Source organism: Saccharibacillus sacchari DSM 19268 (assembly GCF_000585395.1).
GTDB lineage: Bacteria > Bacillota > Bacilli > Paenibacillales > Paenibacillaceae > Saccharibacillus > Saccharibacillus sacchari.
On record NZ_KK073875.1, the window covers coordinates 3,838,023 to 3,895,693 of the forward strand.

The following is a 57,671-nucleotide window of genomic DNA, read 5'->3' on the forward strand; positions in this document are numbered from 1 at the left end:
TACTTTTGGCAAACGTGTTAGTGTAACCGCTTACGACTGTACAACCAATACGGCGATCCAACGCAGCGGTGAATCCGGCGACAAGACCCCCACCTGAAATGCCCATAATCCCGACCTTATCGGAATCGAATTCATGGCGCGCCTGCACATAATCCAATGCACGCATCGTCTCATAGATCCGGTAGCCTGCCATCGTTTGCCCGACCATAAGCAGCGCCGAAGATAAGCGGAAACACGAATTTTTGCCCGGATCTTCGGCTGCCAAAGCCAAGTCCTCTTTCAAGCGGCGATCGCCGAAGCCCAACAGCTCGGGCGCGGCGACGACAAATCCTTGCCGCACGAGCGACAACGCAAAATCTTTATGCAGGCCGGGCTCGCTTTCCCTTGCCGATCCGTCCGGATGCAGCCCTACGATCTCGCGGCTTCCGTAACCGTGACCGTGGATCGCGAGTACGACAGGACGCGAAATGGAAGCCGCGGAATGCCCAGAGTCGTCACTCGTATTGAAATTTGGCACAGCACTATCGGGAAGTAGCAGATATAGCGGCATGCGCAGACCTTCATACGTCGTAATTTCGATGCGTTCCCGCACGTAACCGTCGCATCGCGTGTGCTCCATCAGCACCGGGTTCAATGCGGCGGGAACAGACGGGAACTCGCCCAGACGTTCGCGGAATCGCTGACGAAGCTCCGTTTGCCATTGATCAAAAGGGATATCCGCTTCCCATTCCGAACGCCGGGGCGCCGATTCGCTTAGCGTATGGATAAACTGTTCTAACGTGTTCGGTTTATTTGGGTTCATCTCAATATCCCTCCGGATGCCAGCCGCCCAGAATCTCGATCACCCGATAGCCGGCTGCCTCGTCGGCACTTAACTGACGAGACCAAACTGCACGTGCATTAGGATTCGCTCCGGGTCCGCTGCTATCGAATTCCTCATAGCGGCTGGTCGATTCCCGATCCGGCTGTCCCCAATTGTGCCAGCCTTCGGGGATAATCGAGGCGTCGATCGTTGTCCGGATCCAAGCGACATGTGCGAAGGAGCGCCAAGGGCGTCCCAGATAGACGTCGCCGACGCCTTCCCCGCCGGTGATTGTACAATCGAGAAATACATAGCCGCACTTTTCGTCTTCGGGCGTGGAGGCTGCGGTTATATAACCGCGAGAGCGCTTGTTATGCAACCGGCAGCGGTCAAACACCGCAGTCGCCGCGCCGAAGATATAATCGACATCGCCTTCAATGTAACAGTCATCGTAGTATTGTTTGCCTTTTCCCGTATACAAGGTGTCCTGGTCGCCCAGCAATCGTACGCGTCGGAATACCGCATACCCGGCGTCGACGAACGCAGCAACGGCTTGGCCCGTACCAGGTCCGGAAGCGTTGCGGATCGTCACGTTTTCGGCGGTGAAATGTTCGGACAAGACGTTGAGCGTACCGCTGCGGAACGTGCCGAGCGGCTGTCCTGCATCATCCAGCGTATGCGCGTTGTCCGACCAGCTAATGATCGTGGAAGCGGCATCGTCACCCAGCAGCAGGATCGGCGGTGCATCGGCGCGAACCGTTACCTTTTCCTCGTATACCCCGGGTTTGATCCGCATCGTGACTGATTCGGTAGAACCGATCGGAATATAGTCGAGCGCCGACTGAAGCGTGGTGAAATCGGCATCGGACTGCTTAGAAACGGTAATGAGCATCAAGAGACGGTCTCCTTTCCCGGATTGGCGGGTATGTTCTATAATGAAGTCAAAGTTCAAATAGGTCGGTGCGAGAAAAGGAAGTGACGTATGTCCAGTATCAGCAGCCCCAATCCCAAGCATGTTCTGGAAGACGGCCGATTCAGTATTCAACATATGAAGCGCAAAGGCATAACGGCCATGCCGCGTTCCCACAGTCACGAGCAGATCGAATTGTATTTCCTGTGCGAAGGCGAGCGCGTCTACTTCGTCGATGATCGCGTCGTCACCGTGCATAAAGGCGAGCTGATCCTGATCCGCCCGAATCAGCTTCACGCGACGGCAAGCTCCGAGATCGCGGAGTTCGAGCGGATTTTGGTCAATTACGATCCACTGCTTCTTCCGGCTGCTCTGCAAAGCGAAAACAAATGGTTCCATAACAAGGGCTACCGGATGTTTCGGCTGACGTTGCGGGAGCAAGACGAGGTCAAGCAGCTGCTTAACCGAATACTGGACGAATGTCTGGCAAGCCGCGACTATTACGAGAGCTGCGCGGTGGCTTTGTTTACGGAATTGATGATTCTGCTTCAACGTTCCGAAGGCGTGCAGCTTCAGCAAAACGGATCGGCCAAGCCGCCGCTGCATGATCTGGTCAACAACGTTGCGGCGCATATCCGCGAACATCATCGGGAAACGCTGACGTTGGAAGAAACGGCCGCTCACTTTTTTATCAGTCCTTCGTATTTGAGCCGAGTGTTCCACCGTTTAACCGGGTTCCACTTCCGCGAATATATTTTGCATATCCGAATGCGGGAAGCCGAGCAGCGGTTGGCCGACTCGGAAGACCGGGTTCAGGAGATTGCTTCAGCCGTCGGATTCGAGCATTTGTCGCATTTCAACAAGACGTTCAAGAAAGCGACGGGACTGACGCCTCTGCAATACCGGAAGCAGGCGCGATCGCTTCGCCGTTCAGACTGACGTTCCGGCAGCGATGGATGGTTAACTGAGGACGTTCCCGGGTCTGGAGCGCGATATTTTCCAGCTCTATTCCGTCGGCGTGCCGCAGGACGATCCCTTTCTCACTGGTTGCCCGAAGCCCTTCGATACGCAGATTATGGAGGGGCATTTCGGGAAGACCGTTCACCAGAAGCGCCGCAGCCGCTCCTACGCACACGACGTCCCGAATGGCGATATCCCGAAATACCGGGGTCTCTTCCGTTACGGGATACACTTCGTCGTCGCTGCCCTCAGACCCTTCCACGCCCGCATAAAAGAGATGGAACGAGATCGCTTCGTGCACGATGTCCCGCATCACGATCCGCTCGATCTCGATATCCTCCACCACGCCGCCGCGTCCGCGCGTGCTTTTGAACCGCAGGCCGATATCCGTTCCGCTGAACAGACAATCGCTGACGCGCACCCCGCGTACGCCGCCGGACATCTCGCTGCCGATCACGACGCCGCCATGCCCGTGATACACGCTGCAATGCCGGATCGTGATCGACTGGCAGGGCATTCCCGCACGCCGGCCTGCTTCGTCCTTACCGGATTTTAGGCAAATGGCATCGTCGCCGACATCGAATACGCTATGTTCCACCAGCGCACGGGTGCACGATTCGAGATCCAGTCCGTCTCCGTTTTGCGAGTACCAGGGGTTACGGACTTGCACCCCGCGAATGGTGACTTCTTCACAACCCACCGGATGCAAACACCAGGCGGGGGAATTTTGAAACGTAGGCCCTTCAAGCAAAATCCGTTGACACGAGCGCAGGCTCACCATGTTCGGACGCAGAAAGGTGCGGGCAGGCAGATAATCTTCCGCGCTGGCTGTGGGGTGCGAAATTCCTGCGTGTTCGATATGCTCGGATGTCGACCATAATCGCTCGCGCAATTCCCGGCAGTACGCTTCCCCGTCCCGGGCTTCAGCGTTGGGCCACCAAATTTCATTTGCCGTATCCACGACGCCGCCGGATTGAACCAACTGCGTCCATTGCGGCTGCGTTGTCTTGAAACGCTTGACCGGACGCCAGCCTTCGCCGCCGCCGTCGAAAATTCCGCCGCCGGTAATCGCGATATCTGTCAACTCTGAGCCGTCCAGCGGAGCTTGGCATCGCCATTCGGGGCGGCCTTCGAAATGCGAAGGCACCAACGGATACAGCTCAGGATCGGAGTCGAATTGGACAAGAGCGCCGCTTTCTACGCGGAGATTGATCCGACTTCGCAGCGTTAGCGGGCCGGTGCGCCATAATCCGGCAGGAATGATTACCGTTCCGCCGCCGGAAGCGGCACAGTCGTCGATAGCGGCTTGCAAGCCGGACGTGCATAACTCCAATCCGTCTCCAATCGCGCCGTAGTTCAGCACGTTGACGCTTCGATCCGGAATTTGCGGCAGTTCGGGCAGCGGATATCCGGTGTCGTGCGCCTGGGATTAGTGCTTCAACTGATCCGCTGCATCCCATTCATCAAGATGTTGCGCTTTGCGTTCGGCCTCGTTGCGGGTTCGATATTTATTCATCTGCGGAATTCCCTCCTATCCTTCTATTCCAAGCCTTCGTAACTGAACCAATCAAAGTCGGCGTGGTTGGAACTGTCTGCTCCGTTCGAGCTGGCATATAGTCCGATATAAGCACCCGTAAATCCGCCTGCCGTATCCGTGCTCAGCACTCGGCCGTCGGCATTTCGATGCAGCGGCGTCCATGTGTGCTGTTCATTTTCCCGGTAAAAGAAACTGTAGTCCTGCCCGTAAGCTTCGACTTTGAACTGGGTATGCGCGTTGTTCCACGGGATGCTGGCTAACACGGTTTCTTCGCCGTACAAACGTACCGTCAGCGTTAGAGTCCCTGTTTCGCCTGCGAAACCTTTTTCCCCGGAAGCCATTTCGAATCGGAAATGGTTATCCGCGTTTTGGAACAACACCAACCCGGCCGTTTCGTCGACCGTAGCGGGTTCGAACGTCATGTCCGCGGCTGTACGGAACGAAAGGTGCTGCTGTCTGCGTGCGACCAGTGCCGGATTGGCAAGGTCGCTCAGCTTCTCCGGCTTCAAGCGCAGGCGCAAATGTCCCGGGGCACCCTTCAAGCTCCAAAAGTCGCCTTGCGGCGTGCGCAGGAAGTTCCACGCCAACGACAACTCGTCTTCATCGAAATCATCGCGAACAGAAAGCAGCGGCCAAAGCGTTTCCGGCAGATCCGGCGCAGTCGATTCGAATTCCAAGATGCCTTTTCCCGGATTGACGATCGGCCATTCGTTTTCCCACTTTACGGGCGTCAGGAAAGTCTCGCGTCCGAGATTCCGGTAATAACCGCCGCTTGTCCGCGAGGCTAGGCAGAACATCCACCAATCGCCGTGCTGCGTCTCGACCAATTCGCCGTGGCCTACGTTCACGATCGGGAACTCCCGGCCCAGATGGCGGTGAGTCAGGATCGGGTTGGCTTTGTTGCCTTCGTAAGGGCCCGTGATCTGTTTGCTGCGCGCAATCGTGATCGCATGGGTATGTCCCGTGCCGCCTTCGGCAATCAAGACGTAATACCAATCTCCGATTTTATAAATATGCGGGCCTTCTTGGGCATGGCCGACCTTTAGCGCTCCCTGCCAGATGCTGAGCTTGTCGCCGATCAGCTTGCCCGACTTCAAATCAATCTCTTGCAGCCAGATATCCATATGCTTGGCATATTCCTGACCTTCCGGCGGAACGCGGTTCCCCGTGTAATAGACTCGACCATCATCATCGAAAAAGAGCGAAGGATCGATACCCGGCGCATCCTCCAGCCAGACCGGGTCCGACCATTCTCCTGCCGGGTCGGTAGCGGTCACGTAGAAGTTATGACAGTCCTTGTCATTGTCAACGAAGGTCGTTATCATATAGAACACGCCTTCGTGGTAACGAATTGTCGGTGCCCAGATGCCTCGGGACGGCGTGGTCCGATCCAGATTTAACTGGGAAGGGCGATCCAACACATGACCGAGCTGGCGCCAATGAATCAGGTCTTTGCTGTGGAAGATCGGTACGCCGGGGAAAAATTCGAAGCTCGAAGTAACCAGATAATAATCTTCGCCGACGCGGATCGCCGATGGATCGGGATAAAAGCCGGGCAGAATGGGATTACGGAACGTTTTCAACGGGATTCCTCCTTCAAAGTGAAAATACAACCGTTTACATATGTAAGCCTTATCAATTATAGTTCGTATACATTTAATTTTCTTGCTATTGACATGTCTATTTTGATCATTTTTATACTTTCATGCTTTTTAACTTAGGAGTGATGATAATGAAAAAGAGAATGAAGCTGCATACGCCTTTTTTTCTGAGTTTGACGCTGATCGCGGTATGCAGCATTCTGGTGCTCTCCGTTGCGATCTTTTTCTGGTACCGGAGCTTAACGATTCAGAACGTCAATAAGGCCAACGAAAGCGTGTTATTGAATACCGCCAACGTGTATCAAAATTATAAAGACGTCGCCCAAAACTATACGATGGATTTCTATGCGAATCCGAATATCCATGCGCTCATGATGAGCGGCGATACCGACTGGAGCGACCAACTTTACAGCGCTTTGAGCCAGATCAAAGGCGCTCTAATCGTCAATCCTTATCTGGAAAATGCCTATATCTTCGGAACCGAAGAACCTGTGGCGATGTTCGAAAATCTGCCGCTTAGCCTGGATTCCAAAGAAGCATTATTTCGCAAAATTCAGGAGAGCCGAATCGTCGAGTCACCTTTTTTGTGGACCGCACAGCGAAACGACGGGAGCGACGTGCAGTTGATTACCGTTTTCTACAATGACCGGGCTTTTGCCAACAGCGCCTATTACGGCGGCGTTGCGATCACGATCAATCCGGCGGAGCTGCAAAAAAATCTGTTCGTGCAGCAAGGCGAAGATTCTACGCATTACCGAATTCTTGACGAGCACGGAAATCTGTTGATGCATAGCCCCGGAATTTCGGAAATCGACTCCGAAATGGCGCAGCGTATTATCCAAACGGACGCTTCGGCTGAACATTCTTTCGTTTTCAAAGGCCATGATGAAGCGAAGCTTATTACCTATGTGCACTCGGAAAAAGACGGCTTATGGTTCGTTTCCGAAACCTCTTATACCAACAGCGTGCGCGATATTTCCAATGCCCGGAACCTGATGATGCTTTTGTGCCTGGCTCTCACTTTTGTCGCGATCGCGATTGCTTTCTGGATCTCGCGCCGTATGTATCAACCGATCGATCGGATCTTCGGCAGCATCGTTCATCTGTCAGGCAGCACAGATTCCCCGCAGAGCCGGGATTATCGGATCGTCAATCGCGAACTGGAAACAATCGGCGAACGGATGGCTCAACTGCGCAAAGAAAACGACGACAGCGCCGTGCTGCATTGGCTGCTTGCTCCCCGCGATGCCGACGGGAGCGGTACGCCGCAGCGTTTGGCCGAGTTGGAAGGTTCTTATTGCGTATGCGTATTGTCCGCGGAAAAAAGCTGCGACGAGATGTTGACGCTGATTAAGCTAACGTTCGAAGAATGGGCCAATCTCCGAATCTTCCGCCCGCACCGCCATACCGCCGTGCTGATTGTCAGCGAATTAACGCCGGGGTGTTTGGATGATCCCGAAGCTTTTCAAAAGCGCTGGAACCAAGTCGAACATTGCGCAGACGCAGCGGGGATTCGTTATACGCTGGGCGTCAGCGGGTTGACCGGTGTCGCGGAACAGCTGAAAGACCGCTACGACGAAGCTTGCGACTGTCGACGACATGTAAAATTTCGCAAGCAGCAATCTATGATGTTCGCCGAAGATCTGCTTCCGCTTCATGCAGGGCCGATTCCGGAAAATCATATGGAACCGATTCGGACGGCCGTGCGCAAGCGGGACGAAGCATCGATCAATCAGGCAGTCGGGCAGCTTTTGTCCGTGACCTGCGAGTATCGGGCGGAAGCCTCGACGGCTTTTCTCGCCAGCCTGGCTTCGGAGCTGAGTCGTATCGGCGTGAAAAAGGCGGAGCATTGGGATCTCAATCTGCTCGACCTCTATCCGTTGATCGATCGGATCGAGAACCACGACGAACTGCGGGAATGGCTGGAACATCACTGCCGCGTTGCGAGCGAGAGGCTGGATCGAATCGACGGCCTGCAAACGCGCAGCCTCGCCGTAGAAGCGGTACGCTATATCGCCGAGCATTACAACGATCCCGAATTGTCCCTCAACGCGCTGGCGGAAAAGCTGTCGATCAGTTCGGCGTATCTCAGCCGTTTGATCGCGGACGGAACCGGAAGCAATTTCCCCGAATTAGTGAACCTGCACCGCCTGGAACAGGCCCAGCGGCTGTTAATTGGAGAACTTGAACTGGATATTCGCGAGATTGCCAAGCAGGTCGGTTATAACAGCAGCACCTATTTTACGACCCAGTTCAAAAAGCGCTACGGCGTCACTCCTTCCAAATGGAGAATCCACCATGTGCTGGAGCATAAAGAACCGTAATGCTTGCTTAAGGCAGCTTAAGTTCAAAAAAATGATGCTTTTTTCGTTTTGTTAAGCCCGTTTTTTCGCGATTTGTTAAGCTTTATCTCTTTATTTTGATAGCGCTTACATATTTCTCGGGCTTATGCTGATGACGTTACGAATCCAACACGTCAAAACGAAAAAAGGAGTGAAACGTCGATGGTGCAACAAGCTACGCCGCGTGACACGAACGATCGTCTCGCCAAGCGTCAGGCTGTAAGCTTCGGTCGGCTGCGAAAGTCGATCGGAAGAGATGCTCCCTTATACTTGCTGGCGCTGCCGGGAATCGCGGTTCTGATCCTGTTCGCCTACCTGCCGATGAGCGGACTGATCCTCGTATTCAAGAACTACAACTTCAATGACGGCATCTTCGGCAGCCCCTGGGCAGGATTCGCCAACTTCGAGTTCTTTTTCTCCAGTATGGAAGATGCGATTCGAGCAACGCGAAACACGGTCATGCTGAACGTGCTGTACATGTTGACCGGTACCTTTTTCTCCGTCGCGATCGCGATCGTATTGAATGAAATGCGCAGCAAATGGTTCGTCAAAATCACGCAAAGCGTCATGTTCTTCCCCTACTTTATTTCGTGGATCATCATCGGCGCGATTCTGTTCTCCCTGCTGGACTACGATAAAGGCATCTTGAACCAATCGCTTGCCGCATTAGGATTAAGCCAGGTCGATTGGTATTCGAGTCCATGGCTGTTCATGGTCATTCTGGTGCTAGCGAACATCTGGAAAAGTGCCGGCTACGGCGCCATCATCTACTATGCAGTGCTTCAGGGTATCGACACCTCCTACTATGAAGCGGCCCGGATCGACGGCGCTTCGCGGTGGCAGATTATCATGCGGATCACGCTGCCGATGCTGATTCCGTCTATTATCCTGATGAGCCTGCTCAGCATCGGCGGCATGCTCAAAGGCGATCTCAGCATGATCATGGGCGTTACCTTCCTGAATCCTTTGCTGCTGCCGACCACCGATATCATCGACGTGTACGTCTACCGTACCGCGATCCGTTCCGGCGAATTCGGCTTCGCGTCGGCGATTACGTTGTACCAATCCGTATTCGGCTTCATTCTGGTGCTGGTCGCCAACAAAATGGCAGGTTGGTACGACAAAGACAGCAAACTCTTCTAGGAGGTGAAAAGCATGCCCAAGGCTGAAAACAAAGGCTTATTGATCTTTTTCTATGTCTGCATCGCCGTATTTTCCGTGATTTGCTTCGCTCCGTTCGTTCTGGCCGTCTCCGGCTCGTTATCGACCGAGTCCCGGATCGCGGCGGAAGGTTACTCGTTCTGGCCGCGCGGCTTTTCGCTGGAGACGTATCAGTTTTTGTTCGGCTCCAAACTGGAACAGATCGTGCGCGCCTACGCCGTTTCGTTGACCGTGACCGTGCTGGGCACCGTGTCGGCGGTTCTGGTCACGACGGCGTACGCCTATGTGGTTTCCGTCAAAAGTTTCCGCTTCCGCAACGTCTTTGCCTTTTTCGCCTACTTCACCATGTTGTTCAGCGGCGGCACGCTCCCTTGGTATCTGCTCAGCACGAAATACTATCATCTCGACGACAAGCTGATCGGTCTGATCGTTCCTTACCTGCTTAGCGTGTTCCTGATGTTCCTGATGACCAACTATTTCCGCAGCATTCCGCACGAGATCGTGGAATCGGCGCAGATTGACGGTGCCGGACATCTGCGCATTTTTATCCGGATTATGCTCCCGCTCGGGCGGGTCGGCGTGGTCACCATTTCCCTGTTCTACGCGCTGCAATATTGGAACGACTTCTACCTGCCGCTGATGCTGGTCACCGACGAACGGCTGTACACGATCCAATATCTGATGTACACCATGATGGCTAACATCCAGTTCCTCGCTTCCGGCAACGCCGCGCAGGTCGGCGGAGCGATCATCGCCCCGCCGCTCGAGACGGCCAAGATGGCCATGACCTGTCTGACCGTGCTGCCGATCGCGATTTTGTATCCGTTTCTTCAAGGCTTTTTCGTCAAAGGGATCGTGGTCGGCTCGGTCAAAGGTTGATCTAGGGGCATCGCGATTGAATCTTCAACTACATTAGGGAGGTTGGTTGATTTATGTTCAGAAAAAAAGGCTGGCTCGGCTTGCTGATGACTGCGGTTCTGCTGCTTGGCGCGTGTTCGCAAGGCGGAGGTGAAGCGACGACCGGAACGGGCGGCAACGACGCAAATCCGACGGACGCGTCCGGTAACGAAGCAAGCGGCGAGTTGGCTCCGGCCAAGCTCAAGATCGTGCTGTACGGAGACGAGTCCAACCGGATGAAGGAATTGGCGAAGACGGAGTTTTACGACCGCATCAAGCAGGAAATCAACGCCGAAGTCGAGTTCCAGTTCCTGCCGTGGACCGAATACGCGGGCGGCAAGACGGATCTGATGCTCTCCACGGGCGAAGATTTCGCGACCTATACCGACGCCAACTACATGGTCAAATCGGTTGCCAAAGGTCTGTACGCGGATCTCACCCCCTATACGGAAGCTTCCGCCGATCTGAGCAAAACGGTAGACGAAGCTTCGTTCAAAGCCTTCCAATTGGGCGGCAAACAGTATGCGATTCCGGTAGGCAACAAACCCAATTCCGCCGAGTTTTACAGCGTGCTCGTCCGTCAGGACCTGCTGGAAGAAGTCGGCATGAGCGAAGTGACTTCGCTTGCGCAGCTGGAGGAATATTACGATAAAGCCCATGCCGCCCATCCCGAGCTGATCGGTTACGCCGGAGTCGATGCGCGCCGAATGCTGCTATACGACTACACGGACAAAAATCTGTATTGGCAAAACGACTTTGTCGCATTGGACGAATCGGCGCAGGATGATCAGATCCTCAATTGGTTCGAGTCCGAAGAATTCAAGAAATATGCGGATCTGATGCGCGGTTGGTACGAAAAAGGCATCATCCCGAAATACGCCGCCACCAACGTCCCGCAGCTGCAATCCGACTGGAATTCCGGCAAAGCGATGTTCTGGGCCGGTACGGCGGCGCGTCCGTTCGAAGGCGCGGCGACGATCTCCCAAGCCGTGCCGGACGCCAAGCTGGTCAATTACTTCCTCGGCGAAGGTCGTTCGAAGATCAGCCGCGGCACGTATAGCACCGCCTTCTTCGTTTCCTCGGCCGCGAAAGATCCGGAACGTTACGTGATGTTTTTCAACCTGCTGCAAAAAGATCAGGAACTTTACGACCTGTTCGCTTACGGGATCGAAGGAACGGATTATACGCTGGACGAGAACGATCGGATCACCCGTCTGACAACCGATTCGTTGATCCCCGACTGGTTGCTGATGAATAAGAACTTTATCCGTTTCGATAACAGCGTGCCGGACGATTTTATCGCCGAATACAAAGCTTGGGACGACGACGCGATCATTTCGAAAGGCGCGGGCTTCAACTTCGACAACACGCCGGTTAAAAACGAAGAAACCAAGCTGAACGGCGTATTGACCGAATACCTGGCTCCGATCGGCAGCGGCTTCGTCGACTATGAGACGGGCTATCCGAAAGCGCTGGAACGGCTCAAATCGGCAGGCATCGACAAGTATATCGCGGAATATCAGAAGCAATTCTCGGCGTGGTACGCGGAGCAGAATCAATAAAGGACGGAAAGAACGCAAAGACCCTTTTCGAGGGAAAAGGAAATATGAGGGGTATTGAATCATGATCCATAACGATGTCGAGCTTTACAATGTGCAGGGCTTGATCGAAGACGGCAAAGGCGGCTTTCGCTTGAGCCGCCTGCCTGTCGAGGTTCGAGCGAAGGTGAATGAACGGGCGCAATTTGCTTGCTTATCGGGGAGCGGCGTGGAAATCCGGTTTCGATTGCTGGGAGAACAGGCAACTTTGATCCTTGCACGCGATTCTGTGCCGGATGATGTATCGCCTTACGGCATAGCCGAGGTGTATATCGGTTCTTTTCAAGGATCGTATCACGCGTCGCCGCAGGCGGTGACCACGAATAAGACGCGCATCACGATTACCCGCCAAGATCTCGAACGCGTTCAAAGCAATTGGAATACGGAAAAACAGCCTTTTGACTCTGAGTTGGTTCGGGTATTGCTTCCTTATGATTGGGCTAACCGGCTTTACGATATCGAAGGCGACGTTGCCCCTCCGCTGCCTGACCAAGTTCCGTCCGAACGTTACCTTGCCTACGGTTCGTCGATCACGCACGGCGGCAGCGCTTCTCTCCATTCGGCTGCTTATGCAAGCAGGTTGGCCGAAAAGCTTCAGATGGATCTGATCAATCTGGGCATGGCGGGAAGCGCTCAAATGGATCTTGCGTTAGCCGAATATATCGCCCGTCGCCAAGATTGGAATATCGCAACGCTTGAGATGGGCGTCAACTTGACCGACTGGCCGATCGAACGTTTCCGCGAAACGGCGGAAGCTTTCGTGCGAACTATCGCGGAAGCGCATCCCGAGCGTTGGATCTTTTGCACGGACATCATCCGCAATCGCCATGATGATGCCGGAAGCGGCGTCAATGATGCGTTTCGGGAAGCCGTAACGGACATCGTGAGCAATCTGGCGTCTCCGCGAGTGATTTACGTAAACGGACTGAAACTGCTGAGCACGATCACCGGCTTGAGTTCGGACGGGCTGCATCCTTCCGATCGAGGTTTCTCCGAAATCGCCGATTGTTGGCATGAACGAATCGTGCAGACGATTCTATGATCAGGCGTATTAACCAATCGAAAAACGCGCTTTCCGACTTGGGAAGGCGCGTTTTGTTTTCGTTTTTGAACGAAGAGCTGCTTACTGCCTTCGTATTCGCTGGATATCCCATGCCGCAGCCAATATCTTCACGCCTTCCTCGATCGCCGCTTCATTCGCTCCCGCGTATCCAAGCAGCACCTGCGCTTGGTCCGAAGCAGTTGGAGGATCGATATAACAATCGGCTACCGGGTAGACTCTGACTCCCCATTTTTCCGCAGCACCAATCAACTCCTGTTCGGTCATTCCGTTATTCGGTTCCAGCAACAGGTGTAGGCCGGAGGCCGCGCCGATGATCCGCACCTTTTGATTCATGTAAGTTCGAATAGACGCCAGCAACGCCAAGTATCTTTTTTTGTACAAATTCCGCATTCGATTGAGATGTCTGGCCCACTCCCCGCTCTGCATGAACAACGCCAACGTATATTGATCCAATCTCGAAGTCGTTTGTTTATAATGCTGCCCCTTTGCCTGATAAGCGTTCATTAACTTGTCGGGAAGCACCAGATAGCCGATGCGTACCGAAGGCATAAGCGATTTTGAAAATGTGCCGACATAAACCGTATTGCCGTGGTTGTCCAAACTATGCAAAGAAGGAATCGGCCGTCCCTCGTAGCGAAATTCGCTGTCGTAATCGTCCTCGATGATCGTTCCGCCCGCAGACCGCGCCCATTCGATCAATTCCAGTCGCCGGGATACGGACATTACCGTGCCGGTCGGGAATTGATGGGACGGCGTGACGTAGACGGCTTGCACCCCGCCCTGCCTAAGTTCATGTACGCGTATGCCCGATTCGTCCAAGTTTGCGGCAAACGGAGATCGACCGCAATCCTCGAAAATCTTGCGCATTCGCACATATCCCGGCTCTTCCATTCCGTATCTCGCTTCGCGCCCGATCAACCGGCATAACAAGTCCATCAACCACTGCGTGCCTGCGCCGATCACGATTTGTTCAGGCAAGCAGCTTACCCCGCGAGACTGGTACAGATACTCGGCGATTTGTTGTCTCAATTCGATCTCTCCTTGCTGATCGCCGTGTTGGAAAAGACGCGCATGCTCGGGAGATAGGCTTTTCATCAGAAACTGGCGCCATAAGCGATACGGAAAATGCCGCGTATCGACGTCGCCGTATCTAAAGTCGCATAAAGGCTCGTTGGCGGCTTTCGCGGATTCAGCCACGTCTCCGACATCCAAAGCCGAGCCGTCGGAATCCCATCGGTTTTTATCCTGGTTCAAATGGGCGATTTCGAACTTTTCGATATTGGATTTTCCGCTTCTCGGTTCTTCTTCGCTCTCGGGCAGCTCGGATACGAACAAGCCTCGCCGCGGTTCGCTGTGCAGGTAACCTTCCGCAAGCAGCTGCTGATAAGCGGCATCCACCGTATTCCGACTGACATTCAGATGATCGGCCAGCCGGCGCTGAGACGGTAATTTGCTGCCCGAAGAAATTCTGCCTGCGCGGATTTCCGTTCTTATATGCGCGTACAACTGCTCGTAGATCGGTTGTTTTCGCTTCAAATCCCATATTCCGTTCGGATGCTCTGCCAACAGCGGTGTAAGCTCCAACATCTGCAACTGGCCCCTTCCGTTTCATTGAAACTGGTTCTATTGAACAAGCCAGCTTATCTATATACTATACGAAATGAAAACAGAAATGGGAGTGTTGGGTTATGTTCAAGGGGTTATCTGCTTTTCCGCTTACGCCGTTTAAGGAGGAGCATGTAGACGAGCATGCTTTTCTAGCTTTGCTTGGCCGTTTGGTTGAAGCTAACGTGGATTCGATCGGCGTACTTGGTTCTACCGGCAGTTACATGTACCTCAGCCGGGAAGAACGTCGGCGGGTGATCGAATTATCGGTTCGCGAAGCTGGAACTATTCCGATCATGGCGAGTATTAGCGAGCTTCGTCTGCGCGACGTGCTGGCGTTGGCGGAAGATGCGCAACAAGCCGGGGCAAGTGCCGTACTGCTTGCTCCCGTGTCGTACCAACCGCTTGGGGAAGAAGAAGCCTACTCGCTATATGAAGAGGTTTCCCGCCATGCGTCCGTTCCGATCTGCGTCTACGACAATCCCCGCACCACAAGGTTTACGTTCAGCGACGAGCTGCATGGACGAATCGCGGCTTTGCCTCATGTGCAGTCGATCAAGATTCCCGGCGTTGCGGCCGACGGCATCGAGGCCAAAGAGCACATCGACCGTCTGCGTTCGGTCGTGCCTGCGAAGTTCGCGCTCGGCATCAGCGGCGACGATTGCGCGGCAACGGGGCTGACTGCGGGCTGCGACGTCTGGTATTCGGTATTGGGCGGTCTGTTCCCGCGAATTTGCCTTGAGCTGACCCGTCATGCCCAAGCAAGGCGAGCGGACGAAGCTCTTCGCGTCTCCGCGCAGTTGGCTCCGGTCTGGTCGCTCTTCAAACGTTACGGCAGCGTGCGCACCGCTGCGGCAATCGCTATCCGTCAAGGCTGGATGAGCGCGCCGGGCCTGCCTCTTCCGCTTGCTCCCGTTCCGGCTTCCGAGATCGGGCGGATTGTCGACTGCCTGGATGCTTTATCCTAATCTATATGAAGGAAAACAGCGCCTATAGCGCGAATGAAGCATGGAGAGATTGATTGAGGAGGTTTAAGTCAAGTCGTGTGGTTTATGTTTGCAGTTGCCGCTTCCGCTTGCTTCGGTATTCGCGGAATTTTGTATCAATGGACTTCTCAGCGGCCGGTAGACCGGAATCTGCTGTTCGTCGGCGTGTATTTGTCGGGAATTATCGTCTCGCTGCTGTTGAATATCCAGGCCGGACAACCTTGGAATGACGGTATCGAGCTTGGAATCCTGATGGGCCTGTTTTCGTTTGCAGCCAATGCTTCGTTATACCGGGGCTATGAGGTAGGCCGTGCTTCGGTTGTGGCATTTTTCTCGGCGCTGTCGCCGCTCGTTGTCGTCTTGGCCGCTTACCTGATGTGGAGCGAAGCGCCGGGCGCGGTGCAGGGAATCGGGTTTGCTATCGTTGTACTGGCGCTTGTCATCGTCCGTTACGGGCAAGATCTTCGCAGCGGTCAGCTTCGCGGTTGGAGTTGGGGAACGCTCGCCATGCTGCTATACAGCTTCACCGACCTGAGTTCCAAGCAATCCGTGCTGATCGGCGCATCGATGCTGCCGGTATTGACGATGATGTTTATGACAGGAACCGTATTGTTTCTTGGGATGCACGTCACGGACCGGGTTCGGAAAAGTAGCGGGAAAAAGAGCCTAACAGATGGTGCGGAGCAAGACCATCATGAAGCATCGCCGAGCATCGCCTCTTCCGCCGCAACGTCTTCCGAACAAGGTGCAGCTCGTACCGTTTGGCCCGCCCGCCGCACGTTGCTCTGGGGCATGACGGTCGGCTTGACCAATATCGCGGGCATGGTTCTGATGCTGAACGCGCTGCAAGAAGGCGTCACGGGCATTGTCTCCGCGATTACCGCGATGAGCGTGATCGTTGTCATTTTGTACGCGCGATTCTATTTGAAAGAAGCGATGAGCCGCCGCGAAGCATTGGGTATCCTGCTTGCTTTTGCGGGGATTATCGTGTTGAGATTGGCTTCTTGAACAAGAAAAAGCACCCGTTTTCATGGGTGCTTTTTCTTTTCAAATGCGGGTGTTGGATAGGTGTAAATCGATTACCAAAAGGATAGCGATGCTGAGCAGGATCAAGCATCCGGCTGCGAGATCGGGTTTCGTTAGGCGGAGCGGACGGAAGATCGTTCTTCCCCGCCCGTCGCCGTAGGCCCGCGCTTCGATCGCAAAAGTCAGGTTGTCTGCGCGGCGAGCGGTGCTGACCAGCAAAGGAACCAGAATCGGGATAAATTCCGTCAGGCGAGAGAACGGATTGCGGTTCGACGGCTCGAATCCTCTGGCCCGGCGCGCAAGCCGGATGCGTTGGATTTCTTCAAGGATCGTCGGGATGAACCGAATCGCGATCACGATCATTAACGAGAATTGTTCAACGGGAACGCGCAGCTTGGACAAAGGCTTCAGCAGCGTTTCCAGCCCCTGCGCCAGCACGAGGGGGCGGGTCGTGCCGGTTAACGCGGACGCTGCAAGAATCATCAGCAGGATGCGCCAAACGATTCGGACTCCTTCCAGGATGCCCTCGACGGTGATATGCAGAAACCCGTACGAAACGAGGAGCGTTTGTCCTTTTCCCAATGTCGTGTGGTACAGCAGCGTGAGGATCAGAACCGGAAGCAGCGGAAGCAGGCCGCGGAAGTAGAAACCCAGCGGAATTTTCGAAAGGAGCAGAATGATTAAAACAACTACCGTCGCCGCCGCGTAGCCGCTTCGGCTGTCCATCATCATAATCACAATCATCAGCAGCAATAAGCCGATGATCTTGATGCGCGGATCGAGACGATGCACCGCAGAGTCCCGTTCGATAAACTGGCCGACGAGCATTCGATCAGAAGCATTCATCGGCCGTTCCTCCTGTTTTCTTTTCGGGCATTCCAGGCTTCTTTTACCTGATCCAAGACATCCGCTTCGCCGCAGCTTGAAGGACTTACCGTTCGACCTGACAAATGCTCGGTCAAGCGCAGCAGTTCAATCGCCTCCGGCAGCGGCATTCCGGACTGGATCAGCAGATCGTTTCGCTGCAAAAACAAATCGTCTGCCGTCTCGTGCGCCAACAAATGTCCTTCATGCAGCAGCGCGACGCGATCCGAATACTCCGCAACATCCTCTATCCGATGCGAAATAAACAACACCGTACGCCGCTCTCCGTGCAAGCCGCCTCGCTGCCAAGCTCGAAGAACACGCAGCAGTTCGCGTCGGCTGACCGGATCGAGCGCGGCTGTCGGTTCGTCCAGGATCAGCAGCCCGGGATTAGCAATAAGCACGGAAGCAATTGCCAGCCGTCTTTTCTGTCCGCCGCTGAGCAACAAAGGCGATTGATGCAGAATTTCTTCGCGCAGCCCGAATACCGGCAAGATCGCGCGAATCGCCATCGCGATTTCTTTTGAAGAATCCCCTCGCATCCGCAGCGCAAAGCTTAATTCCTTCTCGACAGTAGTCTCGAAGATTTGATGCTCCGGGTATTGAAAAACAAATCCGATCTCCGGCACAACGCGAACTCGTCCTTTGCGGTCCCGGGCTATGGGTTCTCCTGCCAGCCTATATTCGCCCGTGAACTCGGGGATCAGGCCTTTGATCAGGCGGACCAACGTAGACTTTCCTGCCCCGGTCTTTCCGATCAACGAGGTCCAGCTTCCGGGTTCCAGTCTCAGATCGATATGCCGTAACACGGGAGTCCCGCCCAGTTCCACGCAAATATCCCGAAGTTCCCAACCGCTTTGCCGTGCAATAACGGTCTTTTTCATTCGATTGACCATTGCGATGCAGCACGTCCTTTCCAATCGGCGGTTGCTTCTCCGCTCCACCCGAGCTGCTGACCGATTCGAACAGCAAACGGCCGCTCCAACCCATACGGTTCAAGCGGTACTTCCCGGAAAAAACGATCCGTCGGACCGTCAAACGCCAACTTGCCCTGATCCAGCAGCAAAACACGGCGCGAAGCCAATACTTCGTCCATATGATGCGTGATTTGTATAATGGTGATTCCTTGTGCATGCAAATCCCGCATAAGCTTGATCAGTTCGTTGCGGCCTTCGGGATCGAGCATGGAGGTCGCTTCGTCGAAGACGATGAATTGAGGTTGCATCGCGATAACCGCGGCAACGGCAGCCCTTTGCTTCTGTCCGCCTGATAACTCGTGCGGAGCGGCATCGGCATATCGTTCCAGCCCCGTCGCCCGCAAAGCGTCCTGAACCCGTCCTCCGATCTGTTCAGGAGGCACACGGATGTTTTCCAGACCGAATACGATCTCGTCCGTGACATTCGTCGTAATAAATTGGTCTTCCGGATTCTGGAATACCAGACCGATTGTTTGGCGAACATCACGAGCTTGATCGGGATCGGACGTCGCTTGCTCACCGAGTGCAACAGAACCTTGCTTGGCAAGCAGCAATCCGTTCATCAGCTTGGCTAGGGTGGATTTTCCGCTTCCGTTACCGCCTACGATCGAGATAAACTCCCCTTTTTGAATCGTGAAACTCACTTCCTTCACGACTTCTTGCCCTCTGCGATAATAATAACCGACTTGATCGAAGACCAGCATATCAGGCGCCGAGCACTTTCTCTTCGACCGGACTGACCGCGCGAGCCTGCACGACGACGATTGCGGCGATTACGGCCTTAACGATATCCCCCGGCACAAAAGCAAGCGAGGCGACTAACCCTGCCCAGATCGGCGTGTTTGTAATCAAAGCCATAACAACAGCCCCGATCACTCCCCCCATAATGACGCTAAATGCAATATTGATCGCGATAAGCTTCCACGTTTTCAGCTTCGGCCATACTTGCTCGGTCGCCCAGCCGATGCAGAACGCGACCAGCGGCCAACTGAAGATGTAGCCGGCAGTCGGCCCGACGAGCGGAGCCAATCCGCCTGCTCCCCCGGCAAGGATCGGCAATCCGAGCGCAACCAGCACGATAAACAGAATCAAGCTGATCAAGCCCGTTTTTTTGCCCAGAAAACCGCCGGCCAGCATAACGCCCAGTGTCTGAAGCGTGATGGGCACCGGAATGAATCCAAGCGGAATCGGAGGAATCATCCCCAACACGGCGATCAGTGCAGCGAATAGAGCGGCATATACCATTTCTTTTGTTTTCATGACAGGGTTAACCTCCAGTATTGTTCTTCTTACTATGTAGGCAAGCCGGTTCAAATCTGCTTGCTTCGTGCCTTTGCATTATAGCTTGATTAATTATCATTGTAAACCCATATAAAAATTATTGGTTAACAATAGAGACGCAGCCTATAAAAAATAGCCCCTTTCCGTAGAAAGGAGCTCATACTTACTCAAACAAATCCGGATACAATTCTTTCGACAATTTTTCGATCCCTTTCAAGGAGTCGTATCCATAGCCGAACATATAGTTATAATTCATTGCGTAAACTTGTTGGTTTTGAATAGCTTGCATGCTTGAGAGCTTAGGATTCGCGTAGAGCGCTTCTTTGACTTTCTCGGTCTGGTCGCCGTCCGGAATGATAATGATATCCGGGTCGGTTTCGATCAGCATCTCGATGCTGCCGTCGCCATCGCGGTCTTTGAGCGGGTTGTCCAGTTTGATTTTATTCATGACGTCATTGAAGAATGTTTCGCCCTTCAGCGTCAGTAAAGCGACTTCGCTCGGATCAAACATGTGCAGATAAACGTACGTTTTGTTTTCCGTGATTGTGCTCAGCTTCGAGGTTACGGCTTCTTCGCGTTTTTTCAGGTCGTCGATAAAGGTCTGCGCATTATCCTGAACATCGAAGATTTTGCCCAGGTTTTCGATGTCGGCATAGACCGAATCATACGTTCCGCCCGCGATCGAGGATTCCAACACATACGTCTTAACGCCCATTTCGTTCAGCGAATCGACCGTGCCCGTGCCCCAATCCGCATTGTCGAATAATCCGCCGCGACCCAGCACGATGTCCGGATCAACGCCGAGCGTCACTTCTTTGCCGACATAACCTTGATCCAGAATGTTCAGCTTCGCGTATTCGTCGGCTACGTCCGGATCGCCTTCGCCCTGCCCTGCGCCGACGCCGACGATCTTATCGCCGAGTCCCAAGTGCAGCAGCAATTCGGCAGTCGGGCGAGTGTTGGCCATGATGCGCTCCGGGGCTTTGTCGAAGGTCTGGTCTTTGGCGGTCCATTCGGTTCCGCCTTCGGCTTTTGCTACGTTCGAGATCGTTAACGGATAAAGAGCCGTTTCGGTTGGCGCTACCGCTTCCGTCGATCCTGTAGCCGCTGTTGCTGTCGATTCTGCAGCCGCTTCCGGTTGAGTGCTTGACGCGCCTCCGCACGCCGTTAGGGCCAACATCAAAGCCAGCGTCGCTCCTGCCATTACATTCACATTCTTTTTCATCATCATTTCCCCCTATATGTATGTAAGCTAGATTTATAAACTGTAGGCAAACCCCAGGCTTCCGGTAATCGGATTGCGGTAAGTCGCGCAGCGCACCTCGTAGATGGCTTCGATATTTTCCGGCGTCAGCACGCCTTCCGGCGTTCCGTGCGCGTACACGACGCCGTTTTTCACGGCATAGAGGTAATCGCAATAATGCGCGGCCATCTCCAGATCGTGCAAAGCGGCCAATACGCCGATGCCCAGATTTTTGACGCAGGACAGAATCTCGATCTGATACCGGATATCCAAGTGGTTGGTCGGTTCGTCGAGAATCATGAATCCCGGCTGCTGCGCGATGGTGCGTGCCAACACGACCCGCTGTTTCTCGCCGCCGGATAGCGACAGATAGCTGCGTTCTTTGTACGCCGTCAGGTTGGTGACGCGCAAAGCGTCTTCGACGATCTCGCGGTCTTTCGGCCGATCCGCTTCCAGCATCTTCTTGTGCGGCGTGCGGCCGAGCATGACCATTTGTTCCACGGTGAGGTCAAAATGCATCTCGTTGAACTGCCCGACGACGCCCATTTTTTGCGATACTTTTTTCTCGGACGATTTTAAAATGTTCAGATCGTCCAGCATCACGCTGCCGCTAGTCGGTACCAAGCTTTTATAAATGCTTTTGAGCAATGTCGATTTGCCGCAGCCGTTAGGACCGATCAGGCCGACGAACTGCTTGTCTTTTACCCGGACGGATGCGCCGTGGACGATATCTTTGCGCCCGATCCGCACCTCCATGCCCGTAGCGGTCAATTCCATCGTTTACCCCCCGAAGTTATAGCCTTTTTTCACAATCATGTAAATAAAGAGCGGCGAACCGATCACCGACGTGATAATGCCAATCGGCAGCTCGACATTATGCACCAGCGTTCGCGACAGGATATCGGCCCAGATCAGGAACAGCGCGCCGAGCAGCAAAGTCGCCGGCATCAGCCGTTTATGATCCGCTCCGAACATGCCCCTCGTAATGTGCGGAATAATCAAGCCGACGAAGCCGATCATGCCCGCGTAAGCGACCATCGTGCCGGTGACAAGCGCCGTTGCGACCATGTACAGCTTGCGGTATACGCTCAAGTTGATCCCCAGCGTAATCGCCGACTCGTCTCCCAGCAGCATGGCATTCAGTATCCGATGCTGGAACAAGAAGATCAGACAGCCGAGCAGCACGACGATCGCCATGACCGGAACCTTTTGCCAACTCGACGAACCCAGGCTGCCCATCGACCAGAACGTAACGGTCTTGATGCCTTCCGCGTCGTTGGCGAAGTAGATGATCAAGCTGGAAAAAGAACCGCACATCGCCCCGACGACGACTCCCGAAAGCACCAGTTTGACCGACGTTGCTTTACCGCCTATGCTCGACAGGAATAATACGCCGAGCGACGTGATCATTGCACCGACAAAAGCTGCCGAAGCCACGCCGAATTGCGAGAAGATCGTGCCGCTGCCGAAGCCGACCAGAATAGCAAATGTTGCACCGAGCGAAGCACCTGAGGAAATGCCCAATATGTAGGGATCGGCAAGCGGATTTTGAACGACTGCCTGCATCACTGTGCCGCATAGCGACAATCCCAATCCGATCAGCAGCGCGAAGATCACTCTCGGCATCCGGACCTGCATGATGATGTTCAGATACGATCCGTTATCGATCTGCTCGATCGAACCGAGATGGCCTCCCGATAGCGCATGCAGCAGAATATTCATCGCTTGTCGAAAAGGGATCTGCACCTGCCCGATCGACACCGAATAGACGGCCGATATAAGAATCAGACCTACCATAGCCAGAATGAACGCACTATAAAAACCGGTCGCCCGGGCTTTATGCGTCCGCGTTTTTTGCAATGTTGCCTCCTGCATGTTTCCAAATTCACCTCCGTGTATGGAATTAAAAACGGATATTCGATAATGATTATCATTTTCATAAAAGCCATCGTACCTCTATTTTGCACAAAAAACAATCTTTATAAAGAAAAAATGTACATTTAATATTGTAAACAGATAAACAAATGTAAAAAGAGAAGAGTATCAAAGCTACTCTTCTCTTTCGATCTCCTTGCGCCAGGGCGTGTCTTCAAACCTCGACGGAAGCAGATTTTGAAGACACGCCTTAGCGACTGCTAGCCATTCATTCTCAAATGCTCGGCTGTAGCCGTCGTACCGCTTTGCTTCATTTCTTCCGGCGTTCCTTCAAACACGATCTGTCCGCCTTTAATCCCGCCTTCAGGGCCCAGATCGACGATTCGGTCCGCGGCTTCAATCACTTGCAGATTATGCTCGACGATAATGACCGTATGTCCGGCTTCCACCATTCGATGCAGCAACGTCAAAAAGTGCTCGGTATCCAGCGGATGCAAGCCTGACGTCGGTTCATCCATGAGATACAGAATTTTTTTCCCTTTCGTCCCCAGCAGTTCGGTCGCCAGCTTCAATCGTTGACCTTCGCCGCCGGATAGCGTCGTCAGCGTTTGTCCCAGTTCCAAATAGCCCAATCCTACATCCTTAAGCAGATCCAGCGTCCTCATGATGCCGGCACGTCCTTCAAACAACTCGGCCGCTTCTTCGATGGAAGTATGCAGCACGTCGTGAATAGAATGTCCCCGATACTGTATCGCGAGCACTTGATCCTGGAATTGCTGCCCTCCGCAAACCGGACAAGTCACCTCGATATTTTGGAAAAAGAGCATATTGCTTGTCACGGTTCCGACTCCTTCGCAGTTCTCGCAGCGCCCTCCCGCCGTATTGAACGAGAAACTTTTTGCGGATAATCCGGCTTCTTTAGCTTGATCCAAGGAACCAAACAGCTTGCGAATTTCCGCGTACACATCAGAGTAAGTCGCCACATTTGAACGCTTCATGCGGGAGATCTGCGTCTGTCTGATGCTCGCGATCCGGTCAAACTGCGCAAGCCCGGTGATACGCTTGGCCGCAGGATGCGCGCCGCCTTCAGCCAATAAGCCGAATATGAGCGAGGACTTGCCGGACCCCGATACCCCGGTAACTGCGGTTAAGATCCCTGTAGGGAAATTCACGCTAACCTCGTTCAAATTATGCAAAGAAGCTAACTCGATTCCGATTGAAGACCCGTCTCCGCTGCGGCGCTTCGGTTTCGTGATGCGCGCAGAATTCGCGACTGCGGCAGACTTGGCTTCAGCAATTGCGTTCAAATATTGTCCCGTTACCGATCCGCTTAGCCGCTTAAGCTCATCCAGTGTTCCAGTCGCAATGACTTCGCCGCCGTGCCGTCCCGCTCCGGGTCCCATATCGACTAAATAATCCGCCGCGTTCATCATATCGGGATCGTGCTCGATGACCAACACGGTGTTACCCAGATCGCGCAACCGTTCCAACATTGCGATCACGCCTTCCGTATCGCGAGGATGCAGACCGGCCGTCGGCTCATCGAAAATATACAAAATGCCCGTCAAATCCGAATCGAGTGCAGCCGCCATTCGGACACGCTGGCCTTCGCCGCCGGAGAGCGTCATCATCTGGCGATCGATCGACAAATAGCCGAGCCCCGTCCGCATCAGTCTGCCGAGCTTGGTATGCAGGTCATTCAAGTAAATTTGGGCAGGTTCCCGCTCCGCGACGCCGAGAGAATCGTTCAACTTCGATATCCATTCCTTTAATTCCTCAAGCGAAAACTTTCCAAGCTGCGGCAACCGGGTATCGCCTACGGTGACGTTTCGAGACTGTTCATTCAAACGTTCCCCTTCGCAATCCGGGCAGATCACCGAGTCGAAAAACGCCTCGGCTTCTTTCGATTCTCCGCCTTTTTCCGAAATGCGTCGCCAAAGCGTCGTGTAAACGCCTTCGAACTTTCCGCTACCGACGGTTTTGGGAGGAAGAATATTAGGGAACAGCTTCTTTGTTTCGCCAGAATCAGTTCCGTGCAGCAGAATAGCTTGACGTCCTTCTCCGTAATCGCGAATCGGGATGTTAGGCTCAACCGGTACGCCGTAGTGACGAAAAGCCTTATACAAAACATCCACCTGATAAGCTAAATATCCGCTTTGCCCCCAGTAGAGCACCCCGCCCTCTTCCGGACAAAGGGATTCATCGATGCAGCGCTCCGGCAGAATGCTCAGCACGCTTCCGAACCCCTCGCAGCGCATGCAGGCCCCTTCTTTTGTGTTATACGAAAAGTGCGTGCGGGTCAGCTTGTCCATTCGTTGTCCGCAGCGGTTGCAGTCCATGTACACATGAAACTGCCCCTCCGACTTTACCGTCTCTTCCCGACATTCGGCAGCAGATACCTTTTCCCCGCAATGCGGACAAATACGCTCGCCCAGTTTCTCGTAAATCATGCGCAGGTTGGTGTAAATGTCCGTCTTGGTCCCTACTGTCGAGCGGGGATTGCGATTGTTCTCATTCTGCACGATCTGCACGGCTGGCGAGAGATTACGAATAGATTCAACCTTCGGCTTGCGTATGCCTTCCATGCCGATCGTCTCCAGGTACTGCCGCCCGCATTCCTGGAAAAGCGTATCGACCAGCGTCGACTTGCCCGAGCCGGACAAACCGGTAAATACCGTCAGCTTTCCACGCGGAATGTCCAGGTTCACCTGCTTCAGATTGCCTTCCGTCGCGCCTCTGATTTGGATCATGTTCATTTTTTTGCCTCCTTTGCCGCGGTTCTTTTACGATCATACAACATTCATGCAACCTTTCGGCTCAGATCATGCGAACGCTTGCGCCGTATACGCGATTCTATGATAAAATTACCGTAGCGGTTTAAGGTTTGACTTGAAGGTTGATTCAGGATTTTTCGCATCGAGGGAGGAATGCCTGATGACTGCAGAATTTATGTCCGGGAAAAAGAAATCCGAGTGGACGCCTAAGCAAGCTTCGTTGCTGCTCCAGGTCAGTACGACCACGCTGCGCCGCTACGAGCAATTGGAACTGATCCCGATCGTCTCCCGACACGGCGTGAATCGCAGAGTGTACACCCAGGTGCATATGAACGCTTTTGCTGCTTTACGGATACTGGCTCCCGGGTACGGAATCTCGGTGTCGTATGAAGCCATGCGTCTTATTCGCTCCGGGAAAACAAACGATGCCTTCTGGCTGATTAACGAACAACAGTCTCTGATCCACGAGGAAAAGCAGCGGGTGATGCAGATGATGCAATTGATCGCGCAGGCCGACTTTTGCCGCTACAACGGACGACATGTGACGGAAAACATGACCATTCGCGATGTTGCGGAAATGGCAGGCGTCAACACCTCCGCTATCCGTTACTGGGAAAAGGAAGGGCTGATCTCCCCCGCCCGTAATGCGAGAAGCGGTTATCGAGTATTCGGCCCGCGTGAGCTGCGTCGAATCGTAGTCATTAGCAGCCTGCGCCGAACCGTTTATTTTATCGAAAATATGAGGCGTCTACTGGACGATCTGGACACCCACAATCTCGCAGCTGTAGAAAAGTCTTTCCGCATCGCGCTCGAAAAACTGGATCAGCAGTTGGCGCTACAATATAAAGGAATCACCGCGATGATGCGGTATGCGGATTCGCTTCGGGAGGAGAATCAGGATCGATCCCAACGAGACGTCAAGATTCAAAAAAGTCCCCTGCCGGGTAATCCGAATATATAAGCAACTTTAGGAGGGATTTCATTATGGCTAACGAAGGCAGACCGGAAGACACCGAAACCATGAGCAGACGCGAGCGCGAAGAAATCGGCCGCCGAGCGAATGAAGGATTCGAACGGGTGGAACGCACCGACTATGATCCGCGCAGCGACATCCCGACCGGACCCGCGATCAAGAAACTGTCCGAAGACGAGATCCGCCGCCGCGTCGGCGACGGCAATTTCGAATCCGCGAAAAACGATGGGCAGAGTGCTTCGATTAATAGCTAAAAATAATATCTAAAAGCAAATGAAAAAGCCTTCGCCCCAACGGGTCGAAGGCTTTAAATTTTGAAAAAATCCAACGTAACTAGAAGCCGGAAAACCCTACACCTCCCATTAACCGCCGATGTACGACATGTTGATCTTTTTGCGATTTCGCGCCGTCTGCTCGGTCCGTTCATCCGAATAACGGTCTGCGCGCGCTTCCCAGACCTCGACGATCGCGGACAGAATCTCCTCGTCGCTTGCGCCTCCGCGCAGAAGCGCACGAAGATCAAATCCTTTGTAAGCGAACAAACAGGTGTAGAAGATTCCATTGGAAGACAAGCGAGCGCGCGTGCAAGAGGAGCAGAACGATTCCGATACCGACGTAATAAAACCGACCTCCGACTGCGTGCCTTTGTACCGATAACGAGAAGCCACTTCGCCGAAGTAGTCCGGGTCGACGGGCTCCAACTCGTGGATTTCCGCCAGGCGCTCATAAATTTCTTTTTTCGTGACAACCCTTTTAAAGCTCCAGCCATTGTCGTTGCCGACGTCCATAAATTCGATAAAACGCAGCGTTACGCCTTTGTCTTTGAAATAAGCAGCCATCGGAAGAATCTCTGATTCATTTACGCCTTTTTGCACGACCATATTGACCTTGACTTCGAAACCCGTCTCAACTGCGTGATCGATTTGCTTTAAAATCAGCGCCGAGTCGACCCCTCGACCGTTTAAACGTCCGAACAGTTCGGAATCGAGTGCATCCAGGCTGACATTCAATCGTCTTAGTCCGGCGTCATGAAGGGCTTGGGCATGAGCGCCAAGCATTACGCCGTTGGTAGTCAGGCCCACGTCCTCCACGCCGTCGACCTGCATGATGCGCGAAACTAAAGTCGGCATGTCTTTGCGCAGCAAAGGCTCACCGCCGGTTAGACGAATCTTTTTCACGCCAATTGAAGCAAATAATCGCGTAAGACGTTCAATTTCCTCGAAGGTAAGCAGTTCGCTTTTCGGCATGAACGCAAAGTCGTCGCCGAAGATTTCCTTGGGCATGCAGTAGGAACAACGGAAGTTGCAGCGATCCGTAACGGAGATGCGCAGATCGCGAATCGGCCTGCGCAACCGGTCTATTGGCGTTTGATGGTTCATGGTCCTTCCTCCTTTCCCGATTCAGCGCAAGTCGCTGTTGCCAGGGGTATTATAATTGCGGAATATACCATCGTCGGGATTGATTGCCGCGGATTCAATCCAATGGGTGTTTAACTGTGCCAGCATCTTCATCACGCTCAGTTTTCCGGATAAAACGGATTCTTCCAGCAGCTTGGATACATCATACTGCCAGACGCCAAAGAGCGGTATGGCGGCCTCTGTTGCACGAACCGCGACTACATCGGCCTTAGGAACGGTTAAAGCCCGTTCTTGAAGCCTCTGCACGTCTGCTGATTGGATCAAAGGCATATCGCAAGCCATCACGATATATCGACTATTCGGATATTTTCGCATAGCGGTGCAGATGCCTGCAAGCGGTCCTTGGCCTTCCAGGTGCGGCAGGTCGATGCAGGCTTCAAGCTCCGGCGGGAATCGGCTCTCCAATTCTCGGTTGGTGACGATCACGAGCGAATCGCAGGTGTCGCGGAGCGCATCCAAGGCCCGTTCATAGAACATTCGACCTTCTGAGCCGTTCGAGGTCAATCTGGCGAATGCTTTCGGCGAGCCGAATCGACGGGATAAACCGCCTGCGAGCAGAATGCCCACGGTCCGACGTCCAGCGGAATCGGGCCGATTGGCAGAGGTGCCGCCGGGTTCGATCATCCGCCGCTCACCGGAGGAATCAGCGCCGCCGTATCGCCGGCTTGCAGGATGTCTTCCGCAAGCGCGTATTCTTCATTAACCGCAACGCGAACCGCATCCAACGACAGATGCGGATATTGATGACCTACCCACTCCAATAACTCGCTCACGGTATGACCTGCAAGCTCGGCTTGTTCTTGAGCTTTGCCTGCGGCTTCTCTTAATCCCGCAAAATAAAAGATGGTAATCATAACGACTCTCCTTCTTCGGGTTTCTTCCGCTGATCGCCGATCCATTCCGTGCCGTCTTCCCATATTTCTTTCTTCCAGATCGGGACCAGCTCTTTGATCCGTTCAATCGCATATTCATTGGCTTCATAGGCATCATGACGATGCGGAGACGATACCGCGATTACGACCGCAATCTCGCCGATCTTCAACTCGCCGATCCGGTGGGCGATGGCGGTCCGGGTACCCGGCCATTTCTTTTCGATCTCCATGCCGATCTTGGCCAACATTTTCTCGGCCATCGGGATGTAGGCTTCGTAAGCCAGATACAGCGTTCGAATCCCGCGTGTCCATTCCCGCACGTGGCCGGTGAACAGCGTGACCGCTCCCGCTTCCGGACGTAATACATAATCCGCGTAGAGCTGGGGATTAATCGGTTCGGTTACAATCTCATAGGCTTTCATGATCTGCTCCTTTCAGCCACTTCGTAAACCAGGCCGTGATCTGTTCGGTTTGTTGTCGGGAGAATACCGGAAGTTTCGATCTCCCATCCGCATGTTCTTGCGTTGCTTTAACTTCAGCCGAAAGTTCTTCATTCACCGTGACGATGACCTCGATGTTAGATAATAATCGAAGGCTTGTCCAGTCTTCAAGGGAGCGAACCAATACGATCTTGGGATAACGCTCATCTTTGAATCCTTCGACTAGAATAAGATCCGGACTAGCGTAGGTCTCCGTATATCGAATCAACGTATTCAGATCATCAATTCGATCGGATTCTTGCTGTTGCGCGGCTTGCAGTAAGACGATTTCGCCGCCGACCACGATAGAACTGGCTGCTCCTGCTTGAAAAAAGCGCGAGGCATCTGTAGTCGGCGGCGGAAGGTCCGGTGCTCCGCCATGTCCATGATGCTTGATTGCCGAGGTTCGGAAGCCGAGTTCCAGAGCCGCGAGAATCAGGTTTTCGGTCAGTGTTGTTTTTCCGCTATTCTTGAAGCCGACAATCTGAAGCTTCTTGGAGTTCTTTTTTGCATGTGCAGAAGAGATATCGCCGTGCCGCCGCCTGATTTTCCTCATAGTTTCCAGACAGACGAGCCTTCCTCCATGCCGGGAAGAATCACATCCACCGTGTCTCCGGCCTTGAAGCCTCGGCTTCCGCCCGGCAAAACGATCAAAGCGTTGCCGCGTCCGATCGACGATACCGCATTAGACTTATTGAATCCGGCCGGCCGAACGGTTTGACCATCGTAGACGGCGCGGACAAAACGAGTAAACGGGTTCGCTTTTCCGAAATCTTCTCCAAGAACTGCCTGAGTCTGCATCGGGTAGACCCGTTCCGCTCCCATCATGCGCAGCAGCGCAGGCCGTGCGAATAATTCGAATCCTGTATAACAAGCCGAAGGATTACCGGATAGTCCAAACAAGTAACGTCCATCCCGAACGGCCACCGTTGTCACGCTCCCCGGACGCATGGCTACCTTGTTGAACAATACGGTTGCTCCCAGTTGTTCGTAAACGGCGGGCAGCAGATCAAAATCGCCGACCGATACGCCCCCTGTCGTAATCAGACAATCGCATTCCGTCAAAGCTTGTCGAACCGTCTCCATCATATCGTCCAGACGGTCAACCGCAGCTGCATACATCCGGCTTTGAACGCCCATCCGACGTAATTGAGCCGCAATCATCGGACCGTTGCTGTTGCGGATCTTGCCGGGTTGAAGCGCGGAGCCCGGTTCCAGCAATTCGGTTCCTGTCGCTAGAATGCCCACGACCGGAAGCTTTGCAACCTCGACCTGCTCATAACCGAATGTGGCCAGAAGCGCGATCGTTCCCGGGTGAACCAAGCTGCCCGCCGGCAAGACTTCTTCTCCTAAACGCATGTCTTCGCCGCGGAACGAAACGTTCTCTCCTGCTTCGAACGGCTTGCGGATCGTGAACGCGGCACGAACTTCTGCGCCTTCCGCATCTGCCGATCCGGCAGCTTCCTGCGTCTGCTCCAACATGACTACGGCATCCGCTCCCTGCGGCAGCTGCGCACCGGTCATAATGCGAACGGCTTGATGTTTTCCGACTTTTTTGCCGGACACTGCCCCTGCGCCGATATGGTCGACGACTTCGAAACTTACACGGTTCGCGCCCGAGGCGCCTGCGGAATCTTTGGCGCGGATCGCAAAACCATCGTAGGGCGAACGGTCAAACGAAGGCACGTCATGAGCTGCAATCAAAGGCTTGGCCAAGATGCGTCCGTAGGACTCCTCGATCGGAATAAGCTCGCTGCCTACCCTTCCGGCTCCCGCTTGTACGCGTTTTACAGCTTCGCTTACGGAAATGGGGGTTCTCACTTCAACCATTGATGTCTTCTCCTTTGCTCGTGCTATACTGGGTTCATCTGAAACGATGAAGGGATGATATTTTTGTCTGAATTGACTCATTTTAACGAACAAGGACGCGCTCGCATGGTAGACGTATCGGAAAAAAACGAGACAGTACGCACCGCGCGCGCCATGACTTCCGTCCGCGTCAATGAAACGATCTATAATCAGATCCAAACCGGCGGCAATAAAAAGGGGGATGTGCTTGCCGTGGCCCAGATTGCGGGCGTCATGGCTGCTAAAAATACGGCTCAGATTATTCCGATGTGCCATCCCTTGATGTTGAGCGGCGTGGATATCGAATTCGAATGGAAAGTCGACGACGCAGAGTCTTACTACGAAGTTTTCCTGTATGCGACGGTCCGCACGAAAGGCCCGACCGGCGTTGAGATGGAAGCTCTGACTGCCGCGAGCGCTGCCGCGCTGACGATCTACGACATGTGCAAGGCGGCAGGGAAAGACATGGTGATCGGGCCGACGATGTTGCTTGAGAAAACGGGCGGCAAATCAGGGGATTACGTTAGGGAGCGCTAAGCGCTCCTTTTTTTGAGGGTAGAAGGCAAAGCTTAAACCCGTTTAAATTTCCGTTTTTAAATTATTCTGCTCGATGTTTCGTCAGTTCGTGCAGCATGTGGCGCAGTTCCGGCAGGATGATGCGCTTCATGGCGAGCGTGACGGCGCCTGTTGAGCCTGGGAGCGCGAATATGACCTTGTCTTTGGCTGTGCCTGCCGTTGCGCGGCTTAGGACGGACCTTGTGCCGATGTCTTCGGCGAAGCTTAAGTAGCGGAACAGTTCGCCGAAGCCGTCGAGTTCTTTTTCGAACAGAGGGCGAACGGCTTCGAGGGTGACGTCGCGGATTGCGATTCCGGTGCCGCCGGTTGTGATGACAGCGTCGATCTCGTCGCGCAATAACCAACCTGCAATGATGGAGTGAATCGCTTCGGCGTCATCGGCGCATAGTGTATATTCGGCGATTTCGATTCCTGCTTCGCCCGCCAATTCCAAAATACGTCCGCCGCTTTTATCCGTTTCTTTGGTTCGCGTATCGCTGACTGTTAGCACGGCCAAACGGATTGCAGGTTCATTTGCCGCCTTATCCGGTATATATTCGCTCATTGTAAGTCCCTCCCCGATCCTCCATGTCAACCGAACAATTTCCGATGCAACGTTCGTCCTTCATCAATATTACCTGTTCCGTGAATCAGTAATCTACCGTTAATAAACAAAATGAATCGGGCTTCCAGGGCATGGAACTCTACAAAATGCGGCGTGCGCCGAACTTTGCTGCCTGCTCGGCGGCCGATGCGTTCGGCGTCGTCCAGCGTGATTGGACGATCGGGATCGGGCAAGACCTGCACCGTATCCCTTCCGCAAAGTGAAGCATATGCGGGTCTGGCGCTGCGGATCAGCGACGGGTATGTCGGAGTCGGACCGCAAGACGGACAATCGGCTTTTCGGATTCGGGATATGCCGGTATCCATCTGGGTTCCCGTCCATAGGTCGAAGTGATGCACTTTCGTTCGAAGCGCCTGATCGTTTCCGGTGAGCCATTTCATCGCTTCCGCGCATTGAATGGCCGCGGTAGTCTGCACGGCCGGTGCTATAATCCCTGCTGTATCACAGGTGTCGTTGGCTGCCGGAAGTACGGGAAGCAGGCAGCGGAAGCAAGCCGATCGTCCCGGAACGAACGGAAATACCGTGCCTGAGCTGCCCACGCATGCCCCGTAGATCCAGGGGATTTTTGCTTGCAGCGCTGCATCGTTAATGAGCAATCGCGTCTCGAAGTTATCGGTTGCGTCCATAATCAAGGAACAGGTGCCGGCAAGGCGGCGGATCAAAGCCGCATCCAGATCGTCGAAATACGTATGCAATCGAATATCCGAACGGATCTGAAGCAATCTTTCGCGCGCAGCCTCGACTTTCGGGGTCATTTGCTCGGCATCTTGTTCGGTAAAAAGCTGCTGGCGTTGAAGATTGGACCACTCTACGTAATCCCGATCAACCAGATGAAGTTCGGCTACGCCGGCGCGAGTTAACGTCTCGGCAATTGCCGAACCGAGCGCTCCGCAGCCGATCACGGCTACAGAAGCTTGCTCCAATTCGGATTGCCCAGACTTACCGATCGGACTGAACAAGGTTTGACGGGAATAACGATCGTCTTGAAGAGTGTTCATCGATTGATGCCTCCTTGCATGCGAAGCCGCCCGGCATTCCCGGACGGCTGTTTGCGTGTAAGCGGGTCGGTGCCCGCTTGTTTATTTGCGCATCGTTTTGGATTGCGCTTTGGAAACTTTTTTTCCGCCTACGGCGTCGGCCTGCATTTTATCTTGATAGTATAACCAGAATACGAGCACCATGCTGACCATCGCGACTTGGGAAAGAAGCATGAATCCGATCGAATATTGCCCTGTCACTCCGTGAATGGCTGCCAACATGATCGGCGGGAAGAACCCGCCCAAGCCGCCCATCATGGAAACGATCCCGTTGGCGATGCCGGCTTGCTTTTGGAAATAGAACGGTACGAGTTTGAAAATGATGCCGTTGCCCAGGCCCGCGCAGAAAGCAATCGCCAGACAGCCTACCGTATAGGGACCGAGCGACGGCGAGAACGCCAGCAGAATAGCCGCAACGGTATAAATGGCGAATGTGCCGATCAGCAACAGCAGCGGCTTGAATCGGTCTGCAAGCCAACCGCCGACCGGACGGAAGAATGTCGCGATCGCGATAAATCCGGCAGTTCGCATCCCGGCATCGACCTTGTCCAGACCGAAGTTCGTTACGAGGAAGTTCGGCAGGTAGACCGTGAACGCGACGAACGATCCGAATGTGATGAAGTAGAACAGCGAAACCAACCAAAGCTTTTCATTTTTGTAGATCCCTTTGATTTGCTCGATGATCGGCGTTTTCACTTTGATTTCGCGTCGGTCGCCGAACACAAAGTTCAAGATAATGAAGATGCCCAGCAAAACCAGATACCACTTGATCGCAGCCTGCCAGCCGATTTGCGTAGCCAAAACGGGAGCTGCGAACGTACTGATTGCCGTACCGATATTGCCCATCCCGTACATGCCGTTGACGAAGCCGTGCTTTTCGGCCGGATAATACTTGGGCAGCGACGTCACTCCGACAGAGAATACCGCACCTCCGACCCCGAGGAACAATCCGCCAATGATGAGCGCGGTCATGGATTGGGCTACGCTGATATAATACACGGGAAACAGCAGAAGCACAAAGCTGATTAAGAAGACGAGACGCGCGCCGATGATGTTGGCATAGTACCCAAGCGGAATGCGCAGGATCGAGCCGAGTACGACCGGAATGGCGGTTACGATCGCCAACCGATCCGCCGGAATGGCGATATCTTCTTTGATAAAGGGCATCAGCGACGAGATGATGACCCAGACCATGAATCCGACGGTGAGATTCAGGGTTTGAAGCGGGAGCTGCATTTTTTTGATCATGTTGCACGCACCTTTTCGACAGTTATTCGTCCGGTCGGAAAGCGATCCTCTTGAAGACGCCCGCCACCCGCCGATCTACTGTCCTCATTGTAGCGACCCCCTCGCTTAGGGCATATAGGGGAGTCCCCTTTCAACGGCAGGGGAAACCCTGAAAAGCCCTTTTCCAAGCAATAACGAAGCTTTTAGGTGCACATAAACGTCAAAACGACTCTGAAATCCCCGTAACAGCGGGCTTCAAAGTCGTTTTTTTGTCACAATTTAGAGCCTGTATCCATTATCAAGAAATCATCGTATTCATGCGCTCGAAGAGTTTCAACATCTGTTTGGGCAAAATACGAGCTTCAGCCATAGGGAATAGCACCGTTTCTTCCTTCACATGGTTGACGGTCAGTACCTCGAACGCCTCACCCGCATCACGAACCGCAGCACGGATCTTCTCCAGAGTAAAGTCCTCGGGATCTCCCTCGGTATGGTGCATGAAGTGATCCAGGTAAGCTTCAATTTCCCGGTGTTCTTCTTGAATGCCCACGAGCGGCCCTTGTTCAAAACCGATATAGCCGCCCAACGCGGGGAAAAAGTGTTCTTCTTCCTTGTCCATATGTTTTTTCAAAGGAATCCGGAATCTCTCCAGCTTCTCGCGCAGCGTACCGAGCAGCACGCGCGCCGTATGCGGATCTTGTTCTTCCTCCAAACGCAGCACGAGCGGATGCCACTCTTCGGCCAGATAGGACAGGTAACGATGCTCGTTTTCAAGCAATCGCATCGCGGGTTTTTCGAATGTCAGATTCATAATGATGTTCCTTTCCGCCTTATTCCGATCAGAAGTCGAGCAGCTTTTTGCGCAGGGCGTACTCGACCAGCTCCGGTCGGCTTTTAAGCTGAAGTTTCTCCATAATCTTGGCTTTATGCGCTTCTACCGTTTTTACGGAAATAAACAATTTCTCTGCCACTTCCTTATTCCCGTAACCTTTGGCGATCAGGGGCAAGATCTCCAGCTCGCGCTTCGACAGCAGCTCAAATGGATCTTCCGAGTTGCCCGACTTGTCGTGTTTGATAAATTCCCGCACCAACGAAGTCGCCATCTTGGGATGGATGTATGTACCTCCCGCATGAACGGTTCGGATCGCCAGCAGAAGCTCCTCGTCCGGCGCATTTTTGAGCACGTAACCGGAAGCGCCGCTTTTTAAAATGTGGAACAAATACTCTTCGTCGTCGTGCATGGTCAGAATAAGGATTTTCGTGTCCGGATAGTCCTCTTTGATTTTTCCGGTCGCAATCAGCCCGCTTTCTCCCGGCGGCATGCTGAGGTCCATCATCAGAATATCCGGCTTGTTTTTTGCGACTGCCGCGTAGGCTTCGATCCCGTCGGCAGCCGTCGCGATCACTTCCATGTCCGGCTGAAAATTCAGGATCATGGAAAAGCCGCTCCGCACAATGGCGTGGTCGTCCGCGATTACAATTTTCATCCGTCATTACTCCTCTTCCTTGGATTCCGCTATCGGGATTTGAAGCAGCACTCGCGTACCGATTCCGGGTTCGGATTGAACGCTTAACGATCCGTCCGCCAATTCGGCACGTTCGCGCATCCCGTACAGGCCGAGCCCGGTTCCGATCGGATCGGAGCCTTCTGCAAAGCCTGCTCCTTCGTCCTCGACTTCAAGTCGAAGCATCCCGTCGCGCTCGAACAGATGCACGCTGACCGTATCGACTTGAGCATACTTCAGCGCATTCAATACCGCTTCTTGGCAGATGCGATAAATGACGGTCTCGATATCACTATCATACCGCTTGCGAGCAACTCCGGATACGAATTGAATGATCAGCCCGTAATTCTCTTCTACTCTTTTAAAATGAGAACGGAAAGCGGCTTCCAGCCCGAAATCATCGAGCGCCGCCGGGCGAAGCTCAACGGACAGATGCCGAATATCATCGAGCAGACGAGTCATTGCCGCTTCGGTCTGCTTCACTTTTTTCAACACGGTATCATCGTCTGTCATATATTTAAGCACGCGAAGGTCAACGACGGCACTCATCAGTTCCTGAGCAACGCTATCGTGCAACTCACGGGAAAGGCGCTTGCGTTCGTTCTCCTGCGCTTCGATTACATGCTTCATCATCTTGTTCTGATAGAGTTTCTCTTGCACGCGCAGCTGAGGGGTCAAGTCGCGCAACATGAATACGCGCGTTCCGTTTTCCGGATCTACCGTATGGAACGAACCCGCATAAGGGACAACCCCTTTGCCCTTTGTCTCCAGGTAGACCTGAAAAGACGAATGCTCGGCAGAAGCGGGAAGCTGAAAGTAACAGTCGAGGCATGTAATCTGCTCCGTATCGCTCGTGTATCCGCGGCAAGTCCCGCATAACGCATTCTCGCTACCTTCATACAGCTTCATCAATACATCCTCGGAAACAATCTCCTCAGCTGCCGGGTTCATGGCCAAAGCACGTCCGGACTTATCAAAAAAGAAAATGGCTTCTTTACTGTTCTCGAATAACTTCATCATCAACGGGCTCATCGGTCCGACTTCCAGAGGGGAATTCATTGCGAAGCCACCTCCTTGCCGTCCAATTCGCCGATTCCGTGCCGTGCTGCTTGTTCAAGCGCAAACATCAAATCCGGTGTCATCAAATCTTCTTCGCGAAATCCTCCGAGCAATACCCCGGAAACGCGGGAATCGTTCCAAATTGGCACAGCACCCAGACTTTCAAGCTTCTCGGACTGAACAATCGGATAATTGAACAAACTGCTTGCCGCCACATAGTCACGAACGGAAGGAATAAAGACTGGTTTTCCTGTCTTGAACACCATCCCCGCAATGCCTTTGCCTGATTTGAGCACGATCCGGCGAAAACGTTCGTTGAGATTGCCGGTCGCATACTTCCAGCGAATCACATATTGTTGTTCAGCAGGCTCGACGAGCGCCAATGCCAAAAAATCATAGCCGAATGCTTGCCGAATTGCATCCAACTCCATTTGGTAATCTGCGTGTAGTCCCATATTTATGCATCTCCCAGCGAAAGTAGAAAAGCGGGCCAGGCCCGCTCCCTCCGATTCTTGACCGCATGTTTCATTCCGCTGGTTGTCTGCGAATTTCATTCAATGACTGCGGATCGGTCAAGCGATTAATTGGATTTGTGTCTTCTGTAAAGGATATAACTTCTGCCCACATAATTCAACGGCACGCTCCATACATGAACGAGTCTCGTGAACGGCCAGAAGGCAAAGATCGCAAAGCCGCTAAGCGCATGGACCTTGAACGACCACGGCACATCATGCATGAGCGAAGCGTCCGGGCGAAGCATGAACAATCCGCGGAACCAGATCGAGATCGACTCACGGTAATCGAATTCCGGTTGTACGGCATTGGTGAACAACGTCGCGTACATGCCCATGAAGACGATAAACAGCAGTAATACATTGACGACGAGGTCGGACGCGGAGCTGAGACGGCGCACGTTGCGGATGGTGAAGCGGCGCGCCGTCAGCAGCAGCATGCCGATCAGCGTCATCGCGCCGAAAATCCCTCCGATATAAACCGCCCCGATATGGTACATGTGCTCGCTGACGCCCATCGCGTTCATCCACGATTTCGGGATCAACAGTCCAGAAATATGACCGAACGCGACCGGAATGATGCCCAGATGGAACAGCAGGCTGCCGAACATCAGTTGTTTTTTCTCAATAAATTCGCTCGACTTGGCGGTCCAGTTGAACTGGTCGTGCCGATAGCGGAAGATATGCCCGACGACAAAGATCATCAGGGCAGCATATGGGAAAATGACCCAAAGGAATTGATCGAACATGTTCATGGATTCACGGTCTCCTGTTCTACGCAAGCTCTCAATGTACGGCGCAGTCCTTGCACCAGATAGCGGTACGGACTATCCAGCTTCTCAAGAGCTTGCACCAAGTGGTACGTGCCGTCTTCGAAAATGGCGAAAAGCAGCCGGAAGTTCTCGGGCGCCTTGCGTTCCTTCATCCATTCGGCGGCATAAAGGAATTCGCACATTAACGGCAGATAGTCCGGCAGTTCGCCTTCCGGCATTTCCAACCCGAACATCTCGTACAGGATTTTCATCCGCAGCAGCATTTGTCCGCGTTCCTTGGCATCTTCGAATTTGAAATAGGTCATATACAGCGCACAGTCTTTTTGAAAATCGAACGTCTCGGTATACTGCTCCTGAATTTCGTCCAGGCTCAATTCGTGCATCCGATTCCAATAAGCATGCGCATCTTCATACGCCGGATGATCCGCAGCGAAGGACTCTTTCAGAAAAGCAGGATGAAAATCCCGCTTCTCCGGATACATGAGTTGACTTGCGAAAAATCCGAAAGAGTTCTTGTAATCGTACAGTTTCGCAATATCAATCACGCCAGATCCCTCCATAGAAGTTCTCTTCATAGGCTTCCTTGCCTGTCTTGGCCGGCATTTCGGCGCCCATCATTTGTGCAGGTCCGCAACCGTCGCAGCCCGTGTTTGCTCCCATTGCGCCAAGCATATCGCCGAAGCCCGCTGCCCCTTGCGCCCGATAAGGATTCACGTAGCCTTCGCGGTGCGAGGTCGGAACGACGAAGCGGTCTTCGTATTTGGCAATCGCAAGCAGGCGGTACATGCTTTCGGTTTGGCGGGCCGTCAGTCCGACTCTGGCCAAACGGCTTTCGTCGAACTCTTTGCCCGTCGTTTTCGCACGCATGTAGGAGCGCATCATCGCCATGCGCTGCAGCGATTCCTTGACCGTCACCGTGTCGCCAGCCGTGAGCATGTTCGCCAGGTATTGGATCGGCGTCCGCATCTCGTCGATGGCCGGGAAGATCATGTCCGGGTTCTCGATCGAGTCTTTGCCTTCGAAGTAGTTCATGATCGGGCTAAGCGGCGGCACGTACCAAACCATAGGCAGCGTGCGGTATTCCGGATGGAGCGGGAACGCCAGCTTGTGCTCGATTGCCAGTTTGTAGACCGGTGAATTCTGCGCAGCTTCGATCCAGTCTTCGGAGATGCCGTCTTTGCGTGCTTGAGCAATGATTTCCGGATCGCTTGGGTTCAGGAACAGGTCACATTGGGCCATGTACAAGTCTTTTTCGTCCGGCGTCGAAGCCGCTTCGTGCACGCGATCCGCGTCGTAGAGCAGAACGCCGAGGTAACGAATACGTCCGGTACACGTTTCCGAGCAGACAGTTGGCAGGCCCGCTTCGATGCGCGGGAAACAGAATGTGCACTTCTCGGCTTTGTTTGTCTGCCAGTTGAAGTAGACCTTTTTGTACGGACAGCCCGTCATGCAATAACGCCAGCCGCGGCAAGCTTCCTGGTCGACGAGCACGATGCCGTCTTCTTCGCGCTTGTACATTGCGCCCGACGGGCACGATGCGACGCAGCTCGGATTCAGACAGTGTTCGCACAGACGCGGCAGATACACCATGAATGATTTTTCGAAATTGAACTTGATCTCTTCTTCGATCTTCTGGATATTCGGATCGAGCGGGCCGGTAATATGCGCGCCAGCCAGATCGTCTTCCCAGTTCGGGCCCCATTCGAGGTCCATTTTTTCGCCGGTGATGACGGAATGCGCGCGGGCAACCGGGGAGTGTTGTTGATCTTTCGCGTTCGTCAGATCCTCATAGTTGTAGGTCCACGGCTCGTAGTAATCTTTCATTTCCGGCATGTCCGGGTTGTAGAAGATTTTACCCAGTGCAATCTTGGACAGTTTGGTTCCGGATTTCAGCTCCAACTTGCCTTTGCGCAGCTGCCAGCCGCCTTTGTACAGTTCCTGGTCTTCCCAGCGCTTCGGATATCCGATGCCGGGTTTGGTCTCGACGTTGTTGAACCACATGTATTCCGCGCCTTTGCGGTTCGTCCAGGTGGTTTTGCAGGTCACGCTGCATGTATGACAACCGATACATTTGTCGAGGTTCATGACCATTGCGATTTGCGCTTTAATTTTCAAGCCAATTGACCTCCTTCATCTTGCGGACGGCAACGTACACGTCGCGTTGGTTACCGATCGGGCCGTAGTAGTTGAAACCGTAACTAAGCTGCGCGTAGCCGCCGACCATCTGCGTCGGTTTCAAGTGAATGCGCGTCGGCGCATTGTGGCTGCCGCCCCGCGTATCGGTAATTTCCGAACCGGGTACTTGAATATGCTTGTCCTGCGCGTGATACATGAACATGGTTCCGCGCGGCATCCGGTGACTGACGACAGCACGCGCCGTCACGACGCCGTTCCGGTTATACACTTCCAGCCAATCGTTATCGTTGATGCCGTGCGCATCCGCGTCTTCGTTGTTGATCCAGACGGTCGGACCGCCGCGGAACAACGTCAGCATATGCTGGTTATCCTGGTACGTGGAGTGAATATTCCATTTGCCGTGCGGCGTCAGGTAACGCAGCACCAGCGTATCCACGCCGCCTTTCACTTCGCGGTCGCGAGGTCCGAAGACCATCGGCGGCAATGTTGGCTTGTATACCGGCAGCGCCTCGCCGTATTGCAGGAACACTTCGTGATCCAGATAGAAATGTTGGCGGCCGGTAAGCGTACGGAACGGAACCAGACGTTCGATATTCGTCGTGAACGGCGAGTAGCGACGTCCTTGCTTGTTCGATCCGCTAAATACCGGTGTTGGAATGACTTCCCGCGGCTGCGCCGTGATGCTTTGGAACGTAATTCGTTCGGCAGCACGGTCGGCGGAAATATCTTTCAACTCGACGCCGTGGTCATGTTCAGCCGACTCGTACGCTTTTTGCGATACGCGGCCGTTCGTTGCCGACGACAGATGCAGAATCGCATCGGCGGCATGGCGTGCCGAATCCAGCTTAGGCAGGCCGTCCTTGATCGTTTCGTCGTAGTGTACGCCGTTCAATTGCTTGAGTTCTTCATACTCATCGGCAACGGAGAAGCTGACACCATGGGCGCCGGTTTTGCCGACGGCAAGGTTCGGGCCTAGCGTGATGTATTTATTATGAATTTGCGTGTAATCGCGCTCCACGATACTGAAGTTCGGCATCGTTTTGCCCGGGGTGGCTTCGATCTCGCCTTTGGACCAGTCTTTGATCAAGCCCATCGGCTGCGAGATTTCGCCGACCGAGTCGTGACCGAGCGGCGCGGTAACCAAATCCTTATAGACGCCCGGCAGATGCGTTTTCGCCATATCGGAGAATACTTCGGACAGACGGCGATAAATATCCCAGTCCGATCGCGATTCCCACAATGGGTTAACCGCCGGGTTGAACGGATGCACGAACGGGTGCATATCGGTTGAACTCAAGTCTGTTTTTTCATACCAGGTCGCGGCCGGAAGCACGATGTCGGCAAACAATGGAGTCGTCGTCATGCGGAAGTCGAGCGCGACCATCAGGTCCAGCTTGCCTTCCACGTCTTCGCGCCAAACGATTTCTTCCGGCTTGTCTTCTTCGTTCGGCTTCGCCAGCAGTGCGTCGGACGCTCCGAGCAAATGCTTCATGAAGTATTCTTGACCTTTCGCGGAGCTGGAGATCAGATTGGAACGCCAGATGAACAGCGAACGCGGGAAGTTTTCCGGCGCGCCCGGATCTTCGACGGCGAACTTCGTTTTACCGCTGACCACTTCATCCACGGCGTGCTTGACGATTTCTTCGTTCGTCTTTTTGCCTTCGCGAGCGGCTTCTTCGGCGAACATCAAGCTGTTTTTATTAAACTGCGGATACGACGGCAGCCAGCCCAGACGAGCGGCAAGCACGTTGTAATCGGCCGGGTGACTGTACGTTACGTCTCCGCCGGTCGGCGATTTTAACGATTCGGTGCTGCTTTCTTCATAGCGCCATTGATCGGTCGCGAAGTAGAAGAACGATGTCGCGTTTTGCAAACGTGCAGGTCCCTGCCAGTCTTTGGCGAATGCCAGTGTCGACCAGCCTTCGATCGGACGGCATTTTTCCTGACCGACATAATGCGCCCAGCCGCCGCCGTTGACGCCTTGCGAAGCGGTCAGCACGACGAGGTTCAAGATCGAACGGTAGATCGTGTCGCTGTTGAACCAGTGGTTGATGCCCGCGCCCATGATAATCATGGAACGTCCGCCGCTGTCAATCGAGTTCTGCGCGAACTCGCGAGCGATTTGCGTGACGACGGAGGCTTTGACGCTGGTGACTTTTTCCTGCCAAGCCGGGGTGTAGAACGATTCCGCATCGTCGTAGCCCGAAGCGTTGAGAGGACTTTCGATCCGAGCGACGCCGTATTGGCTCATCATCAAGTCGTAAACGGTTGCGGCGTAACGCTCCGTACCGTCGGCAAGCGTGATTTTTTTAGCCGGAATGACGCGTTTGAACGTGCCGTTGCCCGCATTGTCGAAGTAAGGGAACGCAATCTCGACCCATTCGCCGCCGTGGTTTTCCACGGACATAGCCGGTTCGACCTTGGTTCCGTCTTCGCGTTCGAGAATCAGGTTCCACTTCTTGCCCTGCTCCCAACGTTGGCCGAGCGTACCGTTCGGTACGAGCATCTCGTCGGAGGCTTCGTCGTAGATGACCGGCTTCCAATCCGCATGCTCTCCGGCTTCCGCCGCGCCCAGATCGCTCGAACGCAGGAAGCGTCCGCCTTTCCATACGTCTTCATGAGGATCAAGCAAGATCAGAAACGGCATATCGGTGTATTGTTTGGCGTAATCAATGAACATCGGCTCCTGGCGCTTTTGGTAAAACTCGTCCAAAATGACGTGCGTCATGGCCTGTGCCAGTGCGGCGTCGGTACCCGGATGCGGGGCCAGCCAGTTGTCGGCGAACTTCACGTTTTCGGCCAAGTCCGGCGCGACGGACACGACTTTCGTTCCTTTGTATCGCACTTCCGTCATAAAGTGGGCATCCGGCGTACGCGTCAGCGGCACGTTCGAGCCCCACATCATCAGATAACTGGAGTTGTACCAGTCCGACGATTCAGGCACGTCCGTCTGCTCGCCCCAGATTTGCGGCGAAGCCGGCGGAAGGTCGGCGTACCAATCGTAGAAGCTGAGCATTTCGCCGCCGAGCAGCGAGATGAAACGTGCGCCGGAAGCGTAGCTGACCATCGACATGGCCGGAATCGGCGTGAAGCCCGCAATCCGGTCCGGACCATATTTGCGGATGGTGTAGATCAGCTGTGCAGAGATCAGCTGAAGCGCGTCGTCCCAGTTAACGCGGATATGGCCGCCTTTGCCGCGAGCTTTTTTGTATTCCATAGACTTGGCCGGATTTTCGACGATGCTGGCCCAAGCTTTGATCGGGTCCTGATGCTCGCGCAGAGCTGCTTCCCACATCCGGAAAAGCTTGCCGCGCATATATGGATATTTCACGCGCAGCGGACTGTATTCATACCAAGAGAACGTCGCGCCCCGCGGGCAACCACGCGGTTCGAACTCCGGCATGTCGGCTCCGCAGGACGGATAGTCGATTTGTTGGTTTTCCCAAGTGATGATGCCGTTCTTTACGAATACTTTCCAACTGCACGATCCGGTACAGTTGACGCCGTGCGTCGTGCGCACGACTTTATCGTGGGACCAACGTTGGCGGTAGACGTTTTCCCATTCTCTGTTTTTCTCTTCGAGGATCGACCAACTATCGGAATAGCTTTCGACCGGTTTGAAAAAGTTGAGTCCGAATTTTCTTTTCGTCGGATTCTTCATCGGATGATCCACACTCCTTTTCGGTTACTTTCATTATGAAAGACCGGGAGTCGGCATCCCATTAGGGAATGTCCTATTGCGTGGGAGGAAAACCCTAAACGCGTGGAAAAGGTGGGGGGTGCGAGGTGGCGCTGCGGGAGAAATTCGTTCAGGACGCTGTCTCACGCATAAAACCTTCGGTTTTACGCGTTCAAAGGCCAACATATCGCTGAATGTTACCGCAGGTTTTCTTCGAAAGCCTGTATTTCACTGAATTTCTCCCTTCGCTTGGCTCGCTGTTCTATCAATTTAATAATGCTAAACTTCACAAAACCGGTTATACAACTTGCCTATTAGGTCAAGTTTTCGTTCGTTCTTGCGAATAAGCAAGAATTTAATGAGGGTTTTCGCTATTTGCGATGATTGTTGCTAAAAAGCAGAAATTATTGGCCTAAACGGCTGATTTGGGGAGATGAGCGCGATGATTGTTGCTTATACGCAGGAATTGACTCGTTTTTCATGTTAATCGGCTTAAAATGTTGCTTTTTAGCAAGAATCGGAGTCGATCACTCGAAGTCTGCATGTTCCGCTTGCATGTCTGACTTCGATTGCGTTTTTGATTTCGCAGCGGATTCGGAGCGTTCCATGTTTCGGAAGAATTCAATCTTATAATCGATCTTGTCGAGGGAGTCTTGGAGTTCTTTCATTTGTTCGACGACTTTTTCGCGGTAGGTTTCCATGAATTCGCGTCTTGCGGTGGCGCTGGAGGTTTGGCCGTTTTTGGGTATATTGAACAATTTGATTTCTTGTACGCTTAAGCCCAATTTACGAAAATAGGTGATGACCTGGAACCAGGCGATATCGGATGCGGAGTAGATACGGTAACCGTTTGCGTCGCGCTGGATGCCGTCGATGAGTCCTTCTTGCTCGTAATAGCGCAGCGTATGTACGCTGAGCCCCGTCTCTGCTGCGACTTGTTTGCTTGAGAATGTAGTTTCCATGCCCGCATCATAGCACGAAAAATAAACTCTTGCTATAGAGTTCACTTTATAGTTTAGGCTGTGTTTGTAGCAATCAAATCAACCGGGCTGGAGGCGTCATTTATGAAAGTATTTGTAACGGGAGCAACAGGTTTTGTCGGAACCGCGGTCGTGCGGGACTTGTTGGAGGCCGGACACGAAGTCGTAGGACTTGCGCGTTCGGGCAAAGGCGAAGAAGCGTTAAAAGCGGCGGGAGCCGAGGTCTTGCGCGGTTCGCTCAAAGATTTGGACAGCTTGCGCCGCGGAGCGGAGCAGTCGGACGGCGTCATTCATTTGGCGTACATTCATGACTTTTCGGACCGCGAAGCGTCTGAAAAGGCCGACCGCCAAGCCACCGAAGCGATCGGCGAAGCGTTAAAAGGTACCGGCAAACCATTCGTGCTGACGTCAGGAATGCTCATGATGCGGCAAGACGTCGTTAATACAGAAAACGACCTGGCGGCCGGAACCGGACGCTATGCCGAAGTCGCGGTCGATACATTGGCGGAAAAAGGCATCCGTTCTTCAGTAGTCCGACTCTCTCCAACCGTTCACGGTGAACATGATTACGGATTTGTTCGCGCCTTGGTACAAATCGCGCAACAAAAAGGCTTTTCCGCTTACACGGGCGACGGTTCCAACCATTGGCCCGCCGTGCATCGTTCGGACGCGGCACGCCTGTTCCGCCTGGCCGTCGAATCCACCCCGGCCGGTTCGCGCCTTCACGGCGTAGCCGAAGAAGGCATCCCCTTCCTTTCGATTGCCGAAGCGATCGGACGCCATCTGAATCTCCCCGTCCGTTCGATCTCCGCCGACCAAGCCGCGTCTCATTTCGGCTGGCTGAACTTCGCCGCATCCGCCAATTGCCAAGCCTCCAGCGCCCAAACCCAACAACTTCTCAACTGGCACCCTGAGCACCCGGACCTTCTGTCCGACCTCGAAGCAGGCTATTATTTTACGGATTAAAAAACGCCCTAAAAGGTCTTAAAAAGTACTGTAAAGTACTATATAGATACCAGCCATCGTCCATAAAAAGTCGATGGCCTCCATTCCCTCAAATTCCCCACAAAAAAACGTTCGCAAAAGTTGTTTCTTTTGCGAACGTTCACCTTGTCTAGAAATGCCAACGTAGCTGGTTTCCCCCGCCTACGTAACTTTCTAGACAACCTCGAACTTTTGCAAAAGAAAACTTCATTTTGCAGACTTTTTCACCTCCTCATCTCCGAAGGCGACTTATCAAAATAAGCATGAAAATGCGTATAAAAATACCCCAGATTCGAATACCCGACCGAATGCGCGATGCTGGCAATTTTATCGTCCGTCGACAAGATCCGTTCGCGCGCCTTCAGCATCCGGTAGGCCATCACATATTCCGAGAATTTGATTTTGGTTTCTTTCAAAAAAATCTGCCCCAGATACGTCCCGTTCATGCGGAACTGCTCGGCGACCATTTTCAGCGTGATATTTTGCTCATATTCCGTTTTAACGGTCAATAAAATATGATTCGTGAGTTTGGACAAGCTATCATATCGCACGCCCAGCACGGGGTCCAAATTAACATCGCTCGTCCCTTCCAACGTTCCGTGCAGGTCTTCGACGATGATTTTTTCCACGACCTCTTGCAATTTAGAGCGATTGACGGGCTTGAGCAGATAGTCCTTCACGCCGCAGCGGATCGCTTCCCTGGCGTATTCGAACTCGTTGTACCCGCTCATGATGATGTATTTGGTCGGCAATCCGAGTCCGTTTAGCTTGCTGATCGCTTCATATCCGCGGTCTTTGCCGATGCAGATGTCGAAGATCGCGATGTCCGGGTAAATGGCGACGGCTTTCGAGATCGCATCGTCCGCCGTCTCGCTGGTCTCGATGCAGCCGAATCCGTACTTTTCCCAGTCCAGCGTTCGCTTCATGCCTTCCAAAATTTGCGGTTCGTCATCCACAATCAGAAGTTTGTACATGGATCGCAACTCCCTTCGGAATCATCACGGATACTTTCACGCCAGCTTCTTCATTATTCTCGATATGCAGCGCAAATCCTTCTCCATAGAAAAAATGCAGCCGAGTGCTTACGTTATGCAGCCCAATGCTGGTCACGGGAGCGTCGTCTTTGCGGGACAAGCTGCTGCGAATATGCGCCAAGCGTTCTTCCGCGATCCATTTTCCGTTGTCCACGATCTCCAGGTTGAAATGAGTCTCCGACTCCCAACCGTTAACCATCAGCAGATTGAACGCATTGCTTGAATTGAATCCATGGACAAAAAAGTTCTCGGCAAGCGGCTGCATCCAGAACTTGACGGTAGGCAGCGCCGACAGCGTCTCATCCACATTGAACTGATAATAGAAACGATCCGGATATTTGAATTCCATGATTTTCAGATACTCGCGCAGCAAGGAAAGCTCTTTGTCGATCGTGATGATATTTTCGTGCTTCACCATATCCCGGTATAACGCGCCAAGCGTCGCAATCGCGTCCGAAGTCTCCATATCGCGATTCACCAGAGCTTTGGAGCGGATCGCTTCCAGCGTATTATAAAGGAAATGAGGGTTAATCTGATTTTGTAGCGCTTTCATTTCTGTCTCCTGCTGTTTGAGTTTCAATAAGTATTCGGTTCGGATATGTTTGTCCAACTGTCGGACCATATCTTCCAGCTCTCTGGCGATCATCCCGTATTCATTGCGTCGATATCGGGCCGGGGTGTCGGGAGTGAAATCTGCTGTTTTGACACGGCCGATCGAATGAATAATATGATGGAGAAAGCGTGCATCGTCTCGCAGATTATAGACAATAAGCGTCAAGACGCTAATCATCGCCAGCAATACAATCAGGAAAACAGATAAAAGCGTCCCCCATCGTTCGCGAATCATCGTGCCCAGATCCACCCAACTAACGAAGCTGTAATCGAATTTGGTTGAGGTAAAAGTGGTAAAAAAGATGCCGTCAAGCCCACCGGTAGACAGATATCCTTGTGCCCGTCCATCTGCCAATGCGCGCGCAACCCGTTCGTTGTTGCCTTCCTCGGTTGAAAAGTCGGGATAGACTTCGCCGTTCATTCCAATCAGCGCCGAACGACTAATGCCTTCATTAATAGAGCTGCCAAATACTCGATCGCTGCCCACCACAAAACGCAGTTCCCCTAGCTTTCGCGAAATTTCATTGGGGTCCGACAAACTTTCCCGATAAATAAAACCTCGATTGATCGAAGCGCCGAACATCTCGTCTTCGTCGGGTACCTGGAATTTGAAGCGGGTATTTCCGTTTTTGTCGAAGCGAAGCACGTTGGCTTTCCCCTCGGCGTGCAGGCTGACTTGAATGATATCTCCCTGCCCTCCGCCATATAAAAAGGACTCCACATCATCCGGAAAAGAGATCATCGGCTGTTCGACGCGACTGGCTTCAAGTCTCGCGGAAAAGTATTGTTCAGCGCTGCTGCCTAAAAAATACCGTACATCGGCCATTAGCCCGCTGTTCAGGTACACGCGCTGCATATAAGCTTCAATCCGATCGGCGTTATGTTGCAGCGTATTCTCGACTCCGGCAAAGGTGCTTGCGGCTTGATTGCGAGCATTATCGACCCATTGAACAAAAAGGATGGCGCAGGTCAGCAAGCCTATAGCCATTCCGATGGATACGACGAATATCGCATACGCTATGAATTTGCTTCGATAAATCTTGATTTGCAAAAAGGATAAGGCAGGCGCCTCCTTTGCCATATTTGTTATTGTAGCACCTGATGCGGAAAGGATGTGCAGCAGAAAAACCCGAACGGCGATTGGATTCCGTTTGGGTTCCGCTGAGGGGAAAATCCTGTTCGTTGGGGAAGGTTGAGGGCTGCGGGAGAAATTCGTTCAAGCCGCTGTCTCACGCATAAAACCTTCGGTTTTACGCGTTCAAAGGCGTCTTTCACTGAATTTCTCCCTCCGCTCCTCGCTTCGCTCAACTTAAATCTTTTCCTATACGCTTCACTTATTTTTACTTAAAATAAGCTTCGATTTGTTCTTGGGCGGCTTGGACGATGGTGTCCATGCCGGCGGCTTTCATTTCGGCTTCGACTTTAGGGACGATGACGGCCGGGTCGGAAGCGCCGGTGATGAGTTCGGCTTTGTATTTGTCCCATACGGCTTTGGTGTTGGCGACTTCGGTGGTCAGGTTGCTGATGTCGAGTGCGAAGCCGAGCGTGGACGACGGTGTGGCTTCTTCGTTCAGCTTACGCACTTGCTCCCATTGGTCTTCCGGTGCGCCTTTTGTGACGGCCAGGTTGAAGAATGTGCCTTGGGTGTAAGCGGCGAGCGGCCAGGTGTCGCTGACGCGTTCGATCACTTTTTCGCCGTCTACGCTGTTGTAATCGACGCCGAGTTCGCCGAACGCGAGCATGTTGCGCAGTTTCGGATCGGTGTTGACCAATTCCAGATACTTCAAGGCTTCGTTTTTGTATTTGGAGTTTGCGGAAATGGCGTTCAGAGAGCCTTGGATCGTGCTTGTGGTGTAGAGAGGGCCGAATACTTGGACCATATCGTACTTTTCGACGCCTTCGTTGATCTGATAGTTGGCTTCTGCGCCAGGGAAAGCTTGGGCGCTGAAGAACGGGCGTGCCTTCTCGGCTTCGCCGCGTGTCGGCGCGTCAGGGTTGACGATGCCGTCTTGGTACCATTGGTGGAGCAGCGTCAGGTTTTCCATAATATCCGGTTGGTTGAGCGTAAACACGACTTTACGGGATTGATCGTCGACTTTTACGCCGATCGGTTGCAGTCCCAATGTGAGGTCGTCGTAGCCGTTGAACAAGCCCGGGAATCCGTCGCCTTGGGTCAAAGACAGCGGGTAGTAGCTTTTGCCTTCGCCGGCTTTCATGTCGCGGAACGGCTTATCGAGATCACTGAGCGTTTTGATGTTGTTCAGGTCGATGCCGTATTTCTGCACGTAAGTATCGTCGAAGATCCAATACTGGGTCAGCGAAGAGTCTTTATACGTAGGAACCGAATAGATTTTGCCGCCGATCTTCGCTCCGTCCCAGACCGTTTCCGGGATGAATTTGTACAGTTCCGGCGATTCGCTCTGCACCAGGTCGGTCAGGTCTGCGAAAGCGCCCATCGAGACTTGCTGGTTGTATTTGCCGCTGTTGGTGAACATGATATCGAATGGTTCTCCGGTGTTCACGATCGTATTGATCTTGGTGTCCCAATCGGCCCAGCTTGCGACGCGGATATCGATCTTGACGCCGATTTTTTCCGCTGTGTACTCATTCATGGCAGCGAGGGCTTTGTCGAAGTTGCTCGGAACCTGACCGCCGATCGTCCACCAGACCAATGTCGGCACTTCACCCGAATCTGCGGAGCCGCTATCCGTTTGCCCCGAAGAATCCGTCGTGCCGCTGGTGCCGGAACCTCCTCCGCTGCATGCGGCTAGCACAGACATCAGCAGCATGACCGTGCAGAACATGGAAAAGAATTTGCCTCTTTTTTTCATAAACCTTACCCCCTCTTTCGTGTTTGGTAGGCTTGCTTATATGGTTCGATGACCGATAACGCCTTATTGCGCGATGCCGGGATCACCCTTTGATCGAACCCACTGTCAATCCGGCGATAAAGTAACGCTGGAAGAAGGGGTAAGCGAACGCCACGGGCACGACGATGAGAATCGCCACGGCCATACGCGCGGTTTCTTTCGGCATGTTTGCGACCAGTGTCGCATAGCTGACTCCCATGCTGGAAGCGTTTCTCGCCAAGGCGTCCACGTTGCTCATCAGATTGTTCAGCAGCGCTTGCAGCGAGTACAGATCCTGATCGTTGATGTACAGCATGGACTGGAACCAGTCGTTCCAATACCCGAAGCAAAGGAACAACCCGATTGTCGCCAGTACCGGAAGCGAGATTGGCATGATAATGGAGAAGAAAATACGTAACTGACTCGCTCCGTCGATCTCCGCCGATTCAACAATCCCGTCGGGAATCGTACTGCGGAAAAACGTTTTGCAAATAATGACGTTGAACGAAGATACCGCAAGCGGTAGAATCAGCGCCCAGATCGTGTCTTTTAACCCAAGCAGGTTGGCGTTGATATAGTAGCTGGACACCAGGCCGCCATTGAAGACCATCGGAATGAACACAACCCAGGTGAGGAAGCTTTTGAGCTTGTAGTTCGGTTGTGCCAGCACGTATCCCATCGAAGCGGTCAGCAGCACGCCGATCACGGTTCCGATGACGGTCACCAATACCGATACGCCGAACGCCCGTAAAATGACCGTCCCCTGCTGAATGATAAATCCGTACGCCTCCACCGAGAAAACGGTCGGAAACATATGGTAACCCGTCTGCCGGATCGAATCTTCGCTGGAAAATGAAATCGATACAATAACCAGAATCGGTACGACGCACACGAGCGCAAGGAGGATAAACACCAGATGGAACAGGATATTCATCCCTTTTCCAATCCGGTTGTATCGGTCGAGTCCGCTCGTCGCTTCACTTTTCGCTGCCATAGACTCGCCTCCTTTACATCATTGCGCTTTCCGAATCGATACGGCGAACGATCCAGTTGGCAAACAAAATCGTGATACAGCCCATGACCGATTGGACGAAAGCCGCTGCCGACGCCATGCCTACGGTCGCCGTTTTCAGCTGCTTGTACACCAATACGTCCAGGGTCGTGGTGACATTGAACAAGGAATTGGAGTCTCGCGGAACCTGGTAGAATAAACCGAAGTCCGTGTAGAAAATACGCCCGACCGCCAAAATGAACATCATGACGATGACCAGTTTCATCATCGGCAGCGTGATGTACTTCGTCTGCTGCCAGATCGAAGCCCCGTCAATCACGGCTGCTTCGTAATAAGTGCTGTCAATGCCGGTGATGGTTGCCAGATACACGACCATGCCGTAACCGATCCCTTTCCAAACGTTCATGAAAATCAGGAAATACGGCCAATACTGGGGTTCCATGTACCAGTTCACCGATTCTGCACCCATTCCGTTCAGCGCTTGGTTCGCGATCCCTTTATCGAAGCTCAGGAAAGCCCAAATGACGGCAGAAACGACGACCCAAGACAGGAAATACGGCAAAAACATCATCGTTTGATATACTTTGCCCGCTCTGCTGTTGTGCAGGCGTCCGATCATCAGCGCCAGCGTGACCGGAATCAGAATGCCGAGCAGGATGAAAATGATGTTATAGCCCAACGTATTGCGGATGGTGATCCACGCGTCGTTGGACTTGAACAGGAACTCGAAGTTTTTCCATCCCGACCATGGGCTGTTGAATACGTTGCTCAAAAAGCCGCCGGAGATTTTAAAATCTTTGAATGCGATGATGACTCCGAACATGGGCAGGAAGCAGAAAAGTATGTACCAGATTGTGGTGGGCAGTGCGAGTAAGGTGAGTTCGGTATCCTGCTTGCGCCAACGCGGGCGCTTTTGTTTTTCTTTTTTCATGTTCACCCCGTCCCCCGTGTAGTGGATTTGATGTGCTGTATTCAGGATATAAGAAACCGCTTACATTTGAATAGATTAGAAACGTTAGACTTCAGGCGGGAAACGTTAGATCAAAGGGAGAAAAATTCGACCTTTGATCTAACGTCGGGGAATTTACCTTAAAGTCCTGTTCGCGGGAGCTCGCGGGGGCGCTGCGGGGCACTGCGGGAGAAATTCGTTCGAGCCGCTGTCTCAAGCAGAAAGCCTTCGGCTTTCCGCTTTCAAAGGCCAACATATTGCTGAATGTTACCGCAGGTTTTCTTCGAAAACCTGTATTTCACTGAATTTCTCCCTCCGCTCTCGCTCGTCCGTGAAGGACTTCAAGGCAATTCGACGACGTTGGCAAGGTCTCATTTTGGGGGAAGAGAGTAAAAAGAAAAAGCTCTGGTTTCTTAAAGTGCGCTCAAAAGGAGTGCTTGAGAGAATGGCAAAGAAATAAATGCGGATATACAGTTATTTTCAGCAGATACGTGCAGGAGAAGAAATAGATACGATTATACAGTTATTTAGAGAATAATAAAGTGGAAAACAGAAAATACGATGAAATAAATGGATATATGTATGTATTGGCTTGATTAAGCCGAAAATGAAGAAATTAAATGGATATTCGCATTTATTTTACGGAAGACATTCTTGAACTGTAAGAGGAAGTTTGGAACGTCGGAGGATGCGGAGATTGCGCGGGACTGTGGATCATCATACATCAGCTTGGAAAGGGCAGAAAAGGAAAGGATACGTTTGTTGAATTGAATAGAAAATAAAAAAACGTCCCGAAGCCTTTAAGATGGGCTTCGGGACGTTTTTTCAAGAAGATCGGCGTCCCGTAAGAAGAAGCAGGACGAATGAAACGGCGACGATCGCGATGGTCCAGGCCCAGGCCAGGGACAGATGGCCGGAGTCGACGGCTACGTAGATCGCGGTCGGAACAGTCTGGGTTCGGCCCGGGATGTTGCCGGCGATCATAAGCGTGGCACCGAACTCGCCTAGGCTTCGGGCGAAGCCCAGGACGTAGGCGGTTTTTAGAGAAGGCGCGATTAACGGCAGCGTGATATGCCGGAAGACTTGCCATTCGTTAGCCCCGATGGAGCGGCCGGCGTCTTCGAGGTCGCGGTCGACGGCTTCGAATCCGGTTACGGTCGTGCGATAGACCAGTGGGAAAGCGACGACTACCGCTGCAATGACGGCGGCCTGCCAAGAGAAGATCACGGTTGAATGGAAGATTTTTTCGATCAATCCGCCCAACCATCCCCGACGCCCGAGCAGGATCAGCAGCAGGAAACCGACCACAGTCGGCGGCAGCACGAGCGGAAGCATAAAGACTGTCTCCAGCACCGTTTTGCCTCGAAAAGTCTCGCGACGAGACATGCACCAGGCGACTGCGGTTCCAAGTAATATGGCGATAACGCTCGCCAGCAGCGCGACTTGGAGCGAAAGGCGGATCGGCGACCAATATTCGCTCCAGCCGATGTCCGCTAAAGTCATCATTGTGCGACGGAGAAGCCGTAGCCAGTCAGAACATCCAGTGCTTCCGGCGTTTGCAGGTAGTCATAGAAAGCTTGCGCCGCTTCTTGGTGCTCCGTTGATTTGACGATACCGATTGGATAATTGATTGGCGAGTAGCTGCTTGCTTCAACATCGAAGGCCACTTTGACTTGATCTGAAGTTAGCGCATCCGTTTTGTAGACGAAGCCTGCATCTGCATTGCCTGTCTCTGTATATTGAAGCACTTGGCGCACGTCTTTGCCTTGCACCATTTTATCTTGCAGCGAATCCCATAGCCCGGCGTTGGTCAGCGCTTCTTGCGCATACTTGCCAGCAGGAACGCTGTCCGGAATACCGATCGCAACATGCTTGACGCTATCGCCAGTCAGATCCTCGATCTTCGTTATAGCGGTTTGCGCATCTTTCGGTACGACGACAACGAGCGTATTGGTCAACCAGTTCTTTTCTTGCTCGTCTTCGATCAAGCCTCCGTCCAGCAGCGCCTGCATGTTTTTGGTTGACGCGGACAAGAACAAATCAGCCGGTGCGCCTTGTTCGATTTGCTGTTGAAGAGCACCCGAAGCACCGAAGTTGAACTCCAGCTTCACGTTAGAATTGGCAGCTTCGTATGTTTTTTGGATATCATTCAAAGCATCCGTCAAACTGGCCGCAGCCGAGATCGTCAGCGTAACCGATTCGGTTGTCGGAGCGACGGTATCATTGCCGTTTGCTTCAGTGGTACTGTCTGTTTGTTGACTGGCGCCCTGAGTTGCGGTTGGCTCGGCAGGCTTGGCCCCGCAAGCTGCCAAAATCAGCAGCAACGCAAGCATGGGCAACAGGAAGATATTTAGTTTTCTTTTGATCATGATTCGTGCTCCTCTTTTCTATTCGTTAAAATTTACAATACACAAACTTGCTTGTTCAGTCTACGCCCGGACAATTGAAAAAGCGATTCGGGAAACCCCCTTTTATCAAACAAGGATTTGTTGAGACTTGGCGAACATCGAACGGTTTTCGTTAATCCTATACGTGAAAAAAAGGCAATCTCCTTATCCCCTGCTTAAGGGAGTTAGGGTAGCCTTTTCGATGTCGCGATCAAGAAGCCGATTCGCATTTTTCTGGTTCGCGCATAAGCGCAGGAAGTCCTTCAAGCAGACTCACTGCCGCATCTCTCCCCCCTGCCACGCAGTCGGGAATACCTACGCCGTTATAGCCTGCACCGCAAAGCAGCACGCCCGGAAGCGATTTTTCCACATCAGAACGAACTTCGTTCATCATCTCCACATGTCCCACCGGATACTGAGGCATTGCGGATAGACAGCGGCTGACCTCGGCCCATTGCGGTACGGTATTCAGCCCCGTCAGCTCGCGCAGATCGCGCTTCGCCGCTTCGATCAACTCGCGATCCTCCATATTTGTCCATTGCTGCGCGCCGGAACGTCCGATGTAGGTTCGCAGCAACGTTTGTCCCTCGGGTGCTACATGCTGCCATTTGGTTGACGACCAGGTACACGCTGTAATCAGCCGGCCTTCTTTTCTCGGAACCAGGAAGCCGGAGCGCTCGAACGAGATATTCAGATCCGAAGTTCGGTACGCCAATGCGATATTCGCCACCGATACATAGTCAATTTCCCGTAACCGCTGCGCAGTAGGTACCTCTTTGTTCAATAATCGTGCAGCTTCAAATGCCGGCAAAGCGCAGATCACGCCGTCAGCTTTTAAGCATTGACCGCCCTCCAGAGTAACTTCATAGCGATGAATGTCCTTTTTAATGAAAGAAACAGCCCGATCTCCTGTAATGACCTGAACTCCCGAGTCGCGCAGATACTGTTCCAGACGTGCCACCAATGCCGACAATCCGCCTTGATAGGATAAAAACATGCTTTTGGACAGCTTGCCGGAAAGAGCGGGTGCGCGTCCTGTTTTGCCGGGGATCGAAGATGGACTTCCATTACCGGACGGAGTTTGATTCGACTTCGAACCTTTAGCCGGATTTCCTTTCGGACGTCCGCCGCCGCGCGCCATGCCTTTGATCAGACTGCCTTCTCTCTCTTCCATCGCTTTGAACTGAGGAAAGGTCGCGTTCAGGCTGAGCGAGCGCGTATCTCCGGCGTAAATCCCGGCCAGAAGCGGCTCGGTGATCCGTTCGAGCACTTCTTTTCCCAGACGCCGCTCGATAAAATCGCCCAGCGCTTCATCCCCTTCCTCCTGCTTCTTGGGCAAGACGAGATCAAGCGCGGCGCGCAGTTTGCCCATCGGCGAGATTAATCCGGTTCGGATGAACGGAGACAGCTTGGTCGGGATCCCCAGAATGAAACCCATCGGCATCGGATGCATTTTCCCTTTGTGCAGGATGTAGCTGGTTTTCGCATCCGGATTGGTCGGAACGAGTTCGCCTGTCAGACCCAGCTCTGCGGTTAAGTCCAGGATAGCCGTTTTGCGTGCGATAAACGAATCCGGGCCTTTTTCGATCAAGCAGCCGTCCCGATTTTCCGTACGCAGTCGACCGCCGAGCTGTTCACTCTCCTCGACTAACGTGATTTCAAGCGAAATCCCTTGCTCCTTGGCTTGTTTGGATAAGTAGAAAGCAGAAGCCAGCCCACTGATCCCGCCTCCGAGCACCAGGATTCGCCGCGGAGTTGAACGTGTCGCCGTTGTCTGATTCGTTGCTGTCATGATTGTAGTTCTCCTCTCAACGTTACCGGAATATACGTGCAACTCGGATCGCTTTCCAAAAAATCACCCGTGACGGCAAACGCGCGAGCACGCGAGCCGCCGCATAATTGCTTGAATTCGCATGCGCCGCATTTGCCCTTTAATCGATTCTTGTCGCGCAGGCTTCGCATAACGGCAGAGTTGCGGTAAATGTCCTCCAGCGCCTCTTCCCGGACATTTCCGCATTTTACGGGCAGGAATCCGCTTGGATAGACGTCTCCGATATGGCTGATAAAAAGGAAGCCGTCGCCGTCATTCACTCCTTTGGGAGCGCGTCCGAGCACGTCGGCACGTTTGAATCCGCCTTTCGACGCCGGCACCGCATGAGCGGCACGCATCGAAAAAGGGTTCCCGAACGATGAATCCATAGCTCCGATCGAGGTATCCGTGGTTGAATCCGCCTTCGTACGCTTCGCGGATAGCTGCACGGCCACTCGGCGGTAATGCGGCGCTTCGGTGGCTTTGACGCCGTACGGCATCCGCTGTCCCACCTCATACAACCATTCCATCACTTCTTCGTGTTCTTCGGCGCTGATCATATCTTTTTGCGCGGCACGACCGGTTGGAATCAGGAAAAAAAGACTCCAAAGCACGACGCCCATCTCTTTGACCTTTTCCGAAATGGCCTCCAAGTCATGCAAATTGTAACGGGACACCGTCGTGTTGACCTGAATCGGAATCCCCAGCTCCTGCAAATAGCCGATGCCGCGCATGGTTGTATCGAAAGACCCTACCGTTCCGCGAAAGTGATCGTGAATTTCGGTACAAGAACCGTCAAGACTGAACGCCCAACGCGAGAGTCCGACTTCTTTCGCTTTTTCGACAGCACTCCG

The 57,671-nt window shown here is 53.2% G+C and carries 52 protein-coding genes (2 of these 52 cut by a window edge); 12 read left to right on the top strand and 40 right to left on the bottom strand.

The genetic code is table 11. From position 1 onward, the window contains the following. Positions 1–802, bottom strand: the 5' portion of a protein-coding gene (locus tag SACSAC_RS16565) for a dienelactone hydrolase family protein (protein ID WP_037288381.1). Its footprint begins 311 nt before the window's first position; 802 of the gene's 1,113 nt are visible here — the first part of the coding sequence; the start codon lies at positions 800–802; its stop codon lies beyond the left edge, outside the window. Position 803: 1 nt separating this feature from the next. Continuing rightward, on the bottom strand, positions 804–1,694 hold the full coding sequence (locus SACSAC_RS16570) for a pectinesterase family protein (protein WP_037288383.1): 891 nt from the start codon (positions 1,692–1,694) through the stop codon (positions 804–806). 90 nt (positions 1,695–1,784) lie between these two features. On the opposite strand from SACSAC_RS16570, the gene SACSAC_RS16575 reads away from it, so the two are divergent. Next, positions 1,785–2,651, top strand: a complete 867-nt coding sequence (locus SACSAC_RS16575; RefSeq protein ID WP_037288385.1) for an AraC family transcriptional regulator — start codon at positions 1,785–1,787, stop codon at positions 2,649–2,651. Here the strand turns inward: SACSAC_RS16575 and SACSAC_RS16580 are convergent. Together SACSAC_RS16580 and SACSAC_RS16585 are read right to left on the bottom strand one after the other, a co-directional pair. After that, complete coding sequence (locus SACSAC_RS16580) at positions 2,581–4,035, bottom strand: glycoside hydrolase family 28 protein (protein WP_245608655.1); 1,455 nt, start codon at positions 4,033–4,035, stop codon at positions 2,581–2,583. The two genes, SACSAC_RS16575 and SACSAC_RS16580, sit on opposite strands and share 71 nt — an antisense overlap. A gap of 176 nt (positions 4,036–4,211) precedes the next feature. Next, complete coding sequence (locus SACSAC_RS16585) at positions 4,212–5,792, bottom strand: glycoside hydrolase family 43 protein (protein ID WP_037288387.1); 1,581 nt, start codon at positions 5,790–5,792, stop codon at positions 4,212–4,214. Between the two features lie 149 nt (positions 5,793–5,941). Between SACSAC_RS16585 and SACSAC_RS16590 the strand changes: the two genes are divergently transcribed. From SACSAC_RS16590 to SACSAC_RS16610, 5 genes are all read left to right on the top strand, one after another. Further along, complete coding sequence (locus SACSAC_RS16590; RefSeq protein WP_037288389.1) at positions 5,942–8,134, top strand: AraC family transcriptional regulator; 2,193 nt, start codon at positions 5,942–5,944, stop codon at positions 8,132–8,134. Positions 8,135–8,314: 180 nt separating this feature from the next. Further along, on the top strand, positions 8,315–9,295 hold the full coding sequence (locus SACSAC_RS16595; protein WP_051507190.1) for an ABC transporter permease: 981 nt from the start codon (positions 8,315–8,317) through the stop codon (positions 9,293–9,295). Positions 9,296–9,307: 12 nt separating this feature from the next. Next, entirely contained in the window at positions 9,308–10,192 is an 885-nt protein-coding gene (locus tag SACSAC_RS16600; protein WP_037288391.1) for a carbohydrate ABC transporter permease, read from the top strand. A gap of 53 nt (positions 10,193–10,245) precedes the next feature. Next, positions 10,246–11,772, top strand: coding sequence for an ABC transporter substrate-binding protein (locus SACSAC_RS16605; RefSeq protein ID WP_037288393.1), 1,527 nt, complete (start codon positions 10,246–10,248; stop codon positions 11,770–11,772). Positions 11,773–11,833: 61 nt separating this feature from the next. After that, a complete protein-coding gene (locus tag SACSAC_RS16610) occupies positions 11,834–12,850 on the top strand; it encodes an SGNH/GDSL hydrolase family protein (protein WP_037288395.1) in 1,017 nt (338 codons plus the stop codon). Between the two features lie 81 nt (positions 12,851–12,931). Here SACSAC_RS16610 and pdxR read toward each other — a convergent pair whose 3' ends face one another. After that, a complete protein-coding gene (gene pdxR, locus SACSAC_RS16615) occupies positions 12,932–14,458 on the bottom strand; it encodes a MocR-like pyridoxine biosynthesis transcription factor PdxR (RefSeq protein WP_037288397.1) in 1,527 nt (508 codons plus the stop codon). Between the two features lie 101 nt (positions 14,459–14,559). Between pdxR and SACSAC_RS16620 the strand changes: the two genes are divergently transcribed. Continuing rightward, a complete protein-coding gene (locus SACSAC_RS16620; RefSeq protein WP_037288399.1) occupies positions 14,560–15,444 on the top strand; it encodes a dihydrodipicolinate synthase family protein in 885 nt (294 codons plus the stop codon). Positions 15,445–15,528: 84 nt separating this feature from the next. Continuing rightward, positions 15,529–16,470, top strand: a complete 942-nt coding sequence (locus tag SACSAC_RS16625) for a DMT family transporter (protein ID WP_245608748.1) — start codon at positions 15,529–15,531, stop codon at positions 16,468–16,470. Positions 16,471–16,509: 39 nt separating this feature from the next. Here the strand turns inward: SACSAC_RS16625 and SACSAC_RS16630 are convergent, their stop codons facing one another. The 8 genes from SACSAC_RS16630 to SACSAC_RS16665 form a co-directional block, all read right to left on the bottom strand. Next, positions 16,510–17,334, bottom strand: coding sequence for an energy-coupling factor transporter transmembrane component T family protein (locus tag SACSAC_RS16630; protein ID WP_051507191.1), 825 nt, complete (start codon positions 17,332–17,334; stop codon positions 16,510–16,512). Further along, entirely contained in the window at positions 17,331–18,248 is a 918-nt protein-coding gene (locus SACSAC_RS16635) for an energy-coupling factor ABC transporter ATP-binding protein (protein WP_245608656.1), read from the bottom strand. Before SACSAC_RS16635 ends, SACSAC_RS16630 begins: the two co-directional genes overlap by 4 nt. Further along, positions 18,233–19,033 carry an ATP-binding cassette domain-containing protein gene (locus SACSAC_RS16640; RefSeq protein WP_037288404.1) on the bottom strand — a complete coding sequence of 267 codons (801 nt, stop codon included), beginning with the start codon at positions 19,031–19,033 and terminating at the stop codon, positions 18,233–18,235. Before SACSAC_RS16640 ends, SACSAC_RS16635 begins: the two co-directional genes overlap by 16 nt. A 1-nt stretch (position 19,034) precedes the next feature. After that, complete coding sequence (locus SACSAC_RS16645) at positions 19,035–19,589, bottom strand: biotin transporter BioY (RefSeq protein WP_037288407.1); 555 nt, start codon at positions 19,587–19,589, stop codon at positions 19,035–19,037. A 184-nt stretch (positions 19,590–19,773) separates the two neighbouring features. Then, on the bottom strand, positions 19,774–20,835 hold the full coding sequence (locus tag SACSAC_RS16650; RefSeq protein WP_037288410.1) for an ABC transporter substrate-binding protein: 1,062 nt from the start codon (positions 20,833–20,835) through the stop codon (positions 19,774–19,776). A 33-nt stretch (positions 20,836–20,868) separates the two neighbouring features. Next, a complete protein-coding gene (locus tag SACSAC_RS16655) occupies positions 20,869–21,630 on the bottom strand; it encodes an ABC transporter ATP-binding protein (protein WP_037288413.1) in 762 nt (253 codons plus the stop codon). Between the two features lie 3 nt (positions 21,631–21,633). Beyond that, the gene (locus SACSAC_RS16660; protein ID WP_245608749.1) at positions 21,634–22,650 is read right to left on the bottom strand and encodes a FecCD family ABC transporter permease; all 1,017 of its coding nucleotides are present in this window, start codon (positions 22,648–22,650) and stop codon (positions 21,634–21,636) included. Positions 22,651–22,988: 338 nt separating this feature from the next. Further along, complete coding sequence (locus SACSAC_RS16665; protein ID WP_342666473.1) at positions 22,989–25,478, bottom strand: ATP-binding cassette domain-containing protein; 2,490 nt, start codon at positions 25,476–25,478, stop codon at positions 22,989–22,991. Between the two features lie 184 nt (positions 25,479–25,662). Here SACSAC_RS16665 and SACSAC_RS16670 point away from each other — a divergent pair, with 184 nt between their 5' ends. Continuing rightward, on the top strand, positions 25,663–26,463 hold the full coding sequence (locus tag SACSAC_RS16670; RefSeq protein WP_084778140.1) for a MerR family transcriptional regulator: 801 nt from the start codon (positions 25,663–25,665) through the stop codon (positions 26,461–26,463). A 23-nt stretch (positions 26,464–26,486) separates the two neighbouring features. Continuing rightward, positions 26,487–26,729 carry a hypothetical protein gene (locus SACSAC_RS16675; RefSeq protein ID WP_037288419.1) on the top strand — a complete coding sequence of 81 codons (243 nt, stop codon included), beginning with the start codon at positions 26,487–26,489 and terminating at the stop codon, positions 26,727–26,729. 108 nt (positions 26,730–26,837) lie between these two features. On the opposite strand, the gene moaA is transcribed toward SACSAC_RS16675, so the two are convergent. The 6 genes from moaA to SACSAC_RS16705 are packed head-to-tail and all read right to left on the bottom strand — an operon-like array spanning position 26,838 to position 31,074. Then, positions 26,838–27,854, bottom strand: coding sequence for a GTP 3',8-cyclase MoaA (moaA, locus tag SACSAC_RS16680; RefSeq protein ID WP_037288420.1), 1,017 nt, complete (start codon positions 27,852–27,854; stop codon positions 26,838–26,840). Between the two features lie 21 nt (positions 27,855–27,875). Further along, complete coding sequence (locus SACSAC_RS16685; protein ID WP_051507192.1) at positions 27,876–28,517, bottom strand: molybdenum cofactor guanylyltransferase; 642 nt, start codon at positions 28,515–28,517, stop codon at positions 27,876–27,878. After that, complete coding sequence (gene moaD / locus SACSAC_RS16690) at positions 28,514–28,747, bottom strand: molybdopterin converting factor subunit 1 (protein WP_037288422.1); 234 nt, start codon at positions 28,745–28,747, stop codon at positions 28,514–28,516. The genes SACSAC_RS16685 and moaD overlap by 4 nt, the downstream gene beginning before the upstream one ends. Further along, positions 28,744–29,187, bottom strand: a complete 444-nt coding sequence (locus SACSAC_RS16695; protein ID WP_037288424.1) for a molybdenum cofactor biosynthesis protein MoaE — start codon at positions 29,185–29,187, stop codon at positions 28,744–28,746. Before SACSAC_RS16695 ends, moaD begins: the two co-directional genes overlap by 4 nt. Continuing rightward, the gene (mobB, locus tag SACSAC_RS16700) at positions 29,174–29,800 is read right to left on the bottom strand and encodes a molybdopterin-guanine dinucleotide biosynthesis protein B (protein WP_051507193.1); all 627 of its coding nucleotides are present in this window, start codon (positions 29,798–29,800) and stop codon (positions 29,174–29,176) included. Before mobB ends, SACSAC_RS16695 begins: the two co-directional genes overlap by 14 nt. Beyond that, complete coding sequence (locus SACSAC_RS16705; RefSeq protein WP_037288426.1) at positions 29,797–31,074, bottom strand: molybdopterin molybdotransferase MoeA; 1,278 nt, start codon at positions 31,072–31,074, stop codon at positions 29,797–29,799. Before SACSAC_RS16705 ends, mobB begins: the two co-directional genes overlap by 4 nt. A gap of 63 nt (positions 31,075–31,137) precedes the next feature. On the opposite strand from SACSAC_RS16705, the gene moaC reads away from it, so the two are divergent. Continuing rightward, positions 31,138–31,629 (top strand): cyclic pyranopterin monophosphate synthase MoaC, encoded by a 492-nt coding sequence (gene moaC / locus SACSAC_RS16710; RefSeq protein WP_037288429.1) that lies wholly within the window; start codon positions 31,138–31,140, stop codon positions 31,627–31,629. A 61-nt stretch (positions 31,630–31,690) separates the two neighbouring features. Here the strand turns inward: moaC and SACSAC_RS16715 are convergent, their stop codons facing one another. The 12 genes from SACSAC_RS16715 to SACSAC_RS16770 all read right to left on the bottom strand — a co-directional run bounded on the left by SACSAC_RS16715 (position 31,691) and on the right by SACSAC_RS16770 (position 45,162). Next, the gene (locus tag SACSAC_RS16715) at positions 31,691–32,212 is read right to left on the bottom strand and encodes a MogA/MoaB family molybdenum cofactor biosynthesis protein (RefSeq protein ID WP_051507194.1); all 522 of its coding nucleotides are present in this window, start codon (positions 32,210–32,212) and stop codon (positions 31,691–31,693) included. Positions 32,213–32,238: 26 nt separating this feature from the next. Continuing rightward, entirely contained in the window at positions 32,239–33,270 is a 1,032-nt protein-coding gene (locus tag SACSAC_RS16720) for a ThiF family adenylyltransferase (RefSeq protein WP_037288435.1), read from the bottom strand. 81 nt (positions 33,271–33,351) lie between these two features. After that, entirely contained in the window at positions 33,352–34,557 is a 1,206-nt protein-coding gene (locus tag SACSAC_RS16725) for a nitrate/nitrite transporter (protein WP_051507195.1), read from the bottom strand. A 277-nt stretch (positions 34,558–34,834) separates the two neighbouring features. Beyond that, a complete protein-coding gene (locus tag SACSAC_RS16730) occupies positions 34,835–35,347 on the bottom strand; it encodes a hemerythrin domain-containing protein (RefSeq protein ID WP_037288438.1) in 513 nt (170 codons plus the stop codon). Between the two features lie 28 nt (positions 35,348–35,375). After that, on the bottom strand, positions 35,376–36,023 hold the full coding sequence (locus tag SACSAC_RS16735) for a response regulator (RefSeq protein WP_037288441.1): 648 nt from the start codon (positions 36,021–36,023) through the stop codon (positions 35,376–35,378). A gap of 6 nt (positions 36,024–36,029) precedes the next feature. Next, positions 36,030–37,100 (bottom strand): sensor histidine kinase, encoded by a 1,071-nt coding sequence (locus SACSAC_RS16740; RefSeq protein WP_037288444.1) that lies wholly within the window; start codon positions 37,098–37,100, stop codon positions 36,030–36,032. Further along, the gene (locus tag SACSAC_RS16745) at positions 37,097–37,555 is read right to left on the bottom strand and encodes a GAF domain-containing protein (protein WP_037288447.1); all 459 of its coding nucleotides are present in this window, start codon (positions 37,553–37,555) and stop codon (positions 37,097–37,099) included. Before SACSAC_RS16745 ends, SACSAC_RS16740 begins: the two co-directional genes overlap by 4 nt. A 125-nt stretch (positions 37,556–37,680) precedes the next feature. Beyond that, positions 37,681–38,367, bottom strand: a complete 687-nt coding sequence (gene narI / locus SACSAC_RS16750) for a respiratory nitrate reductase subunit gamma (RefSeq protein WP_037288450.1) — start codon at positions 38,365–38,367, stop codon at positions 37,681–37,683. Then, positions 38,364–38,930 (bottom strand): nitrate reductase molybdenum cofactor assembly chaperone, encoded by a 567-nt coding sequence (gene narJ, locus SACSAC_RS16755; protein WP_037288453.1) that lies wholly within the window; start codon positions 38,928–38,930, stop codon positions 38,364–38,366. Before narJ ends, narI begins: the two co-directional genes overlap by 4 nt. Then, positions 38,923–40,500, bottom strand: coding sequence for a nitrate reductase subunit beta (narH, locus tag SACSAC_RS16760; protein ID WP_037288456.1), 1,578 nt, complete (start codon positions 40,498–40,500; stop codon positions 38,923–38,925). The genes narJ and narH overlap by 8 nt, the downstream gene beginning before the upstream one ends. Continuing rightward, positions 40,490–44,182, bottom strand: a complete 3,693-nt coding sequence (locus tag SACSAC_RS16765; protein WP_037288458.1) for a nitrate reductase subunit alpha — start codon at positions 44,180–44,182, stop codon at positions 40,490–40,492. The genes narH and SACSAC_RS16765 overlap by 11 nt, the downstream gene beginning before the upstream one ends. 545 nt (positions 44,183–44,727) lie before the next feature. Then, positions 44,728–45,162 (bottom strand): MerR family transcriptional regulator, encoded by a 435-nt coding sequence (locus SACSAC_RS16770; RefSeq protein WP_084778142.1) that lies wholly within the window; start codon positions 45,160–45,162, stop codon positions 44,728–44,730. 102 nt (positions 45,163–45,264) lie between these two features. Between SACSAC_RS16770 and SACSAC_RS16775 the strand changes: the two genes are divergently transcribed. Next, on the top strand, positions 45,265–46,146 hold the full coding sequence (locus SACSAC_RS16775) for an SDR family oxidoreductase (RefSeq protein ID WP_051507196.1): 882 nt from the start codon (positions 45,265–45,267) through the stop codon (positions 46,144–46,146). A gap of 242 nt (positions 46,147–46,388) precedes the next feature. On the opposite strand, the gene SACSAC_RS16780 is transcribed toward SACSAC_RS16775, so the two are convergent. From SACSAC_RS16780 to SACSAC_RS16820, 9 genes are all read right to left on the bottom strand, one after another. After that, on the bottom strand, positions 46,389–47,138 hold the full coding sequence (locus tag SACSAC_RS16780; RefSeq protein ID WP_037288461.1) for a response regulator transcription factor: 750 nt from the start codon (positions 47,136–47,138) through the stop codon (positions 46,389–46,391). Further along, a complete protein-coding gene (locus tag SACSAC_RS16785; protein ID WP_037288464.1) occupies positions 47,113–48,891 on the bottom strand; it encodes a sensor histidine kinase in 1,779 nt (592 codons plus the stop codon). The genes SACSAC_RS16780 and SACSAC_RS16785 overlap by 26 nt, the downstream gene beginning before the upstream one ends. 259 nt (positions 48,892–49,150) lie before the next feature. Beyond that, positions 49,151–50,641: an ABC transporter substrate-binding protein gene (locus SACSAC_RS16790; protein ID WP_037288467.1), complete on the bottom strand. Its 1,491-nt coding sequence runs from the start codon at positions 50,639–50,641 to the stop codon at positions 49,151–49,153. 82 nt (positions 50,642–50,723) lie between these two features. Continuing rightward, complete coding sequence (locus SACSAC_RS16795) at positions 50,724–51,653, bottom strand: carbohydrate ABC transporter permease (RefSeq protein ID WP_037288470.1); 930 nt, start codon at positions 51,651–51,653, stop codon at positions 50,724–50,726. 13 nt (positions 51,654–51,666) lie between these two features. Beyond that, positions 51,667–52,602: an ABC transporter permease gene (locus tag SACSAC_RS16800; protein ID WP_037288471.1), complete on the bottom strand. Its 936-nt coding sequence runs from the start codon at positions 52,600–52,602 to the stop codon at positions 51,667–51,669. An 843-nt stretch (positions 52,603–53,445) separates the two neighbouring features. After that, positions 53,446–54,123, bottom strand: a complete 678-nt coding sequence (gene modB / locus SACSAC_RS16805; protein WP_037293054.1) for a molybdate ABC transporter permease subunit — start codon at positions 54,121–54,123, stop codon at positions 53,446–53,448. Continuing rightward, entirely contained in the window at positions 54,123–54,989 is an 867-nt protein-coding gene (modA, locus tag SACSAC_RS16810) for a molybdate ABC transporter substrate-binding protein (protein ID WP_037288474.1), read from the bottom strand. Before modA ends, modB begins: the two co-directional genes overlap by 1 nt. Positions 54,990–55,218: 229 nt before the next feature. Continuing rightward, positions 55,219–56,799 (bottom strand): protoporphyrinogen oxidase, encoded by a 1,581-nt coding sequence (gene hemG / locus SACSAC_RS16815; RefSeq protein ID WP_051507197.1) that lies wholly within the window; start codon positions 56,797–56,799, stop codon positions 55,219–55,221. Beyond that, positions 56,796–57,671, bottom strand: the 3' portion of a protein-coding gene (locus tag SACSAC_RS16820) for a TIGR04053 family radical SAM/SPASM domain-containing protein (protein WP_037288477.1). It continues 309 nt past the right edge of the window; the window shows 876 of its 1,185 coding nt (coding positions 310–1,185); its start codon lies beyond the right edge, outside the window; the stop codon is at positions 56,796–56,798. The genes hemG and SACSAC_RS16820 overlap by 4 nt, the downstream gene beginning before the upstream one ends.

What these genes read in the sequence shown, in the direction of transcription:
- SACSAC_RS16570 (WP_037288383.1), bottom strand. Translation starts at nt 1,694, where the DNA reads ATGCTCATTACCGTTTCTAAGCAGTCCGATGCCGATTTCACCACGCTT.
- SACSAC_RS16575 (WP_037288385.1), top strand. Translation starts at nt 1,785, where the DNA reads ATGTCCAGTATCAGCAGCCCCAATCCCAAGCATGTTCTGGAAGACGGC.
- SACSAC_RS16590 (WP_037288389.1), top strand. Translation starts at nt 5,942, where the DNA reads ATGAAAAAGAGAATGAAGCTGCATACGCCTTTTTTTCTGAGTTTGACG.
- SACSAC_RS16595 (WP_051507190.1), top strand. Translation starts at nt 8,315, where the DNA reads ATGGTGCAACAAGCTACGCCGCGTGACACGAACGATCGTCTCGCCAAG.
- SACSAC_RS16600 (WP_037288391.1), top strand. Translation starts at nt 9,308, where the DNA reads ATGCCCAAGGCTGAAAACAAAGGCTTATTGATCTTTTTCTATGTCTGC.
- SACSAC_RS16605 (WP_037288393.1), top strand. Translation starts at nt 10,246, where the DNA reads ATGTTCAGAAAAAAAGGCTGGCTCGGCTTGCTGATGACTGCGGTTCTG.
- SACSAC_RS16610 (WP_037288395.1), top strand. Translation starts at nt 11,834, where the DNA reads ATGATCCATAACGATGTCGAGCTTTACAATGTGCAGGGCTTGATCGAA.
- pdxR (WP_037288397.1), bottom strand. Translation starts at nt 14,458, where the DNA reads ATGTTGGAGCTTACACCGCTGTTGGCAGAGCATCCGAACGGAATATGG.
- SACSAC_RS16620 (WP_037288399.1), top strand. Translation starts at nt 14,560, where the DNA reads ATGTTCAAGGGGTTATCTGCTTTTCCGCTTACGCCGTTTAAGGAGGAG.
- SACSAC_RS16625 (WP_245608748.1), top strand. Translation starts at nt 15,529, where the DNA reads ATGTTTGCAGTTGCCGCTTCCGCTTGCTTCGGTATTCGCGGAATTTTG.
- SACSAC_RS16630 (WP_051507191.1), bottom strand. Translation starts at nt 17,334, where the DNA reads ATGAATGCTTCTGATCGAATGCTCGTCGGCCAGTTTATCGAACGGGAC.
- SACSAC_RS16635 (WP_245608656.1), bottom strand. Translation starts at nt 18,248, where the DNA reads ATGGTCAATCGAATGAAAAAGACCGTTATTGCACGGCAAAGCGGTTGG.
- SACSAC_RS16640 (WP_037288404.1), bottom strand. Translation starts at nt 19,033, where the DNA reads ATGCTGGTCTTCGATCAAGTCGGTTATTATTATCGCAGAGGGCAAGAA.
- SACSAC_RS16645 (WP_037288407.1), bottom strand. Translation starts at nt 19,589, where the DNA reads ATGAAAACAAAAGAAATGGTATATGCCGCTCTATTCGCTGCACTGATC.
- SACSAC_RS16650 (WP_037288410.1), bottom strand. Translation starts at nt 20,835, where the DNA reads ATGAAAAAGAATGTGAATGTAATGGCAGGAGCGACGCTGGCTTTGATG.
- SACSAC_RS16655 (WP_037288413.1), bottom strand. Translation starts at nt 21,630, where the DNA reads ATGGAATTGACCGCTACGGGCATGGAGGTGCGGATCGGGCGCAAAGAT.
- SACSAC_RS16660 (WP_245608749.1), bottom strand. Translation starts at nt 22,650, where the DNA reads ATGGTAGGTCTGATTCTTATATCGGCCGTCTATTCGGTGTCGATCGGG.
- SACSAC_RS16665 (WP_342666473.1), bottom strand. Translation starts at nt 25,478, where the DNA reads ATGATCCAAATCAGAGGCGCGACGGAAGGCAATCTGAAGCAGGTGAAC.
- SACSAC_RS16670 (WP_084778140.1), top strand. Translation starts at nt 25,663, where the DNA reads ATGACTGCAGAATTTATGTCCGGGAAAAAGAAATCCGAGTGGACGCCT.
- SACSAC_RS16675 (WP_037288419.1), top strand. Translation starts at nt 26,487, where the DNA reads ATGGCTAACGAAGGCAGACCGGAAGACACCGAAACCATGAGCAGACGC.
- moaA (WP_037288420.1), bottom strand. Translation starts at nt 27,854, where the DNA reads ATGAACCATCAAACGCCAATAGACCGGTTGCGCAGGCCGATTCGCGAT.
- SACSAC_RS16685 (WP_051507192.1), bottom strand. Translation starts at nt 28,517, where the DNA reads ATGATCGAACCCGGCGGCACCTCTGCCAATCGGCCCGATTCCGCTGGA.
- moaD (WP_037288422.1), bottom strand. Translation starts at nt 28,747, where the DNA reads ATGATTACCATCTTTTATTTTGCGGGATTAAGAGAAGCCGCAGGCAAA.
- SACSAC_RS16695 (WP_037288424.1), bottom strand. Translation starts at nt 29,187, where the DNA reads ATGAAAGCCTATGAGATTGTAACCGAACCGATTAATCCCCAGCTCTAC.
- mobB (WP_051507193.1), bottom strand. Translation starts at nt 29,800, where the DNA reads ATGAGGAAAATCAGGCGGCGGCACGGCGATATCTCTTCTGCACATGCA.
- SACSAC_RS16705 (WP_037288426.1), bottom strand. Translation starts at nt 31,074, where the DNA reads ATGGTTGAAGTGAGAACCCCCATTTCCGTAAGCGAAGCTGTAAAACGC.
- SACSAC_RS16715 (WP_051507194.1), bottom strand. Translation starts at nt 32,212, where the DNA reads ATGAGCGAATATATACCGGATAAGGCGGCAAATGAACCTGCAATCCGT.
- SACSAC_RS16720 (WP_037288435.1), bottom strand. Translation starts at nt 33,270, where the DNA reads ATGAACACTCTTCAAGACGATCGTTATTCCCGTCAAACCTTGTTCAGT.
- SACSAC_RS16725 (WP_051507195.1), bottom strand. Translation starts at nt 34,557, where the DNA reads ATGATCAAAAAAATGCAGCTCCCGCTTCAAACCCTGAATCTCACCGTC.
- SACSAC_RS16730 (WP_037288438.1), bottom strand. Translation starts at nt 35,347, where the DNA reads ATGAATCTGACATTCGAAAAACCCGCGATGCGATTGCTTGAAAACGAG.
- SACSAC_RS16735 (WP_037288441.1), bottom strand. Translation starts at nt 36,023, where the DNA reads ATGAAAATTGTAATCGCGGACGACCACGCCATTGTGCGGAGCGGCTTT.
- SACSAC_RS16740 (WP_037288444.1), bottom strand. Translation starts at nt 37,100, where the DNA reads ATGAATTCCCCTCTGGAAGTCGGACCGATGAGCCCGTTGATGATGAAG.
- SACSAC_RS16745 (WP_037288447.1), bottom strand. Translation starts at nt 37,555, where the DNA reads ATGGGACTACACGCAGATTACCAAATGGAGTTGGATGCAATTCGGCAA.
- narI (WP_037288450.1), bottom strand. Translation starts at nt 38,367, where the DNA reads ATGAACATGTTCGATCAATTCCTTTGGGTCATTTTCCCATATGCTGCC.
- SACSAC_RS16765 (WP_037288458.1), bottom strand. Translation starts at nt 44,182, where the DNA reads ATGAAGAATCCGACGAAAAGAAAATTCGGACTCAACTTTTTCAAACCG.
- SACSAC_RS16770 (WP_084778142.1), bottom strand. Translation starts at nt 45,162, where the DNA reads ATGGAAACTACATTCTCAAGCAAACAAGTCGCAGCAGAGACGGGGCTC.
- SACSAC_RS16775 (WP_051507196.1), top strand. Translation starts at nt 45,265, where the DNA reads ATGAAAGTATTTGTAACGGGAGCAACAGGTTTTGTCGGAACCGCGGTC.
- SACSAC_RS16780 (WP_037288461.1), bottom strand. Translation starts at nt 47,138, where the DNA reads ATGTACAAACTTCTGATTGTGGATGACGAACCGCAAATTTTGGAAGGC.
- SACSAC_RS16785 (WP_037288464.1), bottom strand. Translation starts at nt 48,891, where the DNA reads ATGGCAAAGGAGGCGCCTGCCTTATCCTTTTTGCAAATCAAGATTTAT.
- SACSAC_RS16790 (WP_037288467.1), bottom strand. Translation starts at nt 50,641, where the DNA reads ATGAAAAAAAGAGGCAAATTCTTTTCCATGTTCTGCACGGTCATGCTG.
- SACSAC_RS16795 (WP_037288470.1), bottom strand. Translation starts at nt 51,653, where the DNA reads ATGGCAGCGAAAAGTGAAGCGACGAGCGGACTCGACCGATACAACCGG.
- SACSAC_RS16800 (WP_037288471.1), bottom strand. Translation starts at nt 52,602, where the DNA reads ATGAAAAAAGAAAAACAAAAGCGCCCGCGTTGGCGCAAGCAGGATACC.
- modB (WP_037293054.1), bottom strand. Translation starts at nt 54,123, where the DNA reads ATGACTTTAGCGGACATCGGCTGGAGCGAATATTGGTCGCCGATCCGC.
- modA (WP_037288474.1), bottom strand. Translation starts at nt 54,989, where the DNA reads ATGATCAAAAGAAAACTAAATATCTTCCTGTTGCCCATGCTTGCGTTG.
- hemG (WP_051507197.1), bottom strand. Translation starts at nt 56,799, where the DNA reads ATGACAGCAACGAATCAGACAACGGCGACACGTTCAACTCCGCGGCGA.